Source organism: Bacillus cereus group sp. N24 (assembly GCF_016483345.1).
Classification (GTDB): Bacteria; Bacillota; Bacilli; order Bacillales; family Bacillaceae_G; genus Bacillus_A; species Bacillus_A toyonensis.
The window spans coordinates 114,111-171,781 of the sequence record NZ_JAEHCA010000010.1; the positions used below are offsets into that span (position 1 = coordinate 114,111).

Below are 57,671 nucleotides of genomic sequence, written 5' to 3' on the forward strand. Positions count from 1 at the left end.
TCTTTTATTTATATTGTTTTGCAACTATGAGTTCGACAATAGGATAAATAAAGAATGAAGAACAAAGTGCGATAAACAGTGGTAGGTTTTTAACTCCATCTAAATTGGAACCCATAGAAAAACCTTCCGAGAAGAGTAATAGAAGGAACAATACAACTACAAGTACAAAATACGCAATTTTAAAGCTTTTATATGTAATTTGCTGTCCCATTTCATCCTGACTTTCTTCTGATACACCGTGGGGATCTCCCCATATAATATGATTGATGAGGTAGCTAAGTATTAAAGCGCTTGTAAAAATTGTTCCACCTAAAATTACACCTCCATTGATGTATTTATAAGCCCCGTGTATAAGTACTCCGACTAATGATAAAACAATTGTTATTAAAATGAATTTTTTACGATTCATATTAGAACAACACCCCCACGATTGTAAAAAACTCTTTCCATTTATAGTATAAAATTGGAAAAGATTCATGTCAAATACTTTTTACAAGCAAGGCAAAGGTATATAGTATTTTGTTTTAATGATAAATAAAAAATTACATTACATTTGAATGTAAAAGAATAGGCTCGCATATATTTGGAAGGGATGTCAGATTAATTTAGGGGGTAGTTATGTCTATACTTTTAAAAGCTGGTGCAGATGCAGGAAATAACGGTTTGAAGTTAATGGTGAAAGGGCAAGACCCTATTTTTATTCCGAGTATTTATTCTTTATATATAGGTGAGCCTACAGGATTGTTAGATGAGGGGGATGTGTCATTATCTGAATTAGAAAATCATATCGATGTGACCATTAGTTCTCCATCGCTAATGTTAAATAATGTACGGTACATCGTTGGAGAAAAAGTGATTCAAGATCAATTAAAAGGTACTGAAGTGGAGAAGAAATCGAATAAGTCGACGGATGAGCTAATGGTTATTACAATACTATCGGGTTTAGCAGTAAGTGCTATGCGTCAAAGTCCAACTTCTAGTCATATTAACATTCGATATGATTTATCTGTCGCTCTTCCTATGCAGCTTATTACACAAGAAATAGCTGCCGAAAATGCAAAACGTTATATGGGAAATCACAAGGTTGTTTTCCATTATCCGAACGGTCGTGATGTTACTATTAATGTTTCTATTGAGTTTTGTAAATGCCTGCCTGAGGGTGCTTCTGGGACGTGGGGCATTGTATATGATGAAGAAGGAAATGTTGTGAAACATAAAATAGAATGTGAACAAAATCAAGTTTCAGAAATTGATTTTGTTGATAAAACTTTATTGTCTTTTGATATTGGTGCGGGGACAACAGAAGAAGTTGTTTCGTTAGGGGTAAATTTCCGTCCGCAATTAAGTAAAGGATTATCGTACGGTGTAAAAGAAACGTTACTACAAATTATTACGAGATGGAACCGGAAGTATCCAACAAAGACGATTGATAGTATTACAGAATTCAATCAAATTTATTTAAATGATAAACATCCTAGGAATGCATTATTAGTTGAGGAATCACAACCAGCACTATTAGGTTTAGCTGCGCGCGTCGCAACTGATATTATTAATAAAATTGATGATATGAAAGACGATCCATACGTGTTTATTTATGGTGGGGGCGCAGTTATCATTAAAAATAGCTTGAAAATGATTTTAAAACAAAAAGGGCGTTTAACAAATGTTATCTTTGTAGATAATCCACTATTTACAAATGCAAGAGGATTATTAGTCTACACTTGTTCGCCAAAGTATAGAGAACATAAACAAAAAGAGTTAGGGTTTACAAACTTAACGATAAGTTAGTTGGTGGAAACATGCGATCTAGGCGATATAAACGTGGTGATCGAGTGAAAATCAATATTCATAAATCAGTATCACCTGAAATGCTTGCATGGCTTAATAAACAATCAAACCCAACTAATTTCTTTTTCTTTGCAGCACAGCAATTATTTAAACAAGTAGGAGATATTGATGTGTCAAAAACTATACCAAGTAGCCATGTTTTCTCATTATATATGGAAACATCGTCCTTATTAAAAGTCGAAGTAAATCCTTTTAAAAACGTACCACTAGAAGCGAATAAATCCACCGAAAGTGTAAAAAAAAAATCATGGGAATCTGTTGATCAATTAGATTGTCCATTTTTTTAAACATAGAAAAATATATGTAAGCCCATCACTATACATATGGATACAGTGATGGGTTTTTGTTAGTGTATCGCTATTCCAATAAATAGAAGGGGCACAATACAAATTTGTGACCCTTCTATTTATTATTTATCTATATTTTAGATGTATGTTCTGTTACTGCTTGAATAATGTTTTTCCAGTCATCAGGATGATTTTCATGTCCTGCTCCTTCAAGAGTTAAAAGTGCTGAGTTTGGAATTTCATCAATAAGTGCGAGACCATGTTCAAATGGTAGTGCTGTATCGTCAGTTCCGTGAATTACTAATGTGGGTGCTTGTATGGAGCTAAGTACACCTTCATAAGCATCATCACCTTGAAGTAAAGCGTGATTAAACATACTTAATAGATTGTTAGCCCTTTCTATTTCGAGTTTTACTTGTGTATAAACTCTGTTTTCATCAAATGAACGTTTTGAGCCGCACAATAGACGAGAGCCTGTAACTAAATACTCTGTCACAGCGTTTTGATTTGACCAATCTAAATTTGCACCATTTGCGTGATGTATTAAAATTCTTTCATCCATCGGAGGTAAATCGCGAGTGTTGTTATCTGAGCCTATAACACTTGTTGCTAGTAAAGTTAACGTTAAAATTCTTTCAGGATGTTTTACAGCGGCAATTTGAGCAATCATGCCACCTAATGACATACCAAATAAGTGCGCTTTATCAATATGATAGGCATCCAGCACCCCAATTGCATCTTCAGCCATAGTTGTTACCGTATAATTGGAAGTTCCAGGTTCGTATGTAACAGAGCGTCCTACATCACGGTTATCAAAGCGAATGACAAATTTCCCTGTGTTAGCTAACTGTTCACAAAATTCTTCATCCCAATAAACCATTGAACACGTAGCTCCCATAATTAATAAAATTGCTGGATTATTAGGATTTCCAAAGCTTTCTGTACAAATATCAGTCCCGTTTGTTTTAATCATCTTTTCGGTCATAGTGTTATCTCCATTTCTTTTGGATTTAATTACAAACATAGAAAATAAAACTCTGTATGATTCTAAGACGTACACAAAATTGAATTTGGAACTCACATTAATTAATAGCGTAGCATAAATACCACCTCTAAACATGTTTATTGTCATTCAAAGCAAAAAAATTTGAAAAATAATTGTAAGTTATTAAAATAAACAGCAAGGAGGAGAGGAAATGAAAGCAATTGTTATTGATCAATATGGTAGTGTTGAAGAACTAAAAGAAAGACAAATTTTAAAACCAGTTGTTACATATAACGAGGTATTAATTCGCATTCTCGCAACATCTGTTAATCCAGTTGATTGGAAAACTAGAAAAGGAGACTTACAACAACAGTTGCAATTTTCATTTCCAATTACTTTAGGGTTAGATGTAGCTGGAGTTATCGAAGAGGTTGGAGAAGAGGTAGAAGGTTTCAAAATAGGAGATAAAGTGTTTACGAAACCTGAAAATATTGGGAAGGGATCTTATGCTGAATTCATTGCGGTAAAATCAGATTTAGTAACTTATATGCCTACTAACCTAAGTTTTGAAGAGGCAGCTTCTATTCCACTCGCAGGACTTACTGCTTGGCAAAGTCTTGTAGATTACGCAAAAATAAAAGAAAATGACCGAGTATTTATTCACGCTGGAGCTGGTGGTGTCGGAAGTTTGGCAATCCAAATTGCAAAATCATTTGGAGCTTTTGTTGCAACTACTGCAAGTGGTAAAAATGAAGAATTTTTAAAGGATTTAGGAGCGGATCTCGTTATTGATTATAAAAAAGATAAATTTGAAGAGCTACTATCAGATTTTGATATTGTATTAGATACAATCGGTGGCGAAGTACAAGAAAAAAGTTTTCAAATTATTAAACCTGGCGGTGTTCTAGTTTCGATTGTTCATGAACCAAATTATAAAGTAAAAGGGATAAAATCAGGATTTTTATGGCTAAAACCAAGTGGAAAACAATTAGAAGAGTTATCAAATTTAATTGTACATGGAAAAATCAAACCGATCATAAGTAAAGTTGTGTCACTTAATGAAGAAGGGGTTAGAGAAGCTCATATTTTGAGTGAAGGGCAACATGTTAGAGGTAAGATTGTAATTAAAGTGGAATGATGATAGCCGCTGTATATTGACTTGTAGTGAATAAAGATAAATTGGAGTACTCCATAATTTTATAATACCCCAAAGTACTTTTATTTTGGGGTATTAGCTTTTCTTAGTTTGATGGGCTAGTGAACATACTTTTAAAAATTAAAGTTTCGTATTGTATCATGTAATTTCTCTAATCCAATCGCCATATCTTTTTCATTTAACATGGAATAGCTAATTCTTAATTGGTTATTATTTGTATCGTTATTTAATAGACAAGCTGTTCCAGGTAAAAAAGAGACATCTGCTTCATTTGCTTTTTGTAATAAGTTAAAAGGATCAATTGTATTAGGAAGTGTAATCCATAAATTAAAGCCGCCCTTTGGTATTTTAAAGTGTATTTCTTTTAGTGGCGATAATATAGCGATTGTTAAATCGCGTCTAATTTGTAAAGCGGTGCGTAATTTTTCTAAATGATTTTTCATACGTTCTGCACGTAAGAAAGGAAGTAGTGCTTTTTGCGTTAATAACGGGCTACCGATATCCATCGAACCCTTCACAGCATATAACCATTCAAAAATAGGCCCATCGGCTATAAGTGCAGCGATACGCAGTCCAGGTGCTAACGTTTTACTAAAACCTTTTAAATATATTACATGACCATTCGTATCAAAACTTTTGATTGGAGGAGGAACTATAGCATCCTCAAAATATATTTCTCCGAAAGAATCATCTTCAATTATAAAAAACTCATATAACTCCGCTAGTTCTATAAGTTCCAATCTCCGTTCTTTACTCATTACTGTACCTGTTGGGTTTTGAAAAGTAGGATTCACATATAACAAAACAGGATTCTTTCTTTGACAAAGGTCATCTATTAAGTCTGAGCAAATGCCGTTTTTATCAAGACTAATAGGTATAATCTGCACTCCTTTGTTGAGAAAAACATCAAGTGCTGCGCCATAACAAGGGCTTTCTACTAATACTATATCTCCAGGTTTTAATAATGTTTGAGCGATCAAATCAATTCCTTGCTGGGCACCACTTGTAATTAATAATTGAGAGGGGTCTGTCACTAATTTCTGATGTTCTTTTAGATAATTAACTATTTCAACTCGAAGTTCATAATCGCCTTGAATAGGTCCATAAGTTGCTAGTAACATCGGATTTTTATCCAGCAATTTGTGCATTTCGTCTGCTAGAAATGGATTTGGTAATAGACGTGGATATAAAATCGCTTGTGAAAAATCATAATATTTTCGGTGTTGATTCATTGCATATTGAGAACGCATAACATTAATAGTTTTCGTTTGTTGCCATTTATAAGGAATAGTTTTGAACTCTTTCTTTACACGTTTATATATATAAGCGCCTTTTCCTTGCTCGATGCGTATATATCCTTTCGTTTCTAGCTGCTTATACGCCTTACGAACAGTCAATAAGCTAATTTGTAAATCTTCGGCCATACAACGTAATGATGGAAGGGAGTCACCATATGAAAGCATGCCACTTTGTACTCTTTCAACAATTTGCATATATATTTGTTGATAATACGGTATGTTGGATTCTTTCCGTATTACAATCTTCATGGCTTCACCTTGTTTCTTTTTTATTTAATTAAAGCGAAAAAAATAAAGAGAATCAACTACAATTTGATGTAACTGTTATAAGCATAGATACACTGTTATACACGAAAACCTCTATACTCATGTTAAGAGTAAAAAGGAGGAAGAAAAATGGTCATTTTCAATTATATTTTAGTATGCATTATTTTCGGCACAACATTTTTAACGATAAAAATCGGAATTGAAGCAGGAGCGCCTCCATTATTTTCAGCAGGAATTCGTTTCTTTTTAGCAGGAGTAATCTTGATGTTTATATTTAAGTTGAAGCGAAAAGAAATTATGCCGCATGTATTTTCAAAACGTATTATGTATGCTGGCTTTTGTTTAACGTTCATGACATTCGCATCTTTGTACTGGGCTGAACAATATATTTCTTCTGGATTAGCTGCTGTACTTTCTGCAACAGGTCCTATGATGATTTTATTATTACAAGCAAGAAGAAATAATAAAAAATTGCAAAAGGAGCAATTTTTCGCTTTAATTATTGCGTTAATAGGTGTTGTTTTTGTTTCTTTACCAGGAATGCATCAAGAAGTAAGTTTCATATGGAGTATTGCTTGTATTATTTTAGTAGTAGGGGAGTTATTTTACGGAATAGGTTCTATTCGCTCAAAAGAAATACTTTCGGATTTACGAAGTGTATCACCATTTCTTATTAATGGTATTCAAATGTTTTATGGAGGGATTTTGCTACTAATCGTATCATTCATAGTAGAGCAGCCGAATGTAACTGTATTAACCTCATGGAGCGTACAGTGGCCTATTTTATACCTCATATTTATCGGATCAATTGGTGGGCACGGATTATATTACTGGCTTTTATCAAAAACAAATCCTGTATTCCCATCGACGTGGTTATATGTATCACCATTAATAGCAATTATTGTAGGATATATTGTATTAGGAGAACCATTAAATCCTGCAATGGGTATAGGTGCTTGTTTCATATTGATAGGTGTATTTTTGGCCAATCGTTCAACACTACGGACTTATTTCAAACAAGGACGGTTATTAGAGAAGGAAATGTAGTTGGATAATGTAACGGCCCTGTATATTATCGGGCTAGTAAAATCAAAAACACAGCTGGGAAAATAACCAACTGTGTTTTTATAATTAATTCACTTTTTTAATAAACCCTTTGTAATGACGTTTCACAAGTTGACTTTCTAACGTCTTCATTGTTTCTAGTGCTACACCGACGATAATAAGTAAGCTTGTACCACCAATTTGAGCAGAAGGTGGTAACGTAGCAATTTTCGTAAATACGAGTGGTAATATTGAAATTGCGCCTAAGAAAATTGCACCGATAAATGTTAAACGGTATAAAATTTTGGTTACATATTGCTCTGTCGCTTTACCAGGACGAATACCAGGAACATAACCGTTTTGCTTTTTCAAATTCTCAGCCATTTGTTCAGGATTTACTTGAATAAATGCGTAGAAGTATGTGAAAGCAACGATAAGACCGACATAAAGCGTCATTCCAATTGGATGTGCAAAATCAAGGTTTGCGACTAACCATTTGGATACGCCTGAATCAGGGAAGAGCTGCGCAATTGTACGCGGCGTCATTAAAAAGGCTGAAGCAAAGATTACTGGAATTACACCAGCGCTATTTACTTTAAGCGGTAAATGAGTGTTTTTTGCTCCTTGATATTGATTGTTTCCTGATACAGCTTTTGCGTATTGAATCGGTATTTTACGAACAGCTTGTTGAATGTAAATGACACCAACAACAATCGCTAAAATTACGAGTCCAATTAAAACCATTTTTATTATGTGCATGAATAATTGATCGCCTGCATTTTGAAATTGTTGCAAATAAATTTGATTAGCAACATTCGGAATCGCCGCAACAAGTCCCGCGAAGATAATCATTGAAATCCCATTACCAACACCATTAGCGGTAATTTGTTCACCTAACCAAAGTAAAAATGCAGTACCTGCAGTTAAAACTGTTGCAATAAATAAGTATGTAGTCCAGCTTTGATCTGTTATTAATTGCCCACCTGCTATATTATTAAAACCATAAGACATCCCAATGGATTGTATGAATGCGAGAATGATTGTAAAGTATCGAGTAAATTGAGCTGACTTCTTACGGCCCATTTCACCTTGCTTTGCCCATTCCGAAAATTTAGGTATAACGTCCATTTGTAGTAATTGTACTATGATGGAAGCTGTAATATATGGTGTAATACCTACAGCGAAGATCGAGAAGTGTTGCAATGCTCCTCCGCCAAATACGTTTAGCATACCTAAAACGTTGGCTTGATCTTGTACCTTTAATACCTCTGCGTTAGTATGAGGAACTGGAATAAACGTGCCAATTCGAAAAACAATTAGCATCGCTAGTGTAAAAAGAATTTTGTTTCTTATCTCAGCTACTCTCATGAAATTTGAAATCGTACGAAACATTATGTCGCCTCCTATATTTTTATCAGTTCAAAACTGATTATTATATCCCGATGAAGTAACCACAAACCTCCTTCCGCATTAAATTCATTTGACAAATGGAATTTCATACATTTTGCAGTTTTCACGGATATAAAAATATAAGGTGTTATTATACAAGCGACCTATTATCTTTTCGTAATCATTCAATACCCATAATATATCGAATAAATTAACAAATGTACATACATACGCATGAAAAATGAATAAATAGGATGATTTTTTACATTTATTTAATGCTAGATTGATAATTAGGAACGTTTTATGTAGTTGTATTGAAAGGATTCTGTGGAAAATATTATGGTGTAGCTGCAGCACATGTAAACCTCAAGGATGTTGAGAAAGCTCATATATATCGTCGTGAATTAGGGAAACTATTAAAGCAAGAAAAGACTTGATTGAAATAGTAGTGAAGGAAAATCTATTTTCTATAGAGAATATTTCTAACGTAGGAATCTAAGTATGTAGGTTCTAATGAAAGGAGAATTCACATGAATACATTTGTAAATGACAAGTTTTATGAAACGAGAAATCAATTATTTGAGGAAATTACTTTGTTAAGTGATACTCAATTTAATAGAAAACCAGATAAGGATAAATGGAGTATAGCACAAGTTTGTCATCACTTAGTTTTATTAGACGAGAGAGTTATAACAGTTATTTCATCGGGATTAAAAAAGATGGATAGTATCCTAAATGAGCGTAAAGAAATTCACGCTATTGTATTAGATAGATCGATAAAATTTATAGCCCCAGAAATGATTGAACCAAGTATAGAAGCATTTGAAGTGCAGCAAATGATTGATTTGTTAAACAACGCTAGAAAAGAATTGATGCGTTTCCTGAGTACAATAGAAGATGAATCTATATTAGCGAAAAAATCAGTGATGCATCCAGCTCTTGGAGAATTACTCCTTGATCAGTGGATAGAACTGATTTATTTGCATGAACAGCGTCATATAGAACAAATCAAAGAGATAAAATTGCTTTGTGAAGTTGAAAAGTAAAAATCATTATCTATTTATTGAGCAATTTGGTATAGCATCAAGGGTACGAGTGATAAAATACAAGTCCTGATTAAAATTATGATGAATGTAGTTGAAAGCAACCAATAAGCAGAAGAAAATACGAAACTAGCAGATCTTACTCCTGAAGAGGAAACGAACATTCGAAAAAAAACTGAATCCGATTTGCTGTATAAGTGTAACCCCGTCTTATATGAAGAGCGGGGTTATTATTTTTGGAAGTGATCTCAGTATTTTCATATAGAAGGAAGTAAATTGGTAATGAAATCCGAAAATGAGTTATATGTCCAAAATTTTGAAAGCGCATATACATCTACCGTTGGTTTATATGCATTTGATTCTCTATATTTTCACAGTAAAACCACCTCCAAAATTATCTTTTGTAGTTGAATTTTTCCGAATAATAAGTTACATTTTTAAAGTTCAAGCAACTTTATGCCAGTACAAAAAGGGGAGAAATATTGTTATTATGCAAAAAATGAAATGGAAGAACTATGTATGCTATTTTATTATTCTTATGCTTCTTGTAACAGTAGTAACAGTCAAACCAGCTATTTCTAAGGCTGAGGAATCTGATGCTAATATTACATTGTTAGGTACTGCAGATATTCATGGTAGATTTATGCCTTGGGATTATGCGCTTGATGGAGCAAATATGAGTGGAAGTTTGACGCAGCTTTATACGGTTATAAAGAAGATACGTCAAGAAAATCCAAATACCATATTAGTAGATGCCGGGGATACAATTCAAGGAAACTCAGTAGAATTATTCAACGATAAGCCACAATCGCCAATGATGGTAGCGATGAATACAATGGGATATGACGCCTGGGCATTTGGAAATCATGAATTCAACTTTGGATTAGATACATTGAAAAAAGTTAGTGAGCAATATAAAGGAAAGACGTTAGCAGGAAATATTTATAAGGAAAATGGAGAGCGTTTTCTTCCTGCATATACGATTGTTGAAAAAGGTGGAATTAAAGTCGGGATTATTGGTATGAATACACCAATGATTAGTGATTTTGAAAAAGGGACAGATCATTTGGATGGTTTAGTAGTGAAAAATCCAGTAGAAGAGACAAAAAAGGCAATTAAAGAATTAGAAGGTAAAGTAGATGTAATGGTAGGGGTTATGCATATGGGACTAGAAAATGAGAATGGAATCCCAGGTACTGGTGTTCAAGATATTGCGAATGCTTGTCCGGAACTAAGCGCTATTTTTGCGGCTCATATGCATAAACTTGTAAAAAAAGAAGTTGTAAATGGCGTAATTATTACAGAACCAGATAAATATGGAACGCATATTTCACGTATTGACCTTACTTTTACAAAGCAAGATGGAAAGCTTGTTTTAAAAGATAAAACAGCTACCGCTATACCTGTAAAAAATGCTGATGGAACAACAGTATTATCTGATTCTGCACTTGAAGAAACATTAACACCTTTTCATGAGTATGCAAGAGGAGATGCAAATGTTGTAGTTGCTCAATTAAAAGGGAGAAACCTTGTTCCTGAAAATGAAATAAAGGGTATTCCAAGTGTGCAGATTCAAGAGACACCTTTATCAGATTTCTTTCATGAAGTTATGCTCCATTACAGTAAAGCGGATGTAGTAGCCCATCAAATTGATAATGATTCTGCCCGTTTGGATATAGGGCCTATAAAGAAGAAAGATATTGCGTATAATTATCAATATGCTTTGGGAGAAATTACAGTTTACAAGATAACTGGAAAAGATTTAAAAGACTATATGGAATGGGCAGCAGGATATTTTAACTCATCTCGTGCCGGAGATGTAACAGTTAGTTTTGATAAAAACCGTCGCGCGTCTAAATACAGTACGAACGATTTCTTTGGAGGCGTAAAATACGAAATTGATTTAACAAAGCCATATGGTAGTAGAATTACAAATTTACGCTCTATTCGTACAAATAAACCGATTAAAATGAGCGATGTTATGACGCTAGGAATGAATGCGTATAGAATGGAGGCTCTACAGGCAAAAGGGGGAGCTTTAGAGGGACGTAAATTTGAACAAACTTGGTCATCTAAACAAGAGAATGCATTCGGAGAAACAGGTGGAACCATTCGTAACCTTGCTATTACGTATTTAAAAGAGGTAAAGAACGGTGTATATACGCCAAAAGTTATGCGTAATTGGAAAATTACTGGTGTAGATACACATTCTTCAGAGCATAAAGCTGTAGTTGATCTTGTAAATAAAGGGATTTTAGAAATTCCAAAAACAGAAGATGGAAAATATACAAATATAGCATCTATAAATACTAAAGATTCAATTACAAAAGAAGAGATTGTAGCACTCTCACAAAAAGCTAATATTAATCCAAATCAGTTTAATCATACAAAGACAAAAGGTGAATTTTATAAAAAACTTAGTAGGATTACTAAAAAAATATAAATTATAAGGTTTCTTATAGTAATTGTTATTTTAATAGCATTAAACCCACTCTTACAATAGTAAAGAGTGGGTTTTTATGTTGTTATTTAGATGTAAGTGTACTTTTATTAGAATAAATATAGGTAATTAATAACTAACCAATTGGATGAGCGCTGCCAAAAAGGATTCTTTTTTTATTCAAATTAATGTACTTATGTGTTCCGTTAATTATTTACAATATTGACCACAATTTATGTAATTTTGCATAATATTACATAAATTTTGTATTTTCTCTTTTTTTCGACATAAATAGACAGTATACTTTGTACAAGCTTTCTATTTCAAAAATTATACGAGGTGAAAAAATGAAAAACACAAAGACATTAACTAAGGTAGCATTAACAACAGGATTAGCTTTAACAGCTGTGGCACCATACGGAATAGGTCATGCAGAGGAAACAGATCAACTACAAGTTCAAATTCAGGAGGAATCGTTCCGTTCGGGTGAACTTACACAACCGTCACAAAAGGCACCAGAAAATGTAGTAAAGGATGCACTTAAGGAGAAAACAGAACAAGCTCTGTCCCAAAAACAAGTCAATGGAGAAACAGGAGTAGATTATAAAGTTCTTCAAAAACGTGATTCGTATGATGGGACTACACTCGTACGTATGCAGCAAACATATGAAGGAAAAGAAGTATATGGCCATCAATTAACCGCACACGTAGATAATAAGGGGGTTATTAAAAGTGTTTCAGGTGATAGCGCGCAAAATTTAAAACAAGAAGAATTGAAAAAAACTATTAATCTATCAAAAGATGAAGCAAAACAATATATTTTTACGAAGTACGGGAACGATATCAAGTTTATTTCTGAGCCAGAAATTAAGGAAGTTATTTTTGTTGATGAAAATAATGGACAAGCTAGCAATGCATACCAAGTTACATTTGAAGCTGCAACACCAAACTATGTTTCTGGAACTTATTTAGTAAATGGGCAAAATGGCGATATGTTAAAAAATATGGTACAAGAATCTAACTTAAAAGCAAGTGAAAAACTAGTTGGGGCCTTAAAGGAAAGTAAAAAAAGCAGTCTTACATCATTAACTGGAACAGGAAAAGATGATTTAGGTATTTCTCGTTCATTTGGTATTTCTAAACAAAGTAATGGCAAATATGCGCTTGCTGATTATACAAGAGGGCAAGGAATTGAAACTTATGATGTGAATTACAAAGATATTACTAAAGAAGAAAGCTATTATCCTGGTACATTAGCAACTAGTACTTCAACAACATTTAACGATCCAAAAGCAGTAAGTGCTCATTACTTAGCAACAAAGGTATTTGATTTTTACAAAGATAAATACAAGCGTAATAGTTTTGATAATAAGGGACAAAAGGTAGTTTCAGTTGTACATGCTTGGGATTCTGAAGATACGAACGATCCGAAAAATTGGCAGAATGCATTAAGTGCTAATAATGGAAGTATGCTTGTATATGGCGATCCTATCGTTAAAGCATATGACGTAGCTGGACATGAATTTACACATGCTGTTACTTCTAGCGAATCTAATCTTGAATATTACGGTGAATCTGGTGCAATCAATGAGGCACTATCTGATATTATGGGAACATCTATTGAGAAATACGTAAATAACGGAACATTTAACTGGACAATGGGTGAACAAACCGGATCTGTTTTCCGTGATATGGAAAACCCAGCTTCTGTGCCATCTTCACTTGGAGTACCTTATCCAGATGATTACAGTGAATTTAACGATTTTAATGGCTGGGATCAAGGCGGCGTTCATTTTAATTCAAGCATTATTAATAAAGTTGCGTATCTCATTGCAAAAGGCGGAACTCATAACGGAGTAACTGTTAAAGGAATTGGTGAAGATAAAATGTTTGATATTTTCTATTATGCAAATACAGATGAGTTAAACATGACTTCTAATTTCAAAGAATTGAAGTCTGCATGTATTCGAGTGGCAACTAATAAATATGGAGCGAATACAGCTGAAGTTCAAGCAGTTCAAAAGGCATTTGATGCAGCAAAAATTAAGTAAGTTAGAATTATCATTTTCATTCTTATATTAATACATTATGAAAAACAGCTAATGTCACTTTAAGGATATTAGCTGTTTTTTTACACAGCAATGCATTATTGATAATAAACTTACTAAGCGATAATTAGGCTGTCTATCTTCAATACGTTGCGAATAATATATAAGGTTAAATGTATATAAAAACAGAAAATTAATAATATATTGACCTCTTGATAGAAAGTGCTATAGAATGAAAGCGATAACAAACGATTGCTTTAAAATGATTTCCCTGATCTTTTAGTATTTATAAGTATATAAAGGCATAAAAAATCTATTTTTTTAAGTTTTAATGCAAACGCTTTCGCATTAAAAGGTCATTGAAATACATATGTGAAAATAGCCAATATGGAGGTGAAGTAAAAGAGATTTCTAGTTTAATTTAAGCAGTGTAATTTATACGAGCATAATAAATCGCTCGTACTATTTAAAGAAAGGGTGTATGTGGTGCGAATAACAAAAAGATTAATTAACAAATCAGTTTTATTACTTACTATAATCGTTATGTTATCATCTGTTTTCTCTTTTCAGAATGTGAAGGCAGTTTCAAATTCAAAAACAACTGAAATTATCGTTCATTACAAAGAGCAGTCTGGAAACACAAAAGACTGGAATCTTTGGATGTGGGGAGAAAATGCAAATGGTAAATCATATGAATTTACTGGTGAAGATGAATTTGGAAAGTACGCAAAGATTAAAATAGATGGTGACTATAATCGTGTAGGATTTATTATTCGTACGAATGAGTGGGAAAAAGATGGTGGCGATCGTTGGATTGAAAATATAAAGGACGGTCGTGCTGAAGTATGGATTCTTTCGGGTGATGAAAAAGTATATAACTCTAAGCCTTCTTCAGATCTCACAATTCAAAAAGCTACTATTGATAGTTTTAATGAAATCACTGTAACGACTAATGTTCCTTTTAATAGTAAGGAACAGAAAATTGAAATTGAGGGCATTAAAATTAAGGAAATTAATCCTTTTGATAAAAATGGTGGAGATATTACTAATAAGGTGAAAATAATTACAGAACAGAAAATTGATTTAAAACAGACATACAAAGTTAAAATAGAAAACTTAGCTTATACGAATACTGAAATCGGTAAAGTCATTCGTAGCGAAGAGTTTGATAAATTATTTTATTATAGTGGTAACGATCTAGGGAATATATATTCCCCGCAACATACAAAATTCCGTGTATGGGCTCCTACTGCGAGTGAAGCAAAGTTAGTTACATATAAAAAATGGAACGATAAAATAGGTACTGAAATAAACATGCAACAAGGTGAAAAGGGAACTTGGAAAGCAGAAATTAAAGGGAACCAAAAAGGTCTCTTTTATACGTATAAGGTGAAAATTGGGGATAAATGGACTGAAGCAGTTGATCCATATGTGCGTGCTGCTTCTGTAAATGGAGATAAAGGTGTAGTCATTGATTTAAACGAAACAAATCCGAAAAAATGGAAAGCAAATAAAAAACCGGAATTTAAAAAACCGGAAGATGCTATTATTTATGAATTGCATGTACGCGATCTTTCCATCCAACCTGAAAGTGGCATTAAACAGAAAGGAAAATATTTAGGGGTAACAGAAAAAGGAACAAAAGGGCCTGAAGGTGTAAAAACAGGACTTGATCATATGAAAGATCTTGGTGTTACGCACGTTCAGTTTTTACCGATATTTGATTATGCATCAGTCAATGAAGAAACTTTAAATGAACCACAATACAACTGGGGATATGACCCGAAAAACTTCAACGTCCCAGAGGGCTCCTATTCTACAAATCCATATGAGCCGACTGTTCGAATAACTGAATTAAAGCAAATGATTCAAGTGCTACATGATAATAATCTTCGTGTTGTAATGGACGTAGTATATAACCATATGTATAATGCGGCTGAATCTAATTTTCATAAGTTAGTTCCAGGTTATTATTACCGATACAATGAAGATGGAACATTTGCAAATGGAACTGGAGTAGGAAATGATACTGCTTCAGAACGAAAAATGATGAGGAAGTTTATGGTTGATTCTGTCACATATTGGGCAAAAGAATACAATTTAGATGGATTCCGTTTTGATTTAATGGGCATTCATGATTATGAAACAATGAATGAGATACGTAAAGCTGTTGATCAAATTGACCCTTCTATTATACTGCATGGAGAAGGCTGGGATTTAAATACACCTCTTGCAGCTGAGTTGAAAGCAAATCAAAAAAACGCGGAGAAAATGAAAGGGATTGCTCATTTTAACGATAATATACGTGATGGATTGAAAGGTAGTGTATTTGAAGAGAAAGAAAATGGTTTTGTAAATGGAAAGCAAAACATGGAAGACCGTATTAAAAAAGGCATTACAGCAGGCATTGACTATGATACAAATTCGTCTACCTATCAAGATCCGGAACAGGTATTAACTTATGTGGAAGCTCATGACAATCATACATTATGGGATAAACTTGAGTTAACTAATCCAGGTGACAGTGCAGAAGTGCGAAAACAAATGCACAAATTGTCTTCTTCAATTTTATTAACATCACAAGGAATTCCATTTTTACATGCAGGGCAAGAATTTATGCGCACGAAATATGGTGATCATAACAGTTACAAATCTCCTGATTCAATTAACCAGATGGATTGGTTACGCCGTGCAGCATATAATAATGAAGTAGATTATATGAAGGGCTTAATAGATTTACGCAAAAAGTACCCAGCTTTTCGAATGACATCTACTGAGCAAATTAAAAAGCATATATCATTTATAGATGCTCCCAAAAATGTTATAGCTTATTCAATAGATGGAAAGGGCAATGGGAATAAAAATGAAAACTTTATGGTGGCTCACAATGCAAATAGAGAATCCGTTGACATAACTTTGCCATCGAAAGGTCCTTGGAAAGTACTAGTAGATGGTAAGCAGGCAGGTAGTAAAACACTTTATGTTGTCCATAATAATAAAATTAAAGTTCCTGCATTAAGTTCATTCGTTTTAAAAACAGCGAAACCGATTAAATAAAAGCAAGCCATGTGGAAGTATATACTGAATTGAGTACATGTAATAAGGATTGTACATGCAAAAAGCGAAGTGACGGTTATTTTCACTTCGCTTTTAAAATTAAATTAATATAATTTCACATACTGTAATTATATTACAATTTAATAAAGGAAATAGACAAGAAATTATTTCTATTGTAACAGTAGGAGGAGAAGATATCTTTGTATTAATTCCTACAAATCGTTTAAAAAATAGCAAAGATGAAAAAGTATATGGAATTAAAATAGAGAAAAGACACCATTTAAGGTGTCTTTTCTCTATTTTAAATACGATATGTTAGTAAATAACTTGTATGTAAAAGTAAGTTGCATTTTCACACTAACTTCAAAAGAAAAATATTAAATTCTTTTCTTAATCTATATGTAATAAATCTCATTAGAAAATTTTATTGCTATAACAAATAAAACTTTCTCAATATTATTGTGTTTAATAACTATATCCATCTGCTTTCCAATCCATTACAATAATTTCACATTGGAAATACACGAATATTCCCAATGTTCTAAATGGTTTATACCTTATAGGATTACTATGGGAAAGGATGTGAAATGTCTAATAAAAAAATATTTTTTATGATGAAATAAAAAATTTTAATGAAGAAAAAGTTATTTTATTATTCTCAAGCTTTATTGAAGTACATGTATTTATAATCACTTCGAGACAAGAGGAAGAATCTAAAAATTATTTTTGTAGATTAGAAAAGTGTATTTGAAAATTAAGTTAAAAGTTTATGGAGGGTTATATGAGCGAGAAAATTTATTATTGGTCTCCTATTAAACATTGGGAGAAGTTGCATAATGAAGTTTTGATAGGGGAAATGAGATTTACAGGTATTCTGTCTGAGTGGTTTCCTGAGTTTTATTTTTTGACTCAAAAAGGTGTGAAAATTAGTGAACTAGTAGAACGCTTTTCTTTAGGAAATGTAGAAGAGACACAAAAAACAATAGAGCTTATGATAAAAAATCGTGTGTTAGTAAGTAACATATTACACCCAAGAGATGTATTTTCCACACAAGAAAAGATTTTTCCAAATCCATATAGCGACCAGATTCGCTTTTCTAAAGAATATTTAGATATGTATATGAGTGAACAATTGAATCGAACGCACGTTTCTGCGCGACCAGCCGAAATTCAACTTGAAACAACAAATGAGCTACCAACTATAATCAAGGAACGTAGGTCTTGTCGCCAATTCGATATGAAAAAACATATTAGTTTTTTAGAATTTTCCCAATTCATATCAACTCTAAAACAGGTTAGGAAAGAAAATATATACTATCATTACGCAAGTGCAGGCGGGCTCTATCCTATTGATATCTTTATTTATATAAAACCAAAACGTATAGAAGGTATGAAAGCTGGATTTTATTATTATAACCCATCAAAAAACTGTCTTGTGATTGTAAATAATATTGATCAAGTAATCAAAAGTGATCATGAGTTAATTAACCAAGATTTATTTACTCAGTCTGCCTTTTCAGTTTATTTGGTTTATAATGCGAACGCTTCCATCCCAAAATACGGTTCAGATGGATATTTATTTGCTTGTATTGAGTCTGGTATTATCACTGCTACCTTAAATATGGTGGCTGAGACTTTGAATTTAGGCGTTTGTTCAGTTGGTCATATGAAATTTGAAGAGATTGAGCAATTTTTATGTTTGGATAGCCATCAAGTATTTCTCCATGGGCTTGAAGTTGGCTTGAAAATTAACGAATAGATGAAATGAATATTAGGGGGATAAAGATAAAAATGCACATTAAAGATCGAAGTTCGATTCATGAAAATAAAGGGGTAGAGGCGTTTTGGAAGGAGCAGTTATCTTCCGAGGTTCTCGATTTTTCTGTATTTAATAGCGGTTACCAACTAAATAAAGAAAATCCTTGCGAGCACGTTCAAGTCATAATGAATGTAGAGTTTAGTAAAAGTATACAAAAAGTAAGTAAGTCTCAAGATTTATTATTATTTAGCTGGTTACAGGCCACGTTAAGGATTTGTTTGGCACACTATACAGATCAAGAAAAAATTACTATTGGTATTCCTGTAATTGAAAAAAATCTTGAACAAAGCGAGAATCTTAATAAATTGATTCCTTTAGGAAGTGAAATCCATCCTCATCACAGCTTTAAAGAAGTAGTAAATCAGATTGAACAAGCGACTTTATTCGGGTATGACAATCAGAGTTATCCACTTTCTGAATTATTAGCGAAACACCATTTAACTCCTTTTCAAATTGTTATTGGGATGGAAGGATTACATAATAAAAATTCGATAGAAGAATACGCAGAGAATAATTTAGCCATATGGATACGAAGAAAATGGAATGAAATACATAATGAATTTGAATTTCAAATTTCTTTCAAGTCTCATTCATTCTCTTCTTTGCAACAGTTTGCAAATTCATATCTTTATGTTTTAAAGCAAGTGTCAACAAATTCGAATTTGGCTGTGAAAGATATTTGTATCATTTCAGAAGAAGAGAAAGAGTTGCTAAAAGAATTGAATCAAGGTCAGGCGGACATAGAATTGTCTCAATCATTTCAAGATTTGTTTGAGAAGCAAGTATCAAAAACCCCAGATCAAATTGCTGTTGTTTGTAATGATCAATCTTTGACATATAGAGAATTGAATAAGAAAGCAAATCAATTGGCTTCTATTCTTCAAAGTAAAGATGTTTCGACAGAAAGTATTATTGGGGTTATGGTGGATCGGTCATTAGAAATGATCATTGGTATGGTGGGGATATTGAAAGCCGGAGCAGCATATTTACCAATCGATCCTAATTATCCAAATGAACGAATTGAATATATGTTACAAGATAGTCAAGCAAAATGTTTACTGAGCAAGCGAACAGAAGTAGAATTGCCACAATTTGCGGGTGAAGTGCTGTATCTTGATGAGGGGCATTTCTTCCAAGGTGAAGAAAGTAATTTAGTTCGAGAAAGTCATCCTAATGATTTGGCTTATGTTATTTACACATCAGGATCGACAGGAAATCCAAAAGGAGTAATGGTGGAACAGAAATCGCTTGTCCATTTTTTAAGTGTAATGAGAGAAAAAGTAAAAGATAATCATTCATTCTTGTTTCTTGCTAGTGTATCTTTTGATATTTCCCTGTTAGAAATATGTCTTCCTTTAACTCAAGGTTCGAAAGTGGTTATTGCTACAGAGGACCAGTTTGCAACAAAAGAATTGGCTCATTTGGTCAAAGAGCATAATGTGGATCTATGGGAGTCAACGCCATCGCGAATGGAAGTTATTTTGAGTGATCCAGAAGGGGCAAATTTTCTAAAAGATTTAAAATCTATTTTGTTAGCAGGAGAAGCATTTTCCATTGATTTGGTTGAAAAGATTCGATGTATTAGTGAAGCAACGATTTTAAATATTTATGGTCCTACAGAAACAACCATTTGTGCAACAGTAAAGGATTTAAGCACTGCCAAAGAAGTTACGATTGGAAATCCCAATCCGAATTATCATTCCTATATATTGAATAAGTATGGTCAATTAAAACCATTTGGAATTCCGGGTGAACTCTGCATTGCTGGCGTGGCGGTAGCACGAGGGTATCTTGGTAAACCTAAACTGACAGATGAAAAGTTTGTACAGAGTCCATTTATGGTAGGAGAAATGATGTATCATACGGGTGATCTTGTTCGTTGGTTGCCTAATGGGGAGCTTGAATATCTAGGTCGAATGGATCATCAAGTGAAAATTCGGGGGTATCGGATTGAATTAAGAGAAATCGAAAGTCAGTTAAGGGAGTATCCAGAAATAAACCAAGCTATTGTTGTTGATCAAGTATATGGAAATAGGAAATTATTAGCTGCTTACTATGTATCGGATAATAAGGTCCCTTTTGGTGAAATCAGAAAATATTTAAGTGATAAATTACCTGAGTTCATGATTCCTGAAAAAATGATTCAGGTGGAAGAGATTCCGTTGAATCCAAATGGGAAAGTAGATAGGAAAAGGTTATTGGATATAACACAAACTGATTATGTATCAATTCCATACGTTGCCCCGCGCAATGAAATTGAACAAAAATTGGTGCATGCATGGGAAAAAGTTATGGAGATTGAGGGAATTGGTATTCATGATAATTTTTTCGCACTAAAAGGAGAATCGATTAAAGCATTACAGGTAATAAATTTATTAAGAAAAGACTGTTTGAAAATAAGTACAACAGATTTTTTTAAGCACCCTACGATTGCTCAACTTAGTTCTTGTATAGAGGTAGAGCATAAAGAGGAAAGGTTTGAAAATAGACCAACTCATGTTAAAAATTTGTCTAAGCCATTTCCCTTAACAGAAGTTCAGACAGCGTATATGTTAGGAAGGAATTCACAGTTTGAATTAAGTGGTATTTCACCTCAAACATATTTTGAATATGAAACAGAATTGGATATCAATCGTCTTTCAAAAAGTCTTCAAAAGGTAATTCATCGTCATCCAATGTTGCGAGCTGTAATTTTACCAGAGGGAAAACAGCAAATATTAGAAAGTGTTCCTGATTACGAGATTGAAATAGTGAGCCTCATAGATTTAGATGATGGGAAACAAAATGCTCGCTTGCGAGAAGAACGTTCTCGAATGACTAACCATGTATTCCCTTTGGGGCAATGGCCTTTGTTTGAATTAAAAGCCTTTCTTGTAAAAGAAGACACGTATTTATTATGTTTTCGATACGATGCTTTATTAATGGATGGAGCTAGTATGAACATTGTTGGACAGGATTTGTTTCATTATTATTATAAACCAGAGCAAAGATTAGAACCTCTATCTTTTGATTTTCAAGATTACATGTTTATTTATAATGAAATGGAACAAAGCACAGAATATAAAACAGCAAAAGATTATTGGACAAGTAAGCTTCCTGATTTTCCATTTGCGCCTTCCTTGCTGTTAAAAAAGGACCCGATAGAGATTGCTATTCCTAAATTCCAATCACTTACTAAAATCCTAGACAATGAAAAATGGACAAAGCTACGAAAGTTAGCACAAGAGAAAGAAGTAACTCCTTCTGCTCTGCTTTGTACAATATATGGTGATGTGTTGGCATATTGGAGTAATCAACATCGATTGGCAATTAATTTGACTGTATTTAACCGTTATCCAGTTCATGAAGAAGTAGAGAAAATTGTGGGAGATTTCACTTCACTCATCTTGTTGGATATTGATGTAAAACCAGAGCAATCTTTCTTTACTAGAGTAAAAGAAACGCAATCTACTTTATTAGATGGCCTTGAACATCGCCATTACGATGGAGTTAATTTCATTCGAGATTTTACTCGATATCATCAAATGACGCCAAAAGCAGTTATGCCAATTGTTTTCACCTCGATGCTAGCAGGTGCGGGTGCTTTTGCTTGGGAACAGCTTGGTTCACTTCGCCATATTCATGCTCGGACTCCACAAGTGTATTTGGATAATGTGGTAATTGAAAAAAATGGAGAGTTATTAATTAGCTGGAACTATGTTGAAGAATTGTTTGATGTTGATGTGATAGAAGCAATGTTCGCCCAATTTGTTGACTTATTGGAACAATTGGTGAAACAAAGCGACGTAACATCTTTGCAGATGAAAGAATCGGATCAAACTTTAACTGAGCAATACAATGAGACAACAGAAAAAATACCTTCAACTACTCTGTATCAATTATTTACAGACCAAGTAAAACGCACACCGGATGAAGTAGCAGTGGTTTTTGAACAAGATTGGTTAACATACTCGGAGCTTCATAAGCGTTCCAATCAAGTTGCGCACTTTTTAAAAGAACAAGGAATTGGTCTAGGTGACAAAGTTGGTCTTTTAGCACAAAGACGAGTTGAGACAATTGTTAATATGATAGGTATTCTAAAAGCGGGTGCCGCGTATGTACCGATTGATCCTGACCATCCTTTAGATCGTCAAACATATATTTTAGAAAATAGCACATGCAAACTTTTATTAGAAGCTAGTCTTTATGAAGAAAGGCATTTGTCATTATATACAACAGAAGATATGCCTGCCATTGCTGGTCCGGAAGATCTTGCCTATATTATCTACACTTCAGGAAGTACTGGAAAACCGAAAGGAGTAATTATTACTCATCAAGCGGTTTCAAATACAATTCAAGATATTAATCAAAAATATCAGGTAAATGAAGATGATCGTACTATTGGTATTTCTTCCATGTGTTTTGATCTATCTGTATACGATATTTTCGGAACTTTGAGCACAGGTGCAATGTTGGTAATGATTCGTGATCCAAGAGACATGCAAGAATTAATCCGTACTGTCGAACGTAGAGGAATTACAATTTGGAATACAGTGCCTGCAATCATGGATTTGGCATTGGAGCAAGTAGGTTCTCATTTTGAACATTCTTCCTTGCGTTTAGTTTTACATAGTGGAGATTGGATTCCACTTTCTTTACCAGAAAAAATAAAACGACATTTTCCAATTGCAGAAGTAATTTCACTAGGAGGAGCAACAGAAGCATCGATTTGGTCAATTTATTATCCGGTCAATCAGGTGGCATCACATTGGAATAGTATTCCATACGGGATGCCTTTGGCAAACCAAACGTATTATGTGTTGAACTATGAAAAGAAAATGTGCCCTGTTGGTGTAATTGGGGATTTATATATCGGGGGAGTGGGCCTTGCTAAAGGATATTTAAATGATGAACAGAAAACAAATGAAGCATTTGTATCACATCCTGATTTTGGTCTTATATACAAGACAGGAGACTGTGGAAAAATGCATCCTGAGGGATATATTGAATTTTTAGGCCGACAAGATTATCAAGTCAAAATTCAAGGATATCGAGTAGAGTTAGAAGAAATCGCCCATTGTCTTCTCACTTACAAACAAGTCGAACATGCAGTAGTGATTGATCAGACAGATGAGTATGGAATAAAATTTTTAGTCGCATATGTGGTAACTGAGCAAAATATTAGCACAACAGAACTACGAAAGCATTTGCGAGATCACTTGCCAGATTACATGATTCCTTCTTATTTTGTTTATTTGGAACAATTGCCCTTGACTCCAAACGGGAAATTAGATAGAAAAGCACTCCCTACTCCGGCGAAACAAAAAAGTGAAGTATTTATTGCTCCAAAAACTGAAATGGAAAAAATATTAACTAGTGTTTGGCAAGAAGTACTCAAAGTAGATCGGATTGGAGTAAATGATCATTTCTTTGCCTTAGGTGGAGATTCGATAAAAGCTATTCAAGTTTCCGTCAGACTGTATAGACAAGGATTTGAGCTAGAACCAAAAAATTTATTTTCATTTCCTATATTAGGAGACATGGTTCAATTTGTTAAAAAGCTAGAATATCTTCCAAATTCGCAAACAAGTGATGTAAACAAAATGAACGATAATAAAGTTACATCACTAAATGTTAAAGATAAACAGCTTAATCAACATACACTCATCAAAATACAAGAAAAAATGCCCGAAATAAAAATAGAACGTATTTACCCATTGGCACCTTTCCAGGAAGTTATTTATGAGCATGCTGCGACTGAACCTGATACAAATGCATATTTCGAACAAACAATTTGGGCACTTGAGGGGGAGCTGGATATTAATCTCTTTATTCAGTGTTTCCAACAATTAGTTGCTCGTCATGATTCTCTAAGAACCATAATTGTGCAAGATGAACAAGCACAACCTTGGCAAGCTGTTCTACAAGATGTTCAAATGATTTCAGAGATAAAAAACTTGATTGAGATGACGAAACAAGAACAGCAAGAATTCCTAGACCAGTGGATGAATGAAAATTTAAGTCAAGGATTCAAAAATGATGAACTCATGACCCGTCTCTGTATATTCCAACTAGGTAATAACGAGCATAAGGTGGTTTGGAGTTCCCATCATCTATTATGTGATGGTTGGAGCGTCAGCATTTTGATAGACGAATTATTCCAGCTCTATGAAACAATAAATGCGGGAACTACGGCAGAGTTACCTATGGTGAAACCTTTTGAGACATTCATAGATTGGACTGTAACACGTGATCATGAAAAAGCACGTCATTTTTGGCGGGATTATTTATCAGGATACAATCGGAAAATTAGCATTCCTAAAAAGAAAGTACCAACTCAAAGTGAAGGGTTAAATTTCACATTTAAGGATTTAACATTAGATAAGGATTTGACTAATCAGTTACAGACATTTGTAACTAAAAACAATATAACTATGAATTCAGCATTACTGGCTGTATGGGGAATATTGCTTGGCAAATACAACGGAGTGAGAGAAGTAGTATTACCTAATCTAGTATCAGTCAGACCTCCCGAAGTAGAAGGGATTGAAAATATGTTCGGTCTGTTCACAAATGTTTTGCCTATCCGACTAGCATGGACAGAAACGCAATCTTTTGTGGACTTCCTGCAAAAAGTACAACTAGAAACATTGAAATGTAATGAGTATGCATACTATTCATTTGTTGATATACAAAAACAAAGTGAATTAAAAAATCAGTTGACTGACCATCTTTGGGTTTTTGAAAACTATCCGACTAACCCAGCTATCTTTTCTTCAAATGAAAACAGAAATTTTGCCATCACAGATTATGAAGTTGTTGATGAGCCGCATGTAAAGTTTGGAATTATGTGCTTCCCTGAAGAGAAACTTACAATAAAGTTTGGATATGATCAAACCGTATATGAAGCGGAAAAAATACAGGAAATATTGAATCACATCCATCAGTTAATCAACACAATTCTTCAAAATCCAATACAGGCAATCGGTGATTACAAATTATAAAAAATAAAAAGGCGAGCAAGAACTCGCCTTTTTAAATAGAATAGGAGTAAACCAAATGACAAAAAACTTGCAGTTATCAGCCGAAGAGATGCGTCAGTTAGGATATCAAGCTGTGGACTTGATTGTTGATCATATGAATCATTTAAAAAGTAAACCAGTTTCGGAAACAATTGATAGTAATATTTTTAGAGACAAGCTAATTGAAACAATTCCAGAAAACGGATCCAACCCAAAAGAGTTACTTCATTTTCTTAATAACAATGTGTTTAATCAAATTACTCATGTGGACCATCCTCATTTTATGGCTTTTGTGCCAGGTCCGAATAATTATGTTGGTGTAGTAGCAGATTTTTTAGCAAGTGGGTTTAATGTATTCCCTACAGCTTGGATAGTAGGTGCAGGTGCGGAACAAATTGAATTAACGACAATCAACTGGTTAAAATCAATGCTAGGATTCCCTGATTCAGCTGAAGGGCTATTTGTCAGTGGCGGTTCCATGGCTAATTTGACTGCACTTACTGTAGCGAGACAGGTCAAGTTAAATAATGACATAGAAAATGCGGTTGTGTATTTTTCTAACCAAACTCATTTTTCTGTAGATCGAGCACTTAAAGTATTAGGTTTTAAAAATTCTCAAATTTGCCGAATTGAAACAGATGAAGATTTAAAAATTTCAGTTAGTACTTTAAGAAAGCAAATAAAAGAAGATCGATTAAAAGGAAAAAAACCATTTTGTGTTATTGCTAATGCAGGGACAACGAATTGCGGAGCAGTTGATGCTCTTAATGAATTGGCTGATCTCTGTAGTGATGAAGATGTATGGCTGCATGCGGATGGGGCTTATGGGGCTGCAGCAATTCTTAGCGAAAAAGGAAGGGAGTTGTTAAGTGGAATTCATCGTGCCGATTCTTTGACGTTAGACCCGCACAAATGGCTTTTTCAGCCTTATGATGTTGGTTGTGTACTCATTCGAAATAGCCAATATTTAAGTGAAACATTCCGTATGATCCCAGAGTATATTAAGGATACAGAAACTAATATAGAAGAAAAAGTGAATTTTGGGGAGCGTGGAATTGAACTTTCTCGTAGATTTAGGGCATTAAAGGTATGGCTTTCTTTTAAAGTATTTGGAGTCACAGCTTTTCGCGAGGCAATTGATCATGGCATTATGTTGGCTGAACAAGTTGAAGAGTTTTTAAGGAAAGAAAAAGATTGGGAAGTGGTAACACCTGCACAGTTAGGAATTGTTACTTTTCGTTATATTCCATGTGAGCTAACATCTACAGATACAATTCATGAAATAAACAAAAAACTGGTGGAAGAAATTAATCAAAGAGGATTTGCTATGCTAAGTACGACTAAATTAAAAGGAAAAGTAGTAATTCGACTTTGCTCTATCAACCCAAGGACAACAAAAGAAGAAATAATTCAAATCATGATGAACATAAAAGCATTGGCAGAGGAAATAAACACATCGCCTAAACATCTTATATCCGTTTCTCAGCCTTGATATATTAGGTGAATTTTACACATTAATAGCCGATTCTAAATGAGAATCGGCTATTATACTATTTACGAGTGTTTTTCTTGTATAGGGATTAAGCCTCAACCTTAGAGACTCTTTTGAAACCGGTCTTTACTGCTTGTACCATTTCGTTTACAGCGTAAATAGATACATCGGCATTTTGATTTAACCCTTCAAACCAGTGATAGGCATTTGGATATAAATGAAACTCGACATCAACACCAGCTTGCGCTAGTTTGCTTACATAGGTTAATGTTTCACTGCGGAATGGATCTAATTGGCCAACAAATGTGTAAGTATATGGTAAGTCACTATAATCCTCCGCTCGGGAAGGCGCTGCATAGGCAGGGATTTTATCCGTTCCATACATTTCTCCTAAATACATTTTCCACCCAGCTTCATTTGCTTTTTGGTTCCAAACAAATCCCTCTTTAATTTCATTCGCTGAAGGTGTATTATTTCGGTCATCAATCATTGGATATAGTGGCATTTGTAAACAAATTGAAGGATATTTTCGATCTCGCGCTAATAATGATAATGCTGCTGTTAGTCCACCGCCAGCACTTACTCCTGCAACCCCAATTCGATTCGAATCAATGTTTAATGACTTTGCATTATCAGCGATCCATTTTAAAGCTGAATAACAATCCTCAATTGGTGCTGGGTAAGGGTGTTCAGGTGCTAAGCGGTAGTCTACAGATACGACCACACAGCCAGCTTCTTTTGCAAATCTCATACAAGTATCATCGTTATCATCTATAGAACCTAAGATATAACCACCACCATGTATCCATAATAAGACAGGTAAAAATTCATTATTTGATTTTGGACGATAAATTCTTAATGGTAACGGATTATCATCAGGTCCAATAATGATTTCATCAGTTAACGAAAGGGATTCATCAACAACGGTAGGTGGTCTCATTTGAGCTATTCCTTCTCTGATTGATTGCAAGTTTTCCGGGCGTAAATCGAGATCTGGAAACATCTCTAACCCTTGTAATAACTCTGGATTTACTCTTGTTTTCATTTTAGCACCTCTATTTGTAATTGTTTTCGAATAAATGAAGTGTATTCTAAGTAGTTTAATTGTGAAAAAACATCACAATTAAATTGTAAATTGAATATGTCTTAGCAGTCAACAGAATATTCGGAAATTAAAACCTTTCTCAAGAAGGAGTTTCATGCAACCAGTAATACAAGTGATTAATTTAGGAGTAAAGTGTTTTCATGTCGTTGTAGTTATTTACAAGTAGTTTTCTAATTGAACCAAGAGGTGATCCGTTTTATTTTAATGGCATATTGCAACGGATACATGTTCGAATTCATATTCGGAAAGGATTAATACATTTGTATTCCTTAATATATAATTTAGGAAAATACTCATGGGCAGGCATTAATATAGGAGAACAGTACAAATTAAAATAACTGTTTAAAAAAATTCCTTTTATTTGGTTAGAAAAGGAGTAAATTCTTTTTTCCTTATATAGACTCATGAAGAAGTATGAAAATCAGAATTTATAATTCAAAAGCCAGCTTGAAGTAATTGCAATAATTACTTTGGATAGTAATCTTAAAAAAATAAAAAAAGAGAAGAACTCACCAATGTTCTTCTCTTTTTTATGTGTAATTAGGGTTTCCATAATTGTAGATATGGATGGTGTAAATGAATGGATGAATAACTTACTCTTAAAATTATAACAGAACAAATAAAGCATTTTATATGTAATATTGCATAAACAAGCTAAACAACAATAATATCTGGTGAATAAGTAGCGCTTTTCCATATGGCGAGTTTATTTCATAGTTTCTTCCTAAATTCTATATCATTTTCCAATCATGCAAGGTTAAGGGAGGTGACAATAGAAAGATTTAAAAATGAGCTCAGTATAAAATAAAACATTATAAGTATAAAATCCTGTACTTAGTAATCTCTTGTTTTAAAGCATGACATTGGGAAAGTGTGGGGAGTTCAATCGATTCTGAATAAAATTGATAGTATCAGTTGCAATTTTTTTACGTTTAAGAACAATCCCAGCATGCCCACATGTATAAATATATCGAGTAGGTTTTTCCCAAGATGCCCACAAGTAGTCCGTATCCTCACGGTGCACATATAGATCGTGCTTGCCTGAAATTAATAAAATATTTTCTTTTTTCACTTTTGGTAATGCTTGACTCGGTTCAGTGATTTTCCAATAATCTATTAAATCATTATACGTTACACCATGATGTTCCAAATCTTTTCTAATGAATTTACCTGGATTTGTCTTCCAAATTGAATATGAAAGTCGATTCGCGTAGAAAATGGATGCCAATACATCAATGTCTGATTCAACAAGAGCTGTTAGGTTTGTAATAACCCCACCTAAACTGATTCCTATTAAAATCAAGGGACCATTTTTATTTGCTTTAATCCATTTAATCAAAGTTCGTAAATCAGCTACCGCTTGTCTAGTGGCTTGTACAGTTCGTTCAATATTAGCACTTACCATGTACTCTCCACTGAATAGGGATTGGTTGGGTTTTCTTTCAAAATGATAGGGTAGAGTAAAATAATACATATTCCACTTCAAGTTAGTCATATGGTCGTGAAATATTTTTTTTACACGTTCGTTAGAATCCATTCTCCAACCGTGAACGAAGATGACATGAGGTGCATCTTCGTTTTCATGTAAAAATAATTCCCCAGTTACAGAATCGTTGCGTGAATCACCAGATTGAACCGAGCTTTTATATTTGAACTGTCCAACCATGTATTCCTTTTCTTGCTTTGCATGCTTAATGTTAAAATGAATATTAGATGGTTGTACTTTATAAAAAAATTCTATATCCTTTATATCTAGTGCGGTGTTAGAAAGAGAAGTATATTGAAACTCTCCACTTCTTTTTTTGTGCAAATCATACAAGGCGTATCGATCAATGAGTTTTGAAAAAATCAAATTAACTTCCTCCAAAATACATATTGTTTAAAACATGGACAAAATTTATGTTTTATTTATACTGTAAATTAAATTTAAAATATTTTTTTCGTCTAATAGTACGTGCTTGAATTATAAAGCCAGGTGATAAATTTGTATATTATATTATAAAACTAACAATAAAATAAAACCATAAATAATTTATACTACAATTTAAAAGACAAGTTAATATTCTCATTTATATGAGAGAACATTAACTTGCTTATTTTCGTATCAAAAGATACACCGTTTGAAGTAATGTAATTTAAATGATGAACAATGTATCAATTAATATATTTTATTCAGTGATAGTTACTATAGTTTTCGAAGCCAGTAGTCAATGAACCTTACAATATGCATCTTTTGGGTATATAAATAACAATATTCATTAAAGAAAAAGTTTTAATCCTTCATGAGAATCTTTAAATCCTAATTTCTTATAAAATTGCAACGCTTCCTGTCGTTCTTTATCTGTTGTTAACTGTACTAAATGACATCCCCGCAATGTAGCACGTTGAATAGCCCATTTAATAAGTTTAGTTCCTATACCTTTACCACGTTTTGATGAGACTGTCCGTACCCCCTCAATAGTAGCTCTCCAACCACCTTGACGTGCAATGTAAGGCGTAAATGTAATTTGTTGAAGACCAACAATCTCCGTCCCATCACACGCTACAATCAACTCATTATTTGGATCACAATCAATAGCATGAAATGCTCTTATATAACTATCAGGGAGTGGTGTTTCATAGCGCTCTCTTTTATTGCCTAAAACATCATCAGCAAGCATTTTTACAATATCATCTAAATCATCTGCCGTAGCAATCCTAAATGTTATAGTTTCTGTCACTATTAAAAAACCTCCTTAATGTATGCACTTGTTACTTTTATTTTACTTGTTTAAATACAATAGGTTAAATTATAAAATATTATGAGTCTCTATAACTTTTTCTTATAGATAACATAAAAGCCTAACTTATAAAATGATATATTAGGCTTTTTAACACAATATTATTATTAAAAAATCCGACCAACTTCAATAAAACGCCATATTCATTAATGGATTTTCATATTTAACAAACCACATATAACCATTCAAATAGGGTGCTTTTAATTAGCTCTATAGAAATTACATAATAAGCATAGATTTGTAAGCTCTCATTCAATGAATCTTAATATATATGGACTAGCTCCTTACCAATATTCTTCACCAAAGTCATTGAATAACTACACATAAACTCCTTATATCTCTAGATAAACTACCGATTAGCTCCATATAGACTCTAGATAACCTATATAAAATATAAGTTATCAAGGAGGTAAGAAAAAAATGAACTTTATGAAAAGAGCAATTCTCAGTATGAAAAAAAGAGTAGGAACATCATTAATTTTGATGGCAGTCTTCCTAATTGTTACAAATTTAGTGTTGGCAGGATTTACAATCCAAAATGCATCAAAAAAAGCTGCGGATGCAGCAAGAAAAAAACTAGGTGCAGATGTTACTTTAAGTCTTGATTTTGACAAATTAGGTCAACAGGCTCAGGAAACTGGAGAGATGCCTAATCCACCGAAGCTCAACACGAAAGAAGCAGATCAGTTAGCGAAGTCAAAGTATGTAAAAGACTATAATTACATAAGCAATACATTCGGAATCTCGGATGGACTTAAACTAGTAGGAGCTTCAGAAGGAGAAGAAGAAGGAAAGGGCAAAGCGGGAATGGCGGCTGTACGAGGCGGTTCAAGCTCCGGTACAGAAATAGATATGAATGCTTCCTTTATGATTGAGGGAGTTCGCAAGACTGCATTACAAGAAAGCTTTAAGAACGGCAAAAGTAAAATCATTGATGGGAAACCAATTACAGAACAGATGAAAGATCAGAATGTAGCTTTAATGGAAAAACGATTAGCGGAATTAAACAATTTGAAAGTAGGAGACAAAGTTAAAGTGCAATCAGGGGATAAGAAGGAAACCCTCGAGGTTGAAATTATCGGTATTTACGAAACGAATGAGCAAGCAATGGGTCAACAGGCCCCTCCTATAATGGATCCAGCTAATAAACTATATATGCCGCATTCAACTATGAAAAAATTTGAAGTAGATCAAGGTATAAGTAGCATTCAAGTCGTGTATTTCTTGAAAGACCCACAAAACATTGAAGCATTTAAAAAAGAAGCAAAAAAATCTAAGATTAATTTTAATTACTATAAATTAGATGCACATGATTCATTGTACAAACAAATGATTGGGCCTATCGAAAATATCTCATCTACTTCTCAAATGATTATTTATATTGTATCAATTGCAGGTGCGATTATATTAGGATTAATCATTATGTTATCGATTAAAGGACGTCGTAAAGAAATGGGGATTCTATTGTCCATTGGAGAAAAAAAGTGGAAGCTGATGGCGCAGTTCGTAGTAGAAGTAGTATGTATCGCTATTTTAGCTTTTGGATTATCCATAACAACAGGAGCTAAAGTTTCTCAATATATAGGGGATAATTTACTTTCAAGTGAAGTTGCTACAGCAAGCGAAGAAACAAACAACCCGCAAAATGGGACTGTAATGATGTCTGGACCTGGTGGAACTGTACAAAATCAAAAAGAGGATCCGATTGATAAAATTGATGTAAGTGTAACAGGAGAAGATGTAGGCAAAATGGGAGGGATAGGACTAGCTATTGCTATATTAGCAACGCTTCTTCCAGCATTATCAATTCTACGTTTAAATCCAAAACAAATTCTTTTAAAAGATGAATAAGGAGGATCGATATGGAAACGATTTTACAATTTAAAAATTTGGATTTTTATTATGAAAGTAATGGGAAAAATGTAGCGATACTAGATAATGTTAATTTTTCTTTTCAAAAAGGGCATTTCTACACAATTTTAGGACCATCTGGATCTGGTAAAACCACAACTCTGAGCTTAGGTTGCGGACTGGATGTCCCTAAAAATGGTTATGTCCTGTATAATGGAAAAGATATTCGAAAAATTGGTTTGGATCGATACCGCAATCAACATGTATCTGTAATTTTCCAATCTTATAATTTGATTACCTATATGACTGCTCTTCAAAATGTCCTAACAGCAATGGAAATTACAGGTGTTAAAGTGCAAAATAAAACTGCAAGGGCATTAGAATTATTAGAAAAGGTAGGACTCACAGAAGTAGAAGCGAAACGTAACGTTCTGCAACTAAGTGGCGGGCAACAACAGCGTGTAGCAATTGCTCGAGCATTATCTTGTAATGTTGATTTACTGATTGCGGATGAGCCAACAGGAAACCTCGACGAAGAAACGGCAATGGATATAATAGAACTGTTTCAAGAACTTGCACATAAAGAAAATAAATGTATTATTGTTGTGACGCACTCACAGGAAGTTGCTAAAAAATCTGATCGTGCAGTTTATTTAAGTAAGAAGAAGTTAGTAGTAAATGAAATTTAAAATAAACACTCTAGGTTTTTAATTCACATAATATTAAAAAAATATTTCTTCAAATATTAATAATTGATATACAATAAAACCAAGCCATAATCAAAATGGTCTCCCTGTATTGAATGTTAAGATAGTTTGTTGTTCCTTTTTTAACAATATTTAAAAAAGAACTTGTAGAATATTCTACAGGTTCTTTTTGTTATGACCGGTTAACTATATCAATGAGGAATTATATATGAAAAACAGGACATTACCTAGATATATGATCTAAATACCGTCCTGTTTAATTGTTTATCTGTATAGTTATTGAAGAATTAAACCTACAATCATAATAAAACTAAATACTATCATCCAACCAAACGCACAATAGCCGAAAATTCTAATCCATTTAGGTAATTGATTCATGTTAACTTTATTTGTGGGAATTCCTTGCATAGAAAACATCATTTTTTGATCTCTATCCCTATTATTTTGTTGTTCATACATAATATCATCACCCTTCAAGAACAATTGTGTTTATAGTATATCAGTCTGGAGATAATTAAGCACAGAATATTCGACAACTATAGTGAATAAACGTGTATTCCAGTGCTGCATACTAAATTTCAAAAAACTAAAATTGGATTACTCAAAAGCTATATATAAAGTATTTGCTCATTTAAAACATAATCACCCTTTTAACAAGAGATGCTTATTATTTGGTATTGAATAATTTAAATACATTCAATGATACTTCTTAGCGTTTATATACGTAAATGTCTTTCAAACGATATGTACCGTAAAGTAGGAGTAGCTTACATTCATGACTATTATTATTTATTCGTTACTTTTAAAACATCTAACACTATTTTCGTTGCATCTGCAATAAGCTTATCATCGTACTTCGCATCCTCTTTCGCATGATTAGAAAGTATCGCAAGAATAATTGGCTTCTTATTTGGTGGCCAAATGATTGCGATATCATTCCTTGTTCCATAAGATCCAGAGCCAGTCTTATCGGCTACTTCCCATTCTCCTGGAACTCCAGCACGAATTAAGTTGTCCCCCGTAGTATTTCTTTTCATCAAATCTATTAAAAAGTTTCGTTTCTCAATTGAAAGTATATCGCCTAGCGCGTAGTCTTGAAGACTAGTAGCTAATGCCTTTGGGGTACTAGTGTCACGAGTGTCTCCTGGCTGCACTTCGTTTAATTCTGGTTCAAAACGTTCAGGATTTGTGACAGTATCTCCTATTTCTCTCAGTGATTTTTTGAATTCACTTGGCCCACCTAATTGCTTAAGAATAAGATTTTGTGCAGTATTATCGCTATATCGAATGGAAGCATCCGCAAGTTCTTTCAAAGTCATACCTGTATCTACATATTTTTCAGTAATTGGATTGTAATTCACAAGATCTTTGCTAGTATACTTAATTCTTTGTTCTAAATCTTCTATTGATTTCTGTTGTAACAGTGCTCCAACAGCAAGTGCTTTGTGGGTAGATGCGTATGCAAAACGTTCATCTGAACGATAAGTAACAGTTTGATTCGTACTTGTGTCCAATGCATAAATACCAAGTTTAGCATCATATTCTTTTTCAAGTTTAACAAAAGAATGATTACTTGTATTTTCTTGTTTTGTTTGTTTCGGAGGTTCGGATTGAATATTACTATTGGAACAGCCTATAAGCGTTACACATGAAAGTAATACTACAGGTAGCATCTTTTTATAATGCGAAATGTGAAAAAACTTCTTTGGAACGATCATACATTTTCAACCTCTTTCAAAAATTTATGGATTTTGTATTGGTATTTTACATACCAATACAATTAACAAATGTACAGGATAGGACTCATCTTGTATTTCTTGCATTACAAAAGGAGAGAACTACCAAGAACACCTTTTTATACGTAATAGACAATCTAAGTAACACATTTGTTCCATTTATGAGTACGGTTTTTAATATATCCATTAATTTTATTTATAAAAATCACAAAAACAACAAGCTCCATCACAATATCATCGGAAATATTATCTAAAGACGATGATTTTTCAAATGGCTTTTATCCTAGACGAATTAATGTCATGTTGTGGCTACGCAGATACATTGCTGACCATCTGCACGTTTGGAAGCCTGAAGACCACTTTATCTTTAGTAAACAATAAGATTTACAAAGTGAGAAACATGAGAGGATTCCTTTTTTTCAACTAAAGGAGAGCTTTAGTTTATGGGACCTTCCTTAGTCTTTCTTTTTAGGGAATACCACATCACCATCAAGCTAAGGAAAGCTGTCTTTAAACCAGAAACTTATTCTATCCAAGGAAATATATTGCATTATATAATAAATACTATACCATTCTTACAAATAACGGGAGAGACTCTATGAGAAACGTAATAATTTATTTCGGAATCTTTTTTATGATTGTATTAAGCGGTTGTATCCGATTTGGAAAAGACACCACAAATACGATTTATCTCATTCCTGAAGCGTACGAAGGAGATTTAGTGGTACTATACAATGTACCTGGAGCGGAATTGTTGCCAGAAGAAGATGGTTTTCGTGTAGTTACATTCACCGCAGACGGAACCGCAGTAACATCTACAGCCGATATGAAATATGGTACGGTCAACGATACCTATTACACGGTAAACAAGGAAGGGAAGCGCACAAAACTTGACGAGAACTGCATACGCGCTGGTTCAAATGGAAGCACTACTGAAAACGTTGGTGAAGAAAATGAGCACACTTTCCCATATGCAAAATTTGAAGTTACACAAAGTGCATGCTCACAAAGCTTTTCATCAAATGGAAGAGAAGTACCAGAAAATCAAGAACATCCTGTAGAAAATAAGCTGCGGGACTTACTGGCACGTGTAAAAGAGTAGTATATGAAAGTGAAAAGCTAGATTTTTAAATTTTAAAAAGGGTGAATTGATGAATGATGTTAGGGATAGGATTGATTGTGTTAGGCATTTTAATTGTTAGCATTGTATCTTACCGAGAAATAAAAAAAGCAGGGGGCGTAACCTGGATCGAAATTGTATTCTATCCCTTTGGATTATTAATAGGTGCGCTACTAGACCACTTTGATCTACCAGAGTTTTTAATCCTGTTAGGTTTACTATGTATTGTATTTGGTAGCTGTATGGTCATGGGCGTCAATATTTTATAAAATTGAGAGTTAAGCATCTGAATCAGATGCTTTTTTATTTTATTCTGTAATTCTTATTTTTAATGTCTTGTATGGTGAAGACTAAGGCACATAGGGATAGCAGTGCAAGTATAAAGCTTAACCAGTTAAATGTACTGTCCATAATAAGTATTGAGATGAAGATGCCATAAAAATAAATTAACATCGCAATAAAAAGAAATGCATCACGTTTTAAAGACTTTAAAGTTCCTATTCGTTTCACCTCTACTTTCTGATGTTATGTTACAAAAAAGAACCCGCACATCTGCAGATTTTCCAGATTATGATTTTTAAATATGTAACTCAGTTCTAACGATATAATATGTTGAGTTACTAAAAAAATCAAATATAAAATTGTAAAAAACTTTTATAAATCTTAATGCGTTAGAAATATAGGGCGAATCTTTACGAACTGTTTCCTATGAATACGATTCTATTAATCAATTAAAGAAAGAAACATTAGCAGATGGAACGATCAATGCGTATGGATATGATGGATTCGGAAACCGTACGTGTGATATCGTTGTAATTCTTCTGCAAATGGTAGTAGTTCATCTTGAATCGAGGGATTCATAAGAAAACGTCATCCTTTCTAATTTATCTTGCTTAGAAAGGATGAAGCTTTTGAGGGTATTAAAACCTCTTGAGTTGATGGAAATGTATGGTGACCCCCGTTTATGAAAAATAAAATTCTTTAAAAATGGAGAGCCGCGACCTTAAACCTGCATTATTAATGTAGAATTGTGATGTCGGCTCTTTATTCACTAAAATGGCAAGTTAGTGAATAAATTGTTCATATGTATTTAAAGCTTATTTTCGGGAGGAGCTTAAACAATGAGAGCACCATATCAAGTATTGATTTTTCCTTATATAAAAACTGATGATTCCATTCGATATGCCATTTTTAACCGAAGTGATTATGGTTATTGGCAAGGAATAGCTGGTGGTGGAGAAGATGGTGAGACTCCTATTGAATCAGCAAAACGGGAAGCGTTCGAAGAGGCTGGTATTATAAGAGAATGCCCATATATAACATTAGATTCTGTGTCGTCATTACCAGTAGAGGATGTAGTTGGAGGATTCCTTTGGGGAGAAGAAGTTTATGTAATAAAAGAATTTTCTTTTGGAGTTAAAGTTCCTACAAAAAATATTTCATTATCTAAGGAACACTTCAATTATAAATGGTTATGCTTTGAGGAAGCAGTAACCCTTTTGAAATGGGATAGCAACAAAACAGCATTGTGGGAATTAAACAAAAGGCTATTAAAACAATTAAAGTGCTAGCTAACAAAGACGTTAGTGGAACAAGAATTGAGCAATTTAAAAAAGCTTTGCCACACTTCAAATGCAGCAAGGCTTTTATTTTTCTTAGTGTGGTTTTTTTCTGATTTGCGGTCTGTACCTCAACATCAATGGTAATAACTATAGGTTTTCTAAAACCAACTAGTGATCAAATCCATTTAAGGATTTTATATATATAATTGTTATGCTAACTCCAAAATCAAATTATAAAATGAACTATCCTAAACTTGAATCAATTTCATAATCTATTTCCACTATAATGATTTCATCATAAGTTTATACTTACTACAAAAACAAATAAACTCGTCCTACTAAGAGGGGAGTTTGTTTGTTTTTTGTTTAGATAATGGAATGTTCATGCAAAATTGCACACTATGTTCCATATTTTTTATAGAATACTTTATATCTAGCGTTTCAAGAATTTGTTTTACAATATATAGCCCTAAACCGCTTCCTCCAGTATTTCGATTCCTTGATTTTTCAATTCGATAAAACGGTTTGAAAATTTGTTGTATATCTTCTTCTTTAATATTGACACCTGTATTCATAATTTGCATTTTAATTTGACCTTGTTTAGGATCCTTACTTAACTGTATATAAACTTTTTCATTATGTGGTGAATACATAACCGCATTATGGATAATATTTTTACATGCTTTTTCTAAAAGAACATAATCTGTATAAACAGAAAGATCAGAATCAATTTCTTTTATTATTTGGATGTTTTTTTGTGAAGCGAAAAATTCGAGATCTTTTGTAATTGTATTTATTAACTTTGAAAGATTAACTTTTTCTACTTTTAGTTTAAAGGTATGTTGTTCTAATTTCGATACGCTTAAAATTTCACGAACTAATTGTTCCATACTTTCAATAATTTGATGATTCTTCTTTAAATATTGATCGCGATTTTGATAAGGGCCAATATTGTATATCATTCCTTCTAAGTATCCTTTCATTACAGTAAGAGGGGACTTTAATTCATGTGCTACAATCGCAAAAAACTCTCTGCGTTTTGTTTCTATTTCTCTTTCTTTTTCAATATCATTTTTTAATTGTTCATTTGCTTTTTTTAAATCAAACATAGCTTGTTGCAAGTTAATAGACATGTCATTCAAACTATTAGATAATTCTCCTAACTCATCTGTAGAGCGAACCTCAATTTTTTCGGAGAAATCCAAATTTGCCATCTTTTGTGCACCTTCATTAATATAAATAAGTGGCTTTGTAATAAACCTGGAATAAAAATAAGCACTCCCTATACCAATAACGAGCACAATGATACTAATATAGGGGAGAAAGCGTACTAAAACCTGTGAAGCTTCATCAATCGGTTGAAATGTAGCAAACACTACAAGCGTTAAACTACCATCTTGAAATTGAATTGGTTTCGTAACGTTATATGAATTGCTAAGGGTACTTGCATTCTCGAATCGTGTTGCTTTAGTAACTACTGTTTTTTGCGTACCACTTTGAATAAAAGAAAATGAAGGAGAGTAAATAATTATTCCTTCTTTATTTTGAAGATAAAGCATCGCATTATTTTTTTTGGCGTATTCATCAAAAAGTGGTATCGCATCTTGAAACGTAAGATTTTTAGATTTATCAATGATTTCGTTTATCCCTGTTTGAAGTTGATCTGTTTTATATTGCTCATAAAACGTCGGAAGAAAGAAGTATAAAGTTAAATAAATCAATATTGCAAAGGATAATAAAATGAGAGATGTAGTCATAAAGAGTTTATAAGTAATTTGCTTCATTTTCATGAGTTTCACAATACTATTCATCAATTTTATATCCAATACCCTTTATTGTTTTAATATAAGGGATAGCTAATTTTTTGCGTAGGTTTTTAATATGTGTATCGATTATTCGTGTTTCTCCAAAATAATCGTAACCCCAAACCTTTTCAACGATATTTTCTCTTGTGAGTACTTTTCTCTCATTTTGAAATAGTAGTTGTAGAATTTCAAACTCTTTTGTCGTTAATATAATTTCAACGTCATTTACATATACTCTATATGCATCCACATCAATACGCACTTCTTTAAATATCAAATGATTATTTACATTTTTATCATAACTTCTTCTAAGTACAGCTTCGACTCGTCTAATCAAAACATGAAATGAAAAGGGCTTTGTTATATAATCATCGATCCCAAGGTCGAATCCTTTCATTTGATCTTCCTCTTCTTCCAACGCAGTTAGCATAATAATTGGTACGTTTGACTGACTTCGAATCATTTTAGAAACTTCAAACCCATTAAGATTGGGCATCATGACATCTAGAAGAATTAAATCAAATGATTGATTATTAAATTGTGTCATACCCTCTAGTCCATCTGAAGCGACTACCACTGTATAATGCTGTGTCATTAAAAATTGTTTAATTAATTCCTGAATTTCTTGATCGTCCTCTACCACGAGAATATGATAGTTTTTCATAATATCACCTCTGGTAGTCATTATAGCCGTACTATCTGGAGTTTATGTGGAGATACAATAGGAACTTCATAGGACGTTTAACGTATTAGCTTCATTTTCAAGAATGTGTATTCTCCAAAAAAATATTATTAGCCATATTCCGTTTTATGAAAAAATAATTGTATGCTTGAAAAAACTTATCGTATGAAAAGCTGAACGATTTATATTTCTAAAAAACTAATGTATAATATTGGGAACTACATGTGATTTCTTAAACTGTGTGAACATATACTTTCGCTACTTACTAGAAGGGGAAACGGAAATGAATTTCAATAAAAAAAAGCTAGCGAAATTATAGAGTGTACGTCACAAACTTTAGAGTTTTTTTGCTAATTTAGTAAACGCTTAAGGTGTGAACTAAGGATTATTTAAATCATGCGAGAAAGGTTGTGAAATTATTTGATGGGTTATAAAGCGATGCTGTTTGATTTAGATGATACATTACTTGATAGGAATAAAGCAGTAGAGGCATTATTTTTAATTGTTTTAGAAAAGTGTTATGAAAATGTAGATGGTGCGGCTAAAAGCAACATGTTACAGAAATTCAAAGAATACGATAAAAGAGAATATGGCATAAGTAATAAAACGACAGTTTTAGAATCATTGTTTGATGAATTCACGCCAAGGTATAGATTGCCACGCAATTACATCCAAGATTTTTGGAATAATAATTTCCCTAGATGTTTTTCAATAGACCAAAATACTATTCATTTCTTAAATCAAATAAAGAAGCACTTTAAAGTTGGAATTATAACAAATGGATCAACTCAGAGGCAAAAAGCTAAAATATTTAACACGAATTTAAATAGGTATTTTGAAACAATCATTATTTCTGAAGAAGTGGGATTTAGTAAACCTGATAAACGTATATTCGAACTAGCATTAAATGAGCTAAATTTACAACCGGAAAATACTTTATTTGTTGGGGATGACTTAGAAAAGGATATTGCTGGTCCTCAAAATGCAAATATAAAAGGTGTGTGGTTTAACCCTCAGAAAATCAAGAATACTACCAAAATACAACCATATGCCGAGATTAACACTTTGGATAGTTTGTTAAGTTATGTTACTCCACAATATTTTTATAACAAGTAAAAGCAATTATATATATATTCAAAAATACAAAAAAGAAACTATCATTAATTTCATTGACCGTATTAGTAATAAAAAATAGATATTTACAATAAAAAATAGAGGCGATTTTAATAGCTGCGGCTAATTTAATCTATGATTAATACGAAGTTTTGTAAAACAATTTTACTCATACTGTGTAAATTATAAAGGGGTGGGACTATGGAAATAAATAAAGAAAGTAGTAATCGATGGAATCAATATTGCGGTCATTAGAAACGATAAGGTATTAATATCGGATGTTCAGTCTGCATTAGATACTATGGCAACAGTTCAATATGATGTAGATGCGAAACATATTATTATCCATAAATCTTTAATAAGTGAAGATTTCTTTGATCTAAAAACACGGCTTGCGGGCGATATCCTTCAAAAGTTTATAAACTACAAGGTAAAGATTGCTATCGTTGGGGATTTTTCTATGTACACTAGTAAAAGCTTAAAAGACTTCATTTATGAATGTAATAAAGGTAATAATATTTTTTATTTAGCAACTGAACAACAAGCAATTGAAAAATTGGGTACATTGAAATAATCTAGTCAACCTGCATAATCATATTCCACTAAAATAACCCTCTTTTTCACGTCGTTATTACTATATATTATCTACACGATATATAAGAACTAATGTTTGTGATAAACTAAAAGGTGGATAAAGGGGGAGTTTACTTGAACAACTTTAATGATATCATTCAAAATTTAAATGACATAGTATATAAACCTAATAACTTAATAATCACTAATCTAAAAGAAGAAAGACAAAACTCAGAGTATGCTGGGGCGTTATTTCACTTAAATAACAAAACGATACGTTTTAGAGTATCAAAAATTACTCCTAACAAAATTGGTCAATTTGTTTCTTTTTGGGAGAAAAATGAAAACATGCAAAATCAAGCGTTTTCTTATGACGCTGCTCCTGACTTATTAGTTATCACATGTATTAATGATCATAAACTAGGACAATTTATTTTCCCAAAAGAGATTCTTCTTGAAGAAAAAATATTAAAAACTCAAAGTCAAAAAGGAAAGATGGCTATGAGAGTTTATCCTATATGGGATAACCCTGTTAGTAATCAAGCTAAAAAGAGCCAAATGTGGCAACTTCAATATTTTATTGATTTAAGTAATATTAATAGTGTATCCATAGACAAACTATTACATTTATATTCGTAGCATCCCAGAGTAAATAAGAGGCATTTTAATGATGCCTCTTATTTTAATTTCTTATATTAGGTTATCTTGTGAATTAGAATTTTTGTACCGGTACAGTTAATCGAAATGTACATTGTTACAGTACCTCATCACATATACAATCAGCATATATTATTTTAACTTATAACTTATTAAGGAGTGCTGAATATGACAAATTTACAAGACCAACTCTTTACAAGATTAAACCTTGAAAAAGGTACTGAAATAAAGTTTGAAGAATTAAGTACAATACTCTTTGCATTTGCTCACACAATACCGTTTGAGAATTTAGATGTTATAGCAGGTAATATAAATGCAATTTCTATGAAAAACTTACAAGAGAAAATTTTAACTAGTTCCCGCGGTGGGCTTTGTTATGAATTAAATACTCTTTTTTATTATTTTTTAAAAGATAGTGGTTATGATGTACAACTCGCACTAGGTACTGTATATAAAAATGATATAAATGCTTGGGCACTTGAGGACGGACATATAACAATTATTTTAAATAAAGATAACGTACAGTATTTAATTGATGTAGGTATAGCTTCGTTAGTACCTCTCGTTCCTGTACCTTTTACTGGTGAGTCTGTTTCTTCAAAAAACGGTTCGTACCGGGTGAGACGAAAAGATACGAGTAAAGGCAATTATGTTCTAGAAAGAATAGATGTTGATGGAGAATGGAAAATTTGTCATGCTTTTTATACTCATATTATTGACGAGACAGTAGTAAACGATGTTCAAAGAAGAGTGGTAGAAGATGAAAAGTCTATTTTCAATAAAGGACCAATTGCAGTAAAGTTGACGAACGCTGGCCATATCTCTTTAACGAATTCTAGTTTAACTGAAATGATGTATGGAGCAAAAACTAAGCGTGAAATTACAGAAGATCAATATAGAGAGCTTTTATATACTCTATTTGCTATTGAGTTATGATTATACAAATAGCCTGTTCTTATTCGGAATCGGCTATTTGTATAATTTTTGGTTTAAAAGGTTTTCTTCTAATGTTTTTAATGTTTCTGCAGCCTCTTCATATGAATTAAAAACTGGTTTTTTTCCATCATCCTCTTGTAAAACCAGCTCTTCAAATAAAGATTTTTGTTCTTTTGAAACAGAATAATACTATTTAAAGTTTGATTTTCTAACTAGATATAATACACTAGAACAGTATAAAAAAGTATGTACAATGAATTTCGAATGTAAAGGAAGATTATTATGTCAGTTATCGATAAATTGAAACTTAATAAGTATACGAATATGGTTGTTATTAACGAACCAAGTGATTATGACATTTTCACAGGTAAAGAAACTGCATTTTCAAAAGAACACGATGCTATTTTTATTTTTGTTGAAACGCTTGATGAAATGGTGAAACAAACGAATTTTATTATTAGTAATGAAGCATTATTACTTGAAAAAGGTTATGTATTTTTCGCATATCCGAAAAAAGGTAATGCTCGTTACAGTACGTTTATTCACCGTGATGAGATGTTTCCAGCATTAAGCGTTGGTGAAGATGGATATGTAGGAGAAAGCGAAATTAAATTTGCTCGAATGGTAAGTATGGATGACGTCTTTACTGTTGTAGGCTTAAAGCGTGAAAAGAAAAAAGCGACGAAAACGCCTGCTATGAGTCAATGTGTTGCCGATTATGCAGATCGAATTAAAGATGTTGAAGCTTTATTAGCTAATCATCCCAATGAACTTAAATTTTATCAAAGTTTAACTCCTGGATATCAAAAAGATTGGGCACGTAATTTATTTTCTGTGAAACAAGAAAAAACACGTGAAAAACGTTTTGAGAAAATGATTGAGATCCTTTCACAAGGCTATAAAACAATTGAATTATTCCGTAAGAAGAAAAAATAACGATTAGGAAAGTCACAATGATGAAACAATTAATTGCGATGAGTACATTGAAAAAAGAATTCCTTCTTTTATACTTAAGAATGTTCTTATATTTATATAATTAGCAAAGAGAAAAGGTGTTTGAAATGAAATCGTATATTGTAGTTGGATCTGGAATTTTAGGAGCGTCTACTGCTTATCATCTGGCTAAGGCTGGTGCGAATGTTACTATCGTGGATCGCCAACAATTAGGGCAAGCAACTGATGCAGCAGCAGGTATAGTATGTCCATGGCTTTCACAACGTCGTAATAAAGCGTGGTATAAAATCGTTAAAAGCGGTGCACGTTACTATTCTTCGTTAATTCAACAATTAGAAGAAGACGGTGAAACGGATACAGGTTACAACCGTGTAGGTGCAATTAGTTTACATACTGACGAGAAAAAACTAGATCAAATGGAAGAGCGAGCTTATAAACGACGTGAAGATGCACCAGAGATTGGTGAAATTACGCGTTTATCAGCTGAAGAAACGAAAAAATTATTCCCGGCATTATCAGAAGAATATAGTTCTGTTCATATTAGTGGTGCTGCAAGAGTAAACGGAAGATTATTACGCAACGCATTAATAAGCGCTGCGAAAAAACATGGTGCAGCTTTCATAAAAGGCGATGCAGTATTAGTCCGTGAAGGTAATCATATTACGGGTGTTAAAGTAAATGATGAAAAAATTTTAGCAGAAAAAGTTCTTGTAACTGCAGGTGCATGGGCGAATGAAATATTAAACCCATTAGGAATTAATTTCTTAGTTACGTTCCAAAAAGGACAAATTGTTCACCTGCAAATGGAAAATACAGCAACAGAAAATATGCCAGTTGTTATGCCGCCAAACGATCAATACATTTTAACATTTGACAATGGTCATGTCGTAATTGGTGCAACACATGAGAATGATACTGGTTTCGATCACCGTGTAACTGCAGGTGGTTTACATGAAGTATTCCATAAAGCGTTAGCAGTTGCACCTGGCTTAGAAGATGCTACAATGCTTGAAACGAGAGTAGGATTCAGACCATTCACACCAGGATTCTTACCTGTTATCGGACCAATACCTAACTTTGAAGGAATTCTCGTTGCGAATGGATTAGGAGCTTCAGGTTTAACAGCTGGTCCATACTTAGGAGCAGAACTTGCTAAACTAGCGCTCGGACAGCCTATTGAATTGGATTTAAATGATTATGATGTTGCTGGTGCAATTGAATGATAAAAAAGATTAGGAGCGAATCCTAATCTTTTTTATTTATAAATATTTTCTTGTAATTATATCACTACCAATTTCAAAACGGGATATTTTGAATAAATGAAACCGTCAAAATAATTGTCGATGCGGAACCAGCAGATAATAAAGTTACGATTTTTCGTCCATTCTGTTCTTTTGAAGGTTTTATAAGTTCTGTAATCAACACAATCCATATTATAATAGAAACTATAGAAATAATATTTATAGACATATGTAACACACTCCTTCTTGTTTTTACATGGACATTTCTTCTTTTATAAAATAAAAGCAATCTGACAAGAAAATATGTATAGCGTTACAAATTAGTATTTTCCTGTCAGACCACCTTTTTTAAATAGAAATACGACTGATAAAATGATAACAACAGCTTTCAAACTGCCCCAATATGGATAAACAGCATGATCTGTTAAACTAGCATATTGAAAAATATTCTCTAAACCGAAAATCCCAATTATGACCGCTAAAAGGAATGAAGCTGATCTAAACTGCTCATTACGATAGAGGGTAAATAAATACACTGCGAAAATTAGTGGTAAGATGATTTGTAGTACGATTGTCATCGTTTGTCCCCCTAGATTGTATATACTTATATTATATACAAAATTGTAATAAAAAGGAATATTGTTTGTTTAATACTAATAGAACTACTCTTATCATATTCTTCTATAAAAAGAAGAAAAAGGGGTGTAAAGTTAATTGACAAAAATTCAAGTTAGTTTACGACCCATTGTTCATAATATAAATTTACCGACTGTGATGAAAACCGCTATACTTCCGGGTGATTCAACTGAAAGACTATTTGTCGCAACTCAATTAGGAGAGATTTTTTACATAGGAGACGGAGCGATAAAGACATTTTTAAATATTCGTAATCGGATTATTAAATTAGGCACATCTGAAGAAGGTGTTTCTAGTAGTGGCTATGATGAGCGAGGGTTACTAGGACTAGCGTTTCATCCACAATTTAATCATAACGGTTTATTTTACCTTCATTATTCAGTAGCTGGAACTCAAGGGCCTGGTGCGCTTTCAGAACAATTTAACCCGAATCCTTGTGACCCTAAATCTTTAAACTTAAAGTGGGTAAATAGAGATACTCAATATGACCATATTGATACAGTTGAGGAATGGATTTTACAATCAAGCGGTCAACCTGAAAAACGAAGAACATTACTTAATATAAGAAGGCCATTTTTCAATCATAACGGCGTTAATAGTTTAAATTTTTCACCGGAGACTGGAAAACTTGTTTTTACAAATGGAGATGGTGGATTAGGTTATGATCCGTTTAATTTAAGCCAAGATGATTTAGAAATAGCCGGTAAAATCATTGAAATCGATGTAAGTAAAAATACACTTATACATAATCCTCCAGTAGTAACGCGCTTTAATGAACTTCCTTTATCTATACAAGAAACCCTTACATTAATTGCGAAAGGTGTTCGAAATATAACCGGTATTACATTCCAAAGGTTTTATAATCAATATATCAAATACGCTGGAAATGTCGGACAGGATATCGTAGAGTCGATTTTCTCGTTTGTTCATTATAAATCAATTCCGGTTACAGAACTTGTTCAAACGTATTTAATGAGTTCTACTCCTAATCAAGAAGGATTTCTTAATTTTGGTTGGCGAGGATGGGAAGGAGATTTACCAACCTCTTTTATAAGACACTGTTCTGAGAATCCTACTTTGGATGAGAGGACAATGGCTTATTATGATGAAACAATCCAAACATCAGTGAAGCGTATTCAGCCTCTTATTAGTTATTTCCATAAAGACTCTAGACCGGATAAATTTGGAGGAACTTCACTTACAGGAGTTCAGCCATATATGGGGACTGCACTTCCAAACTTAACAGGTAGTATCGTATTTACTGACCTCGCTAAGAAAGAAGATTCTCGCCCTCCAGTTAAAGGGGTTTTAGCATATACTAGAGCCGGTACAGACGGTAAACATAATGACTTTCATGTTATTGAAACCAATTATGATTTTGGTATGCAAGCAGCTTATTATATGAGTTTAGGAACAAATTTGGATCAAACTAAATTATATTTAGGTGTTTACGGTTCTATGAAAGTATCTGATTTTAACAAAGGTACTATTTATGAGATTGTTCCTTGATATGATATAAACTCTCAGTTTACATTTTTCAAAATGCACGACCTGTCGTCTCCCTAAACATACTGCTATGAATAAATGACTACGGGATAGTGATTGATAACCAGGCAGAAAGTAACACATAAACAAAAAGTGTATGAATAATATAGAAAGTGATGAATGAGGTATCTTTAGGGGGTATTTTGATGAATCGGTTTGTACGTTATTGGTATCAACTGATGATAGAGCATGACGCGAACTTTGTTCATAAAAGAAAGTTGTCCCTTGTAAATAAGTTAGCAATGACAGCTTTAATGAGCGCATTGGCCACCATGTTTCAAGCAGCTGGGAACTTAATTCCTGGTATAGGATTACTCATTAGTCCATTTGCGACGTTACCTATTTTCTTTGCTATTTGTTATTCTATTCGTGAGGGAATACTTTCTTATGTTCTAACTATTTTTCTATTATTTATTATTCAACCAAGCGAACTATTTGTTTTCCCTTTTACTACTGGCTTATTAGGTATAGCGTTAGGAGTATCCTTTTCAAAATTAAGGAGGAGAATATGGGTTGTTTCCTTTTCTGCGATATGCCTACTTATAGGTATTATGATCATTCTCGATATTTTCCGTTTTCCAGTACTTGGCCCTACTGTTCATACAACTTTAGACATAAAAAATATTTTATCAATCTTTGTACTGAGCTTTCTTTACTGCTGGATCTATGCGGGTTTTTGTAGAATAATATTGAATAGAGTATATAAAGTATTGTATTAATCATGTCATATAATAGTTTTAGACGAATATACGTTGTGATGATATATAAATTCAAAAAGAAGCAATTCACATGATAAGGTTATTGTTTAACACCAAAATACATTTACAATATAAGCTGTTCTCGTATATTTTCATAGATTGGAGAATTCATTCATGACTAACGTTGCGATTAGAAGGCCGAATTTGGATGATTTAGAGGAACTTCACTTGTTTTTCCGTATAGTTATTACGGATACATATAAAAATGAAGGATTATCACAATTATTGGGTGACATAGAAAATGAAATTAATTTGAAAAAGCAATATTTAAAAGATGATTTTGATAGTAATGGAGAAAATCGTTACTTTTTATTAGCGATAGATACAAATAACGATAAAATGATTGGAACAATTGAAATTGGTCCAGCAAGTACATTGATTACTAGTTGTACAGGCGGTGTACTTAAGGATTTGTATGAAATAGGAACTGTATTTATACTTCCTGAGTATCAAAGAAAAGGTATAGGGAGTTTACTATTACATGCAATGTATCTTACATTACTTAGCAGAGGAATAACAGAATACTGTTTAGATAGTGGATACAAAAAAGCACAAAATATGTGGACGAAGAAGTTTGGAGAACCTAGTTATGTACTGAAGGGTTATTGGGGAAAATCAAGTGATCATATGATTTGGAAGAAGAGTTTACATGATACACCTATAATATTTGAATTATAAAATGAAATATGCCTCTGGACATAGCTTTTCTTACGTATGTATGCTATTATTTATCTTTATAATAAAAGAGGACGTGAATGAACTTGATTAAAATTAATATTCCTGAAGCTGATGTTTCAATTACTGAACGTAAACAAGTTATTAAAGGAGACGAGGCAATCATTACTCCAATTAATGGTTTTATCGATTTCCACTTGTTCCCTAGAGATAAAGGCGGCATTTTTATGTTTTACAATATTAATGACGAACTGCTTTTCGTAGGTAAAGCTCGTAAAATTAGACAACGTATTAAAAAACACTTTGAAGACAATGTTTCACCAATTAAAAATCATCGTGACGAAGTATACCGTATTGATGCATGTATCGTAGAAGATCCAACAGAAAGAGAAATTTACGAAACATATATCATTAATGAATACAAAGCAAAATATAACGTTGATAAAGTATTCTATAAATAAGCAACATAAACGAAAAACAATCCTAGCATTTATACTGGGATTGTTTTTTTATTTAGCTTTATTCTTCATTTCTTTCTCCTTTTTTAAAATAATTAGCAGCAATTAAACAGAAAACCCCTATAAATAAAATTATTATTCCGAGCGTTTTATGTTTTCCTTCAAAGAAAGGAATGTCTGAAATAACATTAGTCATACATAATCCTAAAAACTCAAGGATAGGACCCACCCAAAGTAATACATTGCCGAATTTTGTATGCCTCCACATATTAACCCACCTCGACTCTATTTACATATATATCCATAATTTAAAAGTAAATTCATAGAGAAATATAGTTTTTTTCATATCGAAAATTTAACCTTCATATATTGGTACAAGCAAACGAGAAAGGAGACCATCATGAATTGGTTAGAAGCATTTATTTTAGGTATAATTCAAGGATTAACAGAGTTTTTACCGATTAGTAGTACAGGGCACCTTTATTTAGGACGGCATTTGTTTCAATTAGATGAAGCGGGATTGTTTTTAGATACGATGCTGCATATTGGGACTTTGCTTGCGGTGTTTATTTATTACAAAAAAGAATTTATATATTTAATGAAAAATCCATTTTCAAAGCTTATGTTATTACTTATCGTTGGGACGATACCTGCGGTTGTAATCGGTTTATTATTTAAAGACTTCTTTGAAGATATTTCAAAAACAGGCATTACCATCGGTTGGGAGTTTTTAGTGACAGGCTTCTTTCTATATATGGCCGATAAACAAAAGGATGGTCGTAAAAAAATGGACGACATTACATATAAAGATGCATTTATCATTGGTTCATTTCAAGCGGCTGCTATTTTCCCGGCAATTTCTCGATCTGGAATGACGATTGTCGCTGCTTTATGGAGAAAACTAGACCGTGAAACAGCAGCATACTTTTCTTTTTTATTATCTACGCCAGCAATAGTCGGAGCAATCATCTTGCAATTTATAGATGTTTTTCAAGGGAAAGCAGAATCTATTTCTAGTACATCATTAATTGTCGGAACGTTATCAGCAGCTTTCTTTGGTTACATAGCAGTTTCATGGATGATTCAATATTTAAAACATCATTCCTTAAAAGTATTCGCGTATTACGTATGGGGATTAGGTATTTTAATTTTAACGTTGCAATTTACTCATGTATTTTAATTATAATGATAAAGAAGCAATGTAATTAAGGTCCTGTTTCATTTATACACGACAGGATCTCTTTTTATTAAGGGGGAGAATATGTTTAATAAGGCTATTGTTATTGGTGGAAGTATGGCGGGAAAGTTTGCAGCAAAGGCATTATCAACTTCTTTTAAAGAAGTAATCATTTTAGAAGTCGGTGACAAATGGGATGGAAAAGCTTCAAGAAAAAGAGTTCCACAAAGCGATCATCCTCACGTGTTATTAAAAGGTGGAGAAAAAGCAATTGAAGAATTGTTTCCTACTATTACGAATGAATTAATAAAAGCGGGCAGTATTATAAATAACTTTACGCGTGATTTGAAATGGCATCAATTTGGTCTATGGAAACAACCATTCATAGGGGAAGTTCATATGATTCAACAAAGTCGTCCTTTATTAGAATGGCATATTCAAAAACGAATTGATCAAATTTCAAATATTACTATTACATATAAAACATTGGTTAATGGGTTATTAGTAGATGGGAAGCTTAACAAAGTGTGTGGAGTAAAAGTTAAATATTTAGAGACAGGCATGCAAGAAGAAGTTCATGCAGATATTGTAGTTGATGCAAGTGGGTTTGGCTCAAAAAGTATGGAGTGGCTACGAGAATACGAAATTGAAGTACAAGAAGAGAAAGTTCGTATCGATTTATTTTACGCAACAAAAATGTTCCAACTTAAAGAAAATGAGGAGTTAGACTGTTGTAATATGCTAATGTCTCCGAGTTTCCCTGAAAACCCTTATGGCGTTCTTATTCAAACGATTGAAGATAATCGTTATTTTGTTACTTTCAGTGGATACGCAAATGAGAAAGCACCACAAACAGATGATGAATTTTATGATTTTGCTGAAAATCTATCAATCTCTAATGTAACAGAGTTTCTAAACAAAGCTGAGGGGATTACTGATATAAAGACATACAAAATTCCTTATCAAGTACGTCGGCGATTTGATTTAGTTAACAATGTACCAGAAGGGTTGTTAGTAGTTGGAGATGCACAATGTCGTTTTGATCCTGTTTTCGGTCAAGGTGTTTCAGTTGCTGCTATGGAAGCTCACCAATTGCAATTACTTCTGCAAAGTAGAAAACAGCTCGATAAAACATTTACACAACAATTTTATAAAAAGACAGCTGACATAATAGAAATCCCTTGGGATATGACAACAACGGAAATATCACGTCACCCGCAGCTAAAGAGAGAATTAACTACGAAACAAAAATTTCAGCTATGGTATACGAAACAAATATATCGACTTTCCGCAAGTGATTCTGATGTTTATATTCGGTTAGTACGAGTGATGAATTTAATTCGTAGTCCATTTCACCTTTTTCATCCGAAAGTGCTACTAGCTGTATTACTTAATCGAAAGAAATAGCAGGAATATAATTGATTAAAAAAGAATGTATAACAGTTAGTAAATCAAGAAGGAGAATACGGAATGGAAATATACATAGAGCAACTAAAAAAACAAGATGCTGCGGATTTATTTACGTTTGAACTTACGAATAAATCTTTTTTTGAAACGATGGTACCAAATCGTGGTTCGCAATATTTCGATTTTGAATATTTTCAAAAACTATTAGACGATTTATTAATAGAACAGGCAGATGGAAATTCTTATTTTTATTTAATTCGTAATGAAGAAAAAGAAATTGTAGGACGAATTAACTTAGTAAATATAGATACCGAAACTCGAATCAGTTCGTTAGGTTATCGAGTCGGAGAAAAATTCACTAAAAAAGGAGTTGCAACAGCAGCTGTAAAATTAATTTTAGACGTAGCGAAAAATAATGAAATTAATGAGGTTCATGCTAAAACAACGACTAATAATCTTGCATCACAAATTGTACTAGAAAAAAGCGGATTTTCTTTTAAAAATGAAGCAGATACAACTTCTGTAGAATTAAACGGAGAACGTGTAAATTTTGTACATTATATTTGTAGAACTACTTTGTGTTCAAAATAATAGGGGGGACTTATTCATGAATGATTTACGTTATCCAATTGGTCAATTTACATACAAGCGTCCTATTACTGAGGAAATGATTGATAAATGGATTCAAGAAATTGAGGATGTACCTACTGATTTAGCAAAGGCAATTAAAGATTTAGATCAGAAGCAGCTAGACACACCGTATCGCGTTGGCGGATGGACAGTTCGTCAAGTTGTTCATCACGTTGTTGATAGCCATATGAATAGTTACATACGCTTTAAATTAGCACTAACAGAAAAGAATCCAACTATTAAACCGTATAAAGAAGAAAAGTGGGCAGAATTGCCAGATTCGAAACTACCTGTAGATGTTTCACTAGTAATGCTAGATTCATTACATAAAAGATGGGTTAACCTTTTATATTCATTAGAACCTACTGATTTAGAAAAGACATTTAATCATCCTGAATCTGGTGAAACAAAACTTGCTGTTGCAATTGGATTATACGCATGGCACGGTCGTCATCATACAGCACATATTACTTCATTAAGAAAGCGCCTAGATTGGTAAGATGAATATTATACTAAAAAGAGCAACTGAGAAAGATGCAGTGGACATATTCACAATGCAAGTTACATCATTTTATCCGTTATTAGAGAAGTACCAAGACTATGAGACGAGTCCAGCGAATGAGCCGATTCAACGAACGATGACAAGAATTAAATACCCGAATGGTGGATTTTATAAAATTATCGTAGATGGTCAGTTTGTCGGGGCAATATGTATATATTACAAAGAAAAAACAAATCAATTTTGGATAAGTCCTATGTTCATACATCCAGAGTTTCAAGGAAAAGGAATTGCTCAAAAAGTATTATTATTAATTGAGGAGATGTTTCCTGAAGCGATGAGTTGGGAACTTGCTACTATTTTAGAAGAAGAGAGAAATTGTTTTTTATATGAAAAGATAGGTTATAAAAGAACAGAAGTTATAAAGAAATTAAATGATAAAGCTACACTTATTTATTACAAAAAAGAAAGGTAAAGCATTAGAAATACGCTTTACCTTTTTATGTTAATATAGATTAAATATACAAATACATTGTATATACTTCCAAAATATTCGGGTTAGTAATTTCATAAATGAATAAAAATACAAAATAACTATTTTGTCGTATATGTTACTAACGCTTTTTGAATGCTTAAAATACTATCGTCACCTTTAAATTCTTTTGCAATTGGATCATCCATACTAGACACCCAAATTTTAAGCTCTGCATCTAAATCAAAATGCCCAGCTGTTTCAATGCTAAATTGTGTAATACTTTTATAAGGAATAGAATGATACTCTGTTTTTTTACCTGATATTCCTTGTTTATCTACTAAAATAAGACGACGATTTGTAAATACGATTAAATCGCGAATTAATTTATAAGCATGCTCAACTTTCTCATCGTCTAGCATAATCTTCTCTAAATCACGTTCTACACTTTCTGTACTCGCATTCGATGCATTTCCTAAAATACCGCTAAATAAACCCATATGAAATTCCTCCTTTAATATATGTGGGATGTGTTACTTATATTGTACCATGCTACTTACTAAGAAATTATGACATTACTTTAGTAGTTTCTGGTTATTGTTGCAATTCGATTATATAACCTCATCTTAAAATCTTGTGCTAATATGTAAGTAAGAAAAAAGGAGTAGAGGGATATAGCATGAAGAATATTGGTTTAGTATTAGAGGGCGGAGGAATGAAAGGTTTATATACTGCAGGAGTACTCGAATATTTCATGGAACAAAACTTATTCTTTCCGTATGTAGTCGGTGTATCTGCTGGAGCGTGTATGGGAGCAACCTATTTGTCACGTCAAAAAGGAAGGAATAAGAAAGTGAATACAGAGCTAGTAGCAGATCACAGATATATATCTTATCGAAATTTAATCAGAAAACGTGAATTATTTGGTATGGATTTTCTATTTGATGAAGTACCAAACAAAATTGTACCGTTTGATTTTCAAACTTTCCTACATTCAAATGAACAGTTTGTAATTGGAACGACCGATTGCGATTCAGGACAGGCTGTTTATTATAATAAACAGGAACATGGAAATGATATTTTAAAAATCATTCGTGCATCAAGCTCTGTCCCGTTTATAGCACCTGCTGTAGAATACGATAATCGAAAGTTGTTAGATGGAGGGATTATAGATCCTATACCAGTTTTTAAAGCGCAAAATGATGGTTATGAAAAGAACGTTGTTATTATGACAAAACCAGAAGGATATGAGAAGCAGCGAAATAAATTTTCTGGCCTGGCTAAAATTTTATATAGAAAATATCCGAAAATCGCAGAGACTTTAGTAGAGCATTATCGTTTTTATAATGAGACGATATCTTATATGAATCAAAAAGAACAAAAAGATAATTTTTATGTTATTCAGCCTAGCGTACAACTTCCTATAAGCGGAATAGAAAGAAATAAGGAAAAGCTTGTTAATCTATATAATCTTGGGTATATCGATGCTCAATATCACTATGAAAACTTATTAAATTGGATAGAGAAATAAAGGAGTGGGTATTTGAAGTTAGGAAAACAAGTTATGTTTAATGAATTGCAAAAAATGCATAGTCCTCTATATAAACCATTTCCGAATTGTGACATTCAAAAAATACGGAAAGATTATAAAAATATGTTCACAGAAGATGATTGTATAAGCGCTGATTTAAATTATTATTGGATGCATACAGCAGGGACTTTGAGTTACGTACTTAATGAAAACGAAAAGGAGATTTCGTTTGAGCAAATAAAGTGGCTGAGAAAATCATTTTTCGAATGGTTTCCGCAATATCGTTCTATAGAAACAGAAATTGTGAAGTATCCCGTTTTGTATAGAGATTTCATGAATTATGAGAAAGCGCGAAAACTATTACTATATTATCTTACTGAATAAAAATTAAAACGTACAAGTTATGCTGCTTGTGCGTTTTTTTTCATAAAAAATACAATTTTAATACCTTGTTTATATAGGGATTCTAATACGAAGAAAGAAGTACATATAGAATGATGTAAGGGAGGGAGAGGCGCTTAGATACCGTTTTCCTTTAATCCATTATCCACCTCGAATATAGTTAGTTATTTATGATAAAATATTTCGAGTGAAATTAAGTACTTATTATATCCAGTATTAAATAAGTTAAGCCAGGAGGAACAACAGTAAAATGGAAAACGTATCAAATCTAGACAAATCGGAATCAATAAAATCTTTACAATCAACAATTCGTAAACTTGAAAATGCACTGTCACAAATGACTCAAAAAGGTGCAAATACTACATTAGTGAAAAAACGATTTAAAGCTGTTTGCATAGGGTTAGCAGCGCTAGAAAACGCTTGGAATCAACAAAGTCATCAGTATAGTCAAGAAGAGTTAATAGAAGCTCGTAATGTCCTTGTTGGTTTGCTTCCATCAATAGAGAGGGCTTTTGATAAGTCTAAAGTAGGTAGTCCGCAAAGAACTCTTTTAACAAGAAGAATAAAAGCGTTGGAACTATCTGTTCAGGCAATTGATAAACTTTCCTAATAAAAAGAAAGAACTACAACGAAGGAGGAAGTGGGGGTGACTTCAATAATTAGTCCTAAGTTAGAGGAACTGAATAATCAATTAAAAAATGGAAACGAGAAAGCTTTTTATACTTTTTTGCATGAAATAAAGTCGAATAATACGCCACTAATAGAACAATGTCCTGTAGCTAATCAGTATAAGCTTATAACGTATATTTGGTTAAGGGACCGAAAAACTGAAAATGTTTATGTATTCGGCAGTTTTCCTGGTTGGGATCTGTCTGTAAATCAATTAAAACGATTGTTACAGACAGATATTTGGTATGAAACGTTTAGGACGGATAAGAGTTTTATTTCAACGTACTATTTTTCAGTAAACGATTTTTTCAAAAATGATTGGATAAAGCGTAGTGGACAGTACCAACTAGACCAATTTAATGGAAATACATTTGGAGAAGGTGCCAATAAAGCGTCTATGTTAAACACAGGAATGGAAGTGCAGTATAGCAGTCGTTTTCCTTCAAAACATTATCCATCCGGAAAAATTGAAACATATTCTTTTCATAGTACGATTTTAAATAACACACGTAAAATTCATATTTATACGCCTCATGATTATTCTCACACTTCACATCTTCAAGAACTTCTCATTGTATTTGATGGGAATTCATTCATTAATAACCTTTCAATCGCAAGAACACTCAATTATTTAATTCACACAAAAGAAATCCCATCTTGTATTGCTGTTGCTATAGAACCAGTTGATCGGCTAGAAGAGCTAACTTATAACGATAAAATGAATATATTTTTAACAGAGGAATTACTGCCGTGGATTCATGCTAAGTATCGTGTGCATAAAGACGCGAAATATACAACAATTGCCGGTTTCAGTCT

Annotated in this window: 49 protein-coding genes (1 of these 49 only partly in view); 35 read left to right on the plus strand and 14 right to left on the minus strand. The window is 32.9% G+C overall.

The genetic code is table 11. The features are described from left to right. Positions 1 to 4: 4 nt before the first annotated feature. The gene (locus JDS95_RS16430) at positions 5 to 409 is read right to left on the minus strand and encodes a DUF2178 domain-containing protein (protein WP_085450250.1); all 405 of its coding nucleotides are present in this window, start codon (positions 407 to 409) and stop codon (positions 5 to 7) included. 209 nt (positions 410 to 618) lie between these two features. Between JDS95_RS16430 and JDS95_RS16435 the strand changes: the two genes are divergently transcribed. Both JDS95_RS16435 and JDS95_RS16440 read left to right on the plus strand, forming a co-directional pair. Continuing rightward, the gene (locus JDS95_RS16435) at positions 619 to 1,788 is read left to right on the plus strand and encodes a ParM/StbA family protein (protein WP_000025613.1); all 1,170 of its coding nucleotides are present in this window, start codon (positions 619 to 621) and stop codon (positions 1,786 to 1,788) included. A gap of 11 nt (positions 1,789 to 1,799) precedes the next feature. Next, positions 1,800 to 2,135, plus strand: coding sequence for a hypothetical protein (locus tag JDS95_RS16440; protein ID WP_001257764.1), 336 nt, complete (start codon positions 1,800 to 1,802; stop codon positions 2,133 to 2,135). Positions 2,136 to 2,265: 130 nt separating this feature from the next. Here JDS95_RS16440 and mle read toward each other — a convergent pair whose 3' ends face one another. After that, a complete protein-coding gene (gene mle / locus JDS95_RS16445; protein ID WP_000136872.1) occupies positions 2,266 to 3,120 on the minus strand; it encodes a BCA family alpha/beta fold macrolide esterase in 855 nt (284 codons plus the stop codon). A 211-nt stretch (positions 3,121 to 3,331) separates the two neighbouring features. On the opposite strand from mle, the gene JDS95_RS16450 reads away from it, so the two are divergent. Beyond that, a complete protein-coding gene (locus tag JDS95_RS16450) occupies positions 3,332 to 4,258 on the plus strand; it encodes an NADP-dependent oxidoreductase (RefSeq protein WP_000644561.1) in 927 nt (308 codons plus the stop codon). Between the two features lie 131 nt (positions 4,259 to 4,389). Here the strand turns inward: JDS95_RS16450 and pdxR are convergent, their stop codons facing one another. Further along, positions 4,390 to 5,823: a MocR-like pyridoxine biosynthesis transcription factor PdxR gene (pdxR, locus tag JDS95_RS16455; protein ID WP_199690678.1), complete on the minus strand. Its 1,434-nt coding sequence runs from the start codon at positions 5,821 to 5,823 to the stop codon at positions 4,390 to 4,392. A gap of 147 nt (positions 5,824 to 5,970) precedes the next feature. Between pdxR and JDS95_RS16460 the strand changes: the two genes are divergently transcribed. Further along, complete coding sequence (locus JDS95_RS16460) at positions 5,971 to 6,888, plus strand: DMT family transporter (protein WP_000234347.1); 918 nt, start codon at positions 5,971 to 5,973, stop codon at positions 6,886 to 6,888. A gap of 84 nt (positions 6,889 to 6,972) precedes the next feature. Here the strand turns inward: JDS95_RS16460 and secY are convergent, their stop codons facing one another. Next, positions 6,973 to 8,277 carry a preprotein translocase subunit SecY gene (gene secY / locus JDS95_RS16465; protein ID WP_000490109.1) on the minus strand — a complete coding sequence of 435 codons (1,305 nt, stop codon included), beginning with the start codon at positions 8,275 to 8,277 and terminating at the stop codon, positions 6,973 to 6,975. 527 nt (positions 8,278 to 8,804) lie between these two features. Between secY and JDS95_RS16470 the strand changes: the two genes are divergently transcribed. The 7 genes from JDS95_RS16470 to JDS95_RS16500 all read left to right on the plus strand — a co-directional run bounded on the left by JDS95_RS16470 (position 8,805) and on the right by JDS95_RS16500 (position 27,174). Then, positions 8,805 to 9,320 (plus strand): DinB family protein, encoded by a 516-nt coding sequence (locus tag JDS95_RS16470; protein ID WP_085450245.1) that lies wholly within the window; start codon positions 8,805 to 8,807, stop codon positions 9,318 to 9,320. Between the two features lie 487 nt (positions 9,321 to 9,807). Continuing rightward, on the plus strand, positions 9,808 to 11,760 hold the full coding sequence (locus tag JDS95_RS16475; protein ID WP_199690679.1) for a bifunctional metallophosphatase/5'-nucleotidase: 1,953 nt from the start codon (positions 9,808 to 9,810) through the stop codon (positions 11,758 to 11,760). 344 nt (positions 11,761 to 12,104) lie between these two features. Continuing rightward, positions 12,105 to 13,808 carry a M4 family metallopeptidase gene (locus JDS95_RS16480; protein ID WP_199690680.1) on the plus strand — a complete coding sequence of 568 codons (1,704 nt, stop codon included), beginning with the start codon at positions 12,105 to 12,107 and terminating at the stop codon, positions 13,806 to 13,808. Positions 13,809 to 14,291: 483 nt separating this feature from the next. Further along, entirely contained in the window at positions 14,292 to 16,862 is a 2,571-nt protein-coding gene (gene pulA / locus JDS95_RS16485) for a type I pullulanase (protein WP_016108555.1), read from the plus strand. Between the two features lie 781 nt (positions 16,863 to 17,643). Further along, complete coding sequence (locus tag JDS95_RS16490; protein ID WP_001290971.1) at positions 17,644 to 18,621, plus strand: SagB/ThcOx family dehydrogenase; 978 nt, start codon at positions 17,644 to 17,646, stop codon at positions 18,619 to 18,621. A gap of 32 nt (positions 18,622 to 18,653) precedes the next feature. After that, positions 18,654 to 25,664 carry a non-ribosomal peptide synthetase gene (locus JDS95_RS16495; RefSeq protein WP_199690681.1) on the plus strand — a complete coding sequence of 2,337 codons (7,011 nt, stop codon included), beginning with the start codon at positions 18,654 to 18,656 and terminating at the stop codon, positions 25,662 to 25,664. A gap of 55 nt (positions 25,665 to 25,719) precedes the next feature. Then, positions 25,720 to 27,174, plus strand: coding sequence for a pyridoxal phosphate-dependent decarboxylase family protein (locus tag JDS95_RS16500; RefSeq protein ID WP_000164819.1), 1,455 nt, complete (start codon positions 25,720 to 25,722; stop codon positions 27,172 to 27,174). Between the two features lie 88 nt (positions 27,175 to 27,262). Here JDS95_RS16500 and JDS95_RS16505 read toward each other — a convergent pair whose 3' ends face one another. The 3 genes from JDS95_RS16505 to JDS95_RS16515 form a co-directional block, all read right to left on the minus strand. After that, complete coding sequence (locus tag JDS95_RS16505) at positions 27,263 to 28,219, minus strand: alpha/beta hydrolase (RefSeq protein ID WP_000857948.1); 957 nt, start codon at positions 28,217 to 28,219, stop codon at positions 27,263 to 27,265. Positions 28,220 to 29,129: 910 nt separating this feature from the next. Beyond that, complete coding sequence (locus JDS95_RS16510) at positions 29,130 to 30,131, minus strand: alpha/beta hydrolase (RefSeq protein ID WP_000577691.1); 1,002 nt, start codon at positions 30,129 to 30,131, stop codon at positions 29,130 to 29,132. Between the two features lie 406 nt (positions 30,132 to 30,537). Then, a complete protein-coding gene (locus JDS95_RS16515; RefSeq protein WP_000140903.1) occupies positions 30,538 to 30,999 on the minus strand; it encodes a GNAT family N-acetyltransferase in 462 nt (153 codons plus the stop codon). A gap of 480 nt (positions 31,000 to 31,479) precedes the next feature. On the opposite strand from JDS95_RS16515, the gene JDS95_RS16520 reads away from it, so the two are divergent. Both JDS95_RS16520 and JDS95_RS16525 read left to right on the plus strand, forming a co-directional pair. Then, positions 31,480 to 32,910, plus strand: coding sequence for an ABC transporter permease (locus JDS95_RS16520; protein ID WP_001010237.1), 1,431 nt, complete (start codon positions 31,480 to 31,482; stop codon positions 32,908 to 32,910). An 11-nt stretch (positions 32,911 to 32,921) separates the two neighbouring features. Further along, a complete protein-coding gene (locus JDS95_RS16525) occupies positions 32,922 to 33,599 on the plus strand; it encodes an ABC transporter ATP-binding protein (protein WP_199690682.1) in 678 nt (225 codons plus the stop codon). 294 nt (positions 33,600 to 33,893) lie between these two features. Here the strand turns inward: JDS95_RS16525 and JDS95_RS16530 are convergent, their stop codons facing one another. Both JDS95_RS16530 and bla read right to left on the minus strand, forming a co-directional pair. Continuing rightward, positions 33,894 to 34,076 carry a hypothetical protein gene (locus JDS95_RS16530; RefSeq protein ID WP_000273228.1) on the minus strand — a complete coding sequence of 61 codons (183 nt, stop codon included), beginning with the start codon at positions 34,074 to 34,076 and terminating at the stop codon, positions 33,894 to 33,896. A gap of 326 nt (positions 34,077 to 34,402) precedes the next feature. Continuing rightward, positions 34,403 to 35,335, minus strand: coding sequence for a class A beta-lactamase (gene bla, locus JDS95_RS16535; protein ID WP_085450241.1), 933 nt, complete (start codon positions 35,333 to 35,335; stop codon positions 34,403 to 34,405). A 616-nt stretch (positions 35,336 to 35,951) separates the two neighbouring features. Between bla and JDS95_RS16540 the strand changes: the two genes are divergently transcribed. From JDS95_RS16540 to JDS95_RS16555, 3 genes are all read left to right on the plus strand, one after another. Then, a complete protein-coding gene (locus tag JDS95_RS16540) occupies positions 35,952 to 36,455 on the plus strand; it encodes a DUF6843 domain-containing protein (protein ID WP_085450240.1) in 504 nt (167 codons plus the stop codon). Between the two features lie 53 nt (positions 36,456 to 36,508). Next, positions 36,509 to 36,742: a hypothetical protein gene (locus JDS95_RS16545; protein ID WP_000979111.1), complete on the plus strand. Its 234-nt coding sequence runs from the start codon at positions 36,509 to 36,511 to the stop codon at positions 36,740 to 36,742. An 852-nt stretch (positions 36,743 to 37,594) separates the two neighbouring features. After that, positions 37,595 to 38,044, plus strand: a complete 450-nt coding sequence (locus tag JDS95_RS16555; RefSeq protein ID WP_001202617.1) for an NUDIX hydrolase — start codon at positions 37,595 to 37,597, stop codon at positions 38,042 to 38,044. 329 nt (positions 38,045 to 38,373) lie between these two features. On the opposite strand, the gene JDS95_RS16560 is transcribed toward JDS95_RS16555, so the two are convergent. Continuing rightward, on the minus strand, positions 38,374 to 39,846 hold the full coding sequence (locus JDS95_RS16560; protein WP_001084877.1) for a sensor histidine kinase: 1,473 nt from the start codon (positions 39,844 to 39,846) through the stop codon (positions 38,374 to 38,376). Further along, positions 39,839 to 40,504, minus strand: coding sequence for a response regulator transcription factor (locus JDS95_RS16565; protein ID WP_000800729.1), 666 nt, complete (start codon positions 40,502 to 40,504; stop codon positions 39,839 to 39,841). Before JDS95_RS16565 ends, JDS95_RS16560 begins: the two co-directional genes overlap by 8 nt. A 441-nt stretch (positions 40,505 to 40,945) precedes the next feature. Here JDS95_RS16565 and JDS95_RS16570 point away from each other — a divergent pair, with 441 nt between their 5' ends. From JDS95_RS16570 to JDS95_RS16595, 6 genes are all read left to right on the plus strand, one after another. Next, positions 40,946 to 41,638, plus strand: a complete 693-nt coding sequence (locus JDS95_RS16570; RefSeq protein WP_139823490.1) for an HAD family hydrolase — start codon at positions 40,946 to 40,948, stop codon at positions 41,636 to 41,638. 208 nt (positions 41,639 to 41,846) lie between these two features. Then, positions 41,847 to 42,209 (plus strand): DUF4180 domain-containing protein, encoded by a 363-nt coding sequence (locus JDS95_RS16575; protein ID WP_199690691.1) that lies wholly within the window; start codon positions 41,847 to 41,849, stop codon positions 42,207 to 42,209. Positions 42,210 to 42,343: 134 nt separating this feature from the next. Then, positions 42,344 to 42,847 (plus strand): MepB family protein, encoded by a 504-nt coding sequence (locus JDS95_RS16580; RefSeq protein ID WP_001058755.1) that lies wholly within the window; start codon positions 42,344 to 42,346, stop codon positions 42,845 to 42,847. A 186-nt stretch (positions 42,848 to 43,033) separates the two neighbouring features. Continuing rightward, positions 43,034 to 43,801: an arylamine N-acetyltransferase family protein gene (locus JDS95_RS16585; RefSeq protein ID WP_000183392.1), complete on the plus strand. Its 768-nt coding sequence runs from the start codon at positions 43,034 to 43,036 to the stop codon at positions 43,799 to 43,801. A 282-nt stretch (positions 43,802 to 44,083) separates the two neighbouring features. After that, positions 44,084 to 44,737 (plus strand): YdeI/OmpD-associated family protein, encoded by a 654-nt coding sequence (locus JDS95_RS16590; protein ID WP_000110842.1) that lies wholly within the window; start codon positions 44,084 to 44,086, stop codon positions 44,735 to 44,737. A gap of 125 nt (positions 44,738 to 44,862) precedes the next feature. Beyond that, positions 44,863 to 45,978 carry an NAD(P)/FAD-dependent oxidoreductase gene (locus JDS95_RS16595; RefSeq protein ID WP_199690683.1) on the plus strand — a complete coding sequence of 372 codons (1,116 nt, stop codon included), beginning with the start codon at positions 44,863 to 44,865 and terminating at the stop codon, positions 45,976 to 45,978. 338 nt (positions 45,979 to 46,316) lie between these two features. On the opposite strand, the gene JDS95_RS16600 is transcribed toward JDS95_RS16595, so the two are convergent. Then, positions 46,317 to 46,574: a hypothetical protein gene (locus JDS95_RS16600; protein ID WP_097855058.1), complete on the minus strand. Its 258-nt coding sequence runs from the start codon at positions 46,572 to 46,574 to the stop codon at positions 46,317 to 46,319. 136 nt (positions 46,575 to 46,710) lie between these two features. Between JDS95_RS16600 and JDS95_RS16605 the strand changes: the two genes are divergently transcribed. The 4 genes from JDS95_RS16605 (at position 46,711) to JDS95_RS16620 (ending at position 50,071) form a co-directional block, all read left to right on the plus strand. Beyond that, the gene (locus JDS95_RS16605) at positions 46,711 to 48,141 is read left to right on the plus strand and encodes a PQQ-dependent sugar dehydrogenase (protein WP_199690684.1); all 1,431 of its coding nucleotides are present in this window, start codon (positions 46,711 to 46,713) and stop codon (positions 48,139 to 48,141) included. Between the two features lie 182 nt (positions 48,142 to 48,323). Next, entirely contained in the window at positions 48,324 to 48,896 is a 573-nt protein-coding gene (locus tag JDS95_RS16610; protein ID WP_085450237.1) for a YybS family protein, read from the plus strand. A gap of 153 nt (positions 48,897 to 49,049) precedes the next feature. Then, on the plus strand, positions 49,050 to 49,613 hold the full coding sequence (locus tag JDS95_RS16615) for a GNAT family N-acetyltransferase (RefSeq protein WP_199690685.1): 564 nt from the start codon (positions 49,050 to 49,052) through the stop codon (positions 49,611 to 49,613). 77 nt (positions 49,614 to 49,690) lie between these two features. After that, complete coding sequence (locus JDS95_RS16620; protein WP_001048938.1) at positions 49,691 to 50,071, plus strand: nucleotide excision repair endonuclease; 381 nt, start codon at positions 49,691 to 49,693, stop codon at positions 50,069 to 50,071. A gap of 58 nt (positions 50,072 to 50,129) precedes the next feature. On the opposite strand, the gene JDS95_RS16625 is transcribed toward JDS95_RS16620, so the two are convergent. After that, positions 50,130 to 50,336 (minus strand): hypothetical protein, encoded by a 207-nt coding sequence (locus tag JDS95_RS16625; protein WP_199690686.1) that lies wholly within the window; start codon positions 50,334 to 50,336, stop codon positions 50,130 to 50,132. A 132-nt stretch (positions 50,337 to 50,468) separates the two neighbouring features. Between JDS95_RS16625 and JDS95_RS16630 the strand changes: the two genes are divergently transcribed. From JDS95_RS16630 to JDS95_RS16650, 5 genes are all read left to right on the plus strand, one after another. Continuing rightward, complete coding sequence (locus tag JDS95_RS16630) at positions 50,469 to 51,248, plus strand: undecaprenyl-diphosphate phosphatase (protein WP_001104284.1); 780 nt, start codon at positions 50,469 to 50,471, stop codon at positions 51,246 to 51,248. 81 nt (positions 51,249 to 51,329) lie between these two features. Beyond that, the gene (locus tag JDS95_RS16635) at positions 51,330 to 52,652 is read left to right on the plus strand and encodes an NAD(P)/FAD-dependent oxidoreductase (protein WP_199690687.1); all 1,323 of its coding nucleotides are present in this window, start codon (positions 51,330 to 51,332) and stop codon (positions 52,650 to 52,652) included. Between the two features lie 63 nt (positions 52,653 to 52,715). Then, positions 52,716 to 53,243 carry a GNAT family N-acetyltransferase gene (locus tag JDS95_RS16640; RefSeq protein ID WP_000409226.1) on the plus strand — a complete coding sequence of 176 codons (528 nt, stop codon included), beginning with the start codon at positions 52,716 to 52,718 and terminating at the stop codon, positions 53,241 to 53,243. A 16-nt stretch (positions 53,244 to 53,259) separates the two neighbouring features. Next, complete coding sequence (locus tag JDS95_RS16645) at positions 53,260 to 53,781, plus strand: YfiT family bacillithiol transferase (protein ID WP_000999060.1); 522 nt, start codon at positions 53,260 to 53,262, stop codon at positions 53,779 to 53,781. A 1-nt stretch (position 53,782) separates the two neighbouring features. Continuing rightward, positions 53,783 to 54,256, plus strand: coding sequence for a GNAT family N-acetyltransferase (locus JDS95_RS16650; RefSeq protein WP_001021464.1), 474 nt, complete (start codon positions 53,783 to 53,785; stop codon positions 54,254 to 54,256). A gap of 119 nt (positions 54,257 to 54,375) precedes the next feature. Here the strand turns inward: JDS95_RS16650 and JDS95_RS16655 are convergent, their stop codons facing one another. Further along, entirely contained in the window at positions 54,376 to 54,753 is a 378-nt protein-coding gene (locus JDS95_RS16655; protein ID WP_000522467.1) for a PH domain-containing protein, read from the minus strand. 179 nt (positions 54,754 to 54,932) lie between these two features. Here JDS95_RS16655 and JDS95_RS16660 point away from each other — a divergent pair, with 179 nt between their 5' ends. From JDS95_RS16660 to JDS95_RS16675, 4 genes are all read left to right on the plus strand, one after another. Next, positions 54,933 to 55,784 (plus strand): patatin-like phospholipase family protein, encoded by an 852-nt coding sequence (locus JDS95_RS16660; protein WP_000789300.1) that lies wholly within the window; start codon positions 54,933 to 54,935, stop codon positions 55,782 to 55,784. Between the two features lie 12 nt (positions 55,785 to 55,796). Continuing rightward, positions 55,797 to 56,168: a YxiJ-like family protein gene (locus tag JDS95_RS16665; RefSeq protein WP_000765930.1), complete on the plus strand. Its 372-nt coding sequence runs from the start codon at positions 55,797 to 55,799 to the stop codon at positions 56,166 to 56,168. 268 nt (positions 56,169 to 56,436) lie between these two features. Next, the gene (locus JDS95_RS16670; protein ID WP_000432671.1) at positions 56,437 to 56,796 is read left to right on the plus strand and encodes a hypothetical protein; all 360 of its coding nucleotides are present in this window, start codon (positions 56,437 to 56,439) and stop codon (positions 56,794 to 56,796) included. Between the two features lie 36 nt (positions 56,797 to 56,832). After that, on the plus strand, positions 56,833 to 57,671 hold the 5' portion of the coding sequence (locus JDS95_RS16675) for an alpha/beta hydrolase (RefSeq protein ID WP_199690688.1). 334 nt of this gene lie beyond the right edge of the window; only the first 839 of its 1,173 coding nucleotides appear in the window; the start codon lies at positions 56,833 to 56,835; the stop codon falls past the right edge of the window.

Coding starts and splice junctions, on each gene's coding strand:
- JDS95_RS16435 (WP_000025613.1), top strand. CDS start 619: ATGTCTATACTTTTAAAAGCTGGTGCAGATGCAGGAAATAACGGTTTG.
- JDS95_RS16555 (WP_001202617.1), top strand. CDS start 37,595: ATGAGAGCACCATATCAAGTATTGATTTTTCCTTATATAAAAACTGAT.
- JDS95_RS16560 (WP_001084877.1), bottom strand. CDS start 39,846: ATGAATAGTATTGTGAAACTCATGAAAATGAAGCAAATTACTTATAAA.
- JDS95_RS16645 (WP_000999060.1), top strand. CDS start 53,260: ATGAATGATTTACGTTATCCAATTGGTCAATTTACATACAAGCGTCCT.
- JDS95_RS16610 (WP_085450237.1), top strand. CDS start 48,324: ATGAATCGGTTTGTACGTTATTGGTATCAACTGATGATAGAGCATGAC.
- JDS95_RS16630 (WP_001104284.1), top strand. CDS start 50,469: ATGAATTGGTTAGAAGCATTTATTTTAGGTATAATTCAAGGATTAACA.
- JDS95_RS16505 (WP_000857948.1), bottom strand. CDS start 28,219: ATGAAAACAAGAGTAAATCCAGAGTTATTACAAGGGTTAGAGATGTTT.
- JDS95_RS16475 (WP_199690679.1), top strand. CDS start 9,808: ATGCAAAAAATGAAATGGAAGAACTATGTATGCTATTTTATTATTCTT.
- JDS95_RS16650 (WP_001021464.1), top strand. CDS start 53,783: ATGAATATTATACTAAAAAGAGCAACTGAGAAAGATGCAGTGGACATA.
- JDS95_RS16640 (WP_000409226.1), top strand. CDS start 52,716: ATGGAAATATACATAGAGCAACTAAAAAAACAAGATGCTGCGGATTTA.
- JDS95_RS16600 (WP_097855058.1), bottom strand. CDS start 46,574: ATGACAATCGTACTACAAATCATCTTACCACTAATTTTCGCAGTGTAT.
- JDS95_RS16530 (WP_000273228.1), bottom strand. CDS start 34,076: ATGTATGAACAACAAAATAATAGGGATAGAGATCAAAAAATGATGTTT.
- JDS95_RS16480 (WP_199690680.1), top strand. CDS start 12,105: ATGAAAAACACAAAGACATTAACTAAGGTAGCATTAACAACAGGATTA.
- JDS95_RS16500 (WP_000164819.1), top strand. CDS start 25,720: ATGACAAAAAACTTGCAGTTATCAGCCGAAGAGATGCGTCAGTTAGGA.
- JDS95_RS16585 (WP_000183392.1), top strand. CDS start 43,034: ATGACAAATTTACAAGACCAACTCTTTACAAGATTAAACCTTGAAAAA.
- mle (WP_000136872.1), bottom strand. CDS start 3,120: ATGACCGAAAAGATGATTAAAACAAACGGGACTGATATTTGTACAGAA.
- JDS95_RS16490 (WP_001290971.1), top strand. CDS start 17,644: ATGAGCGAGAAAATTTATTATTGGTCTCCTATTAAACATTGGGAGAAG.
- secY (WP_000490109.1), bottom strand. CDS start 8,277: ATGTTTCGTACGATTTCAAATTTCATGAGAGTAGCTGAGATAAGAAAC.
- JDS95_RS16590 (WP_000110842.1), top strand. CDS start 44,084: ATGTCAGTTATCGATAAATTGAAACTTAATAAGTATACGAATATGGTT.
- JDS95_RS16565 (WP_000800729.1), bottom strand. CDS start 40,504: ATGAAAAACTATCATATTCTCGTGGTAGAGGACGATCAAGAAATTCAG.
- bla (WP_085450241.1), bottom strand. CDS start 35,335: ATGATCGTTCCAAAGAAGTTTTTTCACATTTCGCATTATAAAAAGATG.
- JDS95_RS16430 (WP_085450250.1), bottom strand. CDS start 409: ATGAATCGTAAAAAATTCATTTTAATAACAATTGTTTTATCATTAGTC.
- JDS95_RS16595 (WP_199690683.1), top strand. CDS start 44,863: ATGAAATCGTATATTGTAGTTGGATCTGGAATTTTAGGAGCGTCTACT.
- JDS95_RS16670 (WP_000432671.1), top strand. CDS start 56,437: ATGGAAAACGTATCAAATCTAGACAAATCGGAATCAATAAAATCTTTA.
- JDS95_RS16440 (WP_001257764.1), top strand. CDS start 1,800: ATGCGATCTAGGCGATATAAACGTGGTGATCGAGTGAAAATCAATATT.
- JDS95_RS16470 (WP_085450245.1), top strand. CDS start 8,805: ATGAATACATTTGTAAATGACAAGTTTTATGAAACGAGAAATCAATTA.
- JDS95_RS16660 (WP_000789300.1), top strand. CDS start 54,933: ATGAAGAATATTGGTTTAGTATTAGAGGGCGGAGGAATGAAAGGTTTA.
- JDS95_RS16495 (WP_199690681.1), top strand. CDS start 18,654: ATGCACATTAAAGATCGAAGTTCGATTCATGAAAATAAAGGGGTAGAG.
- JDS95_RS16525 (WP_199690682.1), top strand. CDS start 32,922: ATGGAAACGATTTTACAATTTAAAAATTTGGATTTTTATTATGAAAGT.
- pdxR (WP_199690678.1), bottom strand. CDS start 5,823: ATGAAGATTGTAATACGGAAAGAATCCAACATACCGTATTATCAACAA.
- JDS95_RS16615 (WP_199690685.1), top strand. CDS start 49,050: ATGACTAACGTTGCGATTAGAAGGCCGAATTTGGATGATTTAGAGGAA.
- JDS95_RS16570 (WP_139823490.1), top strand. CDS start 40,946: ATGGGTTATAAAGCGATGCTGTTTGATTTAGATGATACATTACTTGAT.
- JDS95_RS16625 (WP_199690686.1), bottom strand. CDS start 50,336: ATGTGGAGGCATACAAAATTCGGCAATGTATTACTTTGGGTGGGTCCT.
- JDS95_RS16540 (WP_085450240.1), top strand. CDS start 35,952: ATGAGAAACGTAATAATTTATTTCGGAATCTTTTTTATGATTGTATTA.
- JDS95_RS16655 (WP_000522467.1), bottom strand. CDS start 54,753: ATGGGTTTATTTAGCGGTATTTTAGGAAATGCATCGAATGCGAGTACA.
- JDS95_RS16620 (WP_001048938.1), top strand. CDS start 49,691: ATGAACTTGATTAAAATTAATATTCCTGAAGCTGATGTTTCAATTACT.
- JDS95_RS16635 (WP_199690687.1), top strand. CDS start 51,330: ATGTTTAATAAGGCTATTGTTATTGGTGGAAGTATGGCGGGAAAGTTT.
- JDS95_RS16520 (WP_001010237.1), top strand. CDS start 31,480: ATGAACTTTATGAAAAGAGCAATTCTCAGTATGAAAAAAAGAGTAGGA.
- JDS95_RS16460 (WP_000234347.1), top strand. CDS start 5,971: ATGGTCATTTTCAATTATATTTTAGTATGCATTATTTTCGGCACAACA.
- JDS95_RS16545 (WP_000979111.1), top strand. CDS start 36,509: ATGATGTTAGGGATAGGATTGATTGTGTTAGGCATTTTAATTGTTAGC.
- JDS95_RS16450 (WP_000644561.1), top strand. CDS start 3,332: ATGAAAGCAATTGTTATTGATCAATATGGTAGTGTTGAAGAACTAAAA.